This window comes from Nonomuraea bangladeshensis, assembly GCF_039529455.1.
In the GTDB taxonomy this organism is placed as follows: domain Bacteria; phylum Actinomycetota; class Actinomycetes; order Streptosporangiales; family Streptosporangiaceae; genus Nonomuraea; species Nonomuraea bangladeshensis.
Genome location: NZ_BAAAMV010000007.1, coordinates 571,637 through 629,307, shown reverse-complemented (window position 1 = coordinate 629,307; position 57,671 = coordinate 571,637). Strand labels below are relative to the sequence as shown.

The window sequence follows — 57,671 nt, the reverse complement described above, 5'->3', positions numbered from 1 at the left end:
CGCCAGATCGAGCTGGACCTCAGGGTGGACGTCCGCGACCTGCTCCCCAAGATCACCGCGCCCACGCTGGTCGTCGGCAACACCCGCGACTACCTGGTCCCGGTCGAGCACGCCCGCGCGATGCACGCCGCCATCCCCGGCAGCGAGTACGCCGAGCTCGACAGCGGTCACGTGGTCCTGCACGAGCGCCCGGCCGAGATCACCGCGCTGATCCGGGAGTTCGTGACCCGGGAGCCGTTGGGTAAATCGTAACCACTGAGTAATTTGTCCCGATTACCCTCCAGGCACATGCAGACCAAGAAGCTCGCCCTCGCCGGGGCCGCCGCGCTGACCGCGCTGGCCCTGGCAGCGCTCCCCGCTCAGGCCGGGGCCGCCCACGCGGAACCCGCGAAGACGGTCACCGTCACCGTCATGGGCACGTCCGACCTGCACAGCAACGTCCTCAACTGGGACTACTTCAAGGACGCCGCCTACGCCGACAGCGCGGGCAACAGCGTCGGCCTGGCCAAGGTCTCCACGCTGGTCAACACGATCAGGGCCGAGCGCGGGCCGGGCCACACGCTGCTCTTCGACTCCGGCGACACGATCCAGGGCACGCCGCTCGCCTACTACTACGCCAAGATCGAGCCGATCACCGAGACCGGCCAGACGCACCCGATGGCCAAGGCCATGAACGCCATCGGCTACGACGCCGTGACCCTGGGCAACCACGAGTTCAACTACGGTCTGCCGCTGCTTGCCACCTGGATCAAGCAGATGAAGGCCCCCGTGCTCGGCGCGAACGCCGTGCACGCGAAGTCGGGCCTGCCGGCGTACCAGCCGTTCGTCATCAAGACCATGAAGGTCAAGGGCGAGAAGCCGATCAAGGTCGGCGTGCTCGGCCTCACCAACCCCGGCGTGGCCATCTGGGACAAGGCCAACGTCGAGGGCAAGCTGCGCTTCACCGACCTGGTCGACTCGGCGAAGAAGTGGGTGCCGGTCATCCGCGGCCTCGGCGCGGACGTGGTCGTCGTGACCGCGCACGCGGGCGACAACGGCATGTCCTCCTACGGCGGCGACCTGCCCGTCGAGAACGCCTCGGCCCTGGTCGCCGAGCAGGTGCCGGGCATCGACGCGGTGCTGTTCGGGCACGCGCACAACGACGTGCCGCAGAAGTTCGTCACCAACAAGGTCACCGGGCAGCAGGTGCTGCTCACCGAGCCCGGCCGGTGGGGCCAGCGGTTGTCCCGGCTGGACTTCCAGCTCGCCAAGCAGCGCGGCAAGTGGGTCGTGACCGGCAAGTCCTCGGCCACGATCAACACCAACACGGTCGCCGAGGACCCCAAGATCGTCTCGCTGCTGAAGCCGCAGCACGACACCACCGTCGGCTACGTCAACAAGGTCGTGGCCAAGTCGGCGCAGGAGCTGTCGGCGGCCGAGTCGCCGTACAAGGACACGCCGATCCTCGACTACATCCAGCAGGTGCAGACCGAGACGGTCAAGCAGGCGCTGCCGGACAACACGCTGCCGGTGCTGTCGATCGCGGCCCCGTTCAGCCGCTCGGCGGTCTTCCCCGCCGGTGACGTCCGGGTCAGGGACGTGGCGGGCCTCTACGTCTACGACAACACGCTGCTGGCGATCAAGCTGACCGGCGCGCAGATCAAGGACTACCTGGAGTACTCGGCGAAGTACTTCAACCAGCTCGCCCCCGGCGCTCCGGTGGACGTGGCCACGCTCACCAACGCCTCCGGCACCCCCGACTACAACTACGACCAGCTCTCCGGCGTCTCGTACGACATCGACGTCAGCAAGCCGGTCGGGCAGCGCATCGCGAACCTGACCTACGACGGGCAGCCCGTCCCGGCCGACAAGGAGTTCGTGGTCGCGATCAACAACTACCGGCAGTCGGGCGGCGGCGGCTTCCCGCACGTCACCACCGCCCCCGTCCTCTACAACGCCCAGGTGGAGATCCGCCAGGCGCTCATCGAGTACGCCACCGCCAAGGGCACCATCGACCCGGCCGACTTCGCCGCCTCCAACTGGAAGCTCACCAGGGAAGGGGTTCCGGTCTTCTAAAGGTACGAAGGCCCGGTGACCCGGTGCCGGAAGGTCCACCACACCCACGCCTGGGACGCCACCAGGAACGGGACGAGTGCCAGGACCACCGGCACCAGCACCGGCCCCGACGTGCCCGGATGCAGGGGGAGGCGCAGCCCCGCCAGCACCCCGACGGCCAGCAGCGCCGCCGCGGTCAGCGCGTACGCCCGCGCCTCCCCGCCGCCGCCCGTGAGCACGCCCGCCCGCTCCCGCAGCCCGCCGCGCAGCCGCAGCGCCGCGAACGTCAGCCCGTGCGTGCCGAACAGCGCGGCCACCACCAGCGCGGGCAGCACCGCGATCGGCCCCTCCAGCCCGAGCAGCACGCGGCTGAGCAGCAGCCCCCAGGTCAGCGCGAGCCCCCAGCTCCCCGCCACGGTCGCGCCGTCCCAGAACGCCTGCCAGCCGGGCCGCTCCAGCCGCCCGCGCAGCCACAGCCCCATGTCGCGCACCACCCACGCCAGCACGAGCCCGACCACCAGCGTGTAGTTGCCGCTCAGCAGCTCGCCCTCCAGCTCGGGGAACAGCCCGGCGAGCACCCCGGCGGTCGCCACCAGCCACACCTCGTTGCCGAGGAAGAACGGCGCGATGGCGGCGATCACCTCGCGCCGCTCGGCCGCGGAGCGCCCCAGGTAGGGCAGCACCATGCCGACCCCGATGTCGGCCCCGCCCAGCACGAGGTAGCCGAGGGCGAAGAAGGCGAGAACGAAGATCTCCATGACGGCGTACTCCTAGAAGGTGGGGACGGGGGCGGGGGCGGGCCCGACCGGCTGCTCGCCGAGCGCGACCGCGCCGGGGCCGCGCCGGGCGTGCCGGGCCAGCAGCCAGTAGTTGACCGCGATGAGCGCCGCGAACACCGCGACGAACGCGGTCAGCGACACCCGCACCTGCGTCGCGGTCAGCGGCGACATGGCCTCGGCCGTGGTGAGCAGGCCGTACACGGCCCAGGGCTGGCGTCCCACCTCCCGGAACACCCATCCGGCCAGCATCGTGACGAACGGCACCGGGATCATCAGCGTCAGCAGCCAGTGCCAGGGCCGGAAGGACCGTACGGCCGGCCGGAACGCCATGAGCAGCACACTCAGCCCCGCCACCACGGTCATGACCAGCCAGAGCACCATCATCAGCACGCCCGCCACCCGCACCGCGCCCACCGGCGGCAGGTAGTCGCCGGGCCCGTGCAGCGCCGCCATCGCGGCCTGCGTCTCGGCCATCAGCTCCGCCCGGTCCGCCCACACCGCGGTCTTCGACGGCTGCAGGTAGGAGAACTGCAGCCCGCCGAACGTCACCGTGAACATCGCCGCCGGCAGCGCCAGCCCGAGCCCGAGCCGCAGCGACTTGCGGAAGAAGTCCTGCTCGGCCGTGCGCCTCCGCAGGTGGTAGGCGCTCACCCCGGCCATGAAGAACCCGCCGGTGAGCAGCGCACCGCCCAGGATGTGCCAGAACGCGAGCTGCGCGGCCGGATTGCCGACCATCGCCCCGAAGTCGGCGATCCGCAGCGCCCCGCCCTCCAGCACGTGGCCGACCGGGCGCTGCAGGAAGCCGTTCGCCACCATGATCCAGAACGCCGACGCGTACGCGGTCAGCGTCACCACCCAGATCAGCGCCAGGTGCGCCCACCGGTTCAGCCGGTTCCAGCCGAAGATCCACAACCCGAGGAACGTCGACTCGACGAAGAACGCCACCAGCGTCTCGATGGCCAGCGCCGAGCCGAAGACGTCGCCCGCGTACTCGGTGAGCCCGCTCCACGCCAGCCCCAGCTGGAACTCCATGACCAGGCCGGTGACGATGCCCATCGCGTAGTTGATGAGGTAGAGCTGGCCCCAGAACCGGGTCATCCGCAGATGGATCGGGCTGCCGGTCACCGTCGCCCGGGTCTGGAGCACGGCCACCAGGGTCGCGAGGCCCAGAGTGAGCGCGACGAAGAGAAAGTGCGCGCCCGCCGTGAGCGCGAACTGCAGCCGGGCGAGATCCACCGTTTCCATGCCGCAGAGTCTCCGGTCACGGCACCGGCCGCCGCGTCATGCCGGGGACGACGATTGCCCGTACACCCTGGGATGCAGGAGGGTCCCTCGCGTACCGCTCAGGTGGTAAGCCAGCCCGGCGTGATCATCCCGGCCTCGTACGCGAGCACCACGAGCTGGGCCCGGTCGCGCGCCGCCAGCTTGGTCATGATGCGGCTGACGTGCGTCTTCGCCGTGGCCGGGCTCAGCACCAGCCGGGCGGCGATCTCGTCGTTGGACAGCCCGGCCGCGACCAGCGTCAGCACCTCCCGCTCGCGCTCGGTCAGCGCGTTGAGCCGGGGGCCCGGCTCGGGCCGCTTCACCCGGCCGGCGAACTCGGCGATCAGCCGCCGGGTGACCGACGGCGAGATCAGCGCGTCGCCCCGCGCCACCACCCGGACCGCGTGGATGAGCTCGGCCGGCTCGGTGTCCTTCACGAGGAAGCCGCTCGCGCCCGCCCGCAGCGCCCCGTAGACGTAGTCGTCCAGGTCGAACGTGGTCAGGATGATCACCTTGACGCCGTCGAGCCGCGGGTCGCCGGCGATCCTGCGGGTGGCCTCCAGGCCGTCCAGCTCGGGCATGCGGATGTCCATGAGCACGACGTCGGGCCGGTGCTCGCGGGCTCCGGCCACGGCGACCTCGCCGTTGGGGGCCTCGGCGACCACCTCGATGTCGTCCTCGTCGCTGAGTATGGACCGGAAACCCGCCCGTACCAGGGTCTGGTCGTCGGCGAGCAGCACGCGGATCATCGGGCTCCTTCGATCGGCAGGCGGGCGACCACGCGGAAGCCGCCCTCGGGGCGCGGACCGGCCTCCAGCGTGCCGCCGAGCGCGCTCGCGCGCTCGCGCATGCCCCGCAGGCCGAAGCCGCTGCCCCCGTCGTACGTGACACCGGGGCCGTCGTCCTCCACGCGGACGACGAGCTCCCCGTCCCGGCAGGCGGCCGAGAGCCGGGCCTCGGCCGCGCCGGAGTGGCGGGAGACGTTCGTCAGCGCCTCCCTGATGATGCGGGCGGCGGCCAGGTCCACCTCGGTGGGCAGGGCGTCGAGCGGCCCGGACAGCTCGGTGCGCACGGTCAGGCCCGAGGCGGCGACCAGCGCGTCCATCCTGGCCAGGCTGTCGGCCGGCGCGGTCGGCGCGCCCTCGTCCACCTGCCGCAGCACCCCCAGCGTGGTGCGCAGCTCCCGCAGCGTCTCCTTGCTGGTGTCCTTGATCGTGCGCAGCGCGCGCTCGGCCTCCTCGGGCCGCTTCTTCAGCCCGTGCAGCGCCGCCGCGGCCTGCACGTTGATCATGGAGATGTTGTGCCCGAGCACGTCGTGCAGCTCCCGCGCGATGCGCAGCCGCTCCTCGCTGGCCCGCCGCCTGGCCTCCTCCTCCTTGCTGTGCTCGGCGTCGGCCGCCCGCCGCTCCGCCTCCAGCAGGTAGGCCCGCCGCGTCCTGGTCACCCCGCCGAACGCCACCGCCGCCACCACCCAGCCGCCGATCGCGACGAACATCGTGTCGTCCACGTGCCGGGTGCCGCCGGACTCGCCGAGCCCCATCGCCAGCAGCAGCGTGCCACCGGTGGCGACGGCCGCGGTGAGGTGCCCGAGGTCGGCCGCCGTGTAGAGCACGACGAACGCCAGCACCAGCAGGGGCCCGTCGAGTCGCCCCCACGGGTAGTAGAGCGCCACGCAGAGCGCGACCACGATCAGCGCCGTGACCGGGAACCTGCGCCGGACCAGCGTCGCCGCGCTCGCCGCCAGCGGCAGCAGCACGTCCAGCAGGTTGGGCGGCCGCGACGGGTTGAGCATCGCGGTGACCACCGTGCCCACCGCCACGACGCCGACCGCCGCGAGCGAGACCAGCGTGCTGGTGGAGGGCTTTCGCATGCCTCCCATTCTGTACGGGTACCGTCCGTGGATGAGCACCAAGGATGAGTTGCGCCGGCTCGACGAGGACCTGGCCCGGCTGCGCGCGGAGAACCACGACATCCGCGAGCAGATCCGGGACATGGGCGCGACCGACCAGATCGAGAAGGCCGCGGTGATCAGCCAGGCGGACGAGCAGGTCGAGCTGATCGCGGAGCTGGAGCGCCGCCGCGACAGGCTGGTCGCCCGCCTGGAGGAGGAGGAGTCAGCGTAGCGAGGCGCCCACCTCGTGCAGATGACCCAGCGCCTGCCGGTAGGAGGCGACCAGGCCGGTCTGCAGATAGCTGACGCCGATCTCCGCGCAGTAGCGCTCCACGATGGGCTGGGCGCGGCGCAGGTTCGGCGCGGGCATGTTCGGGAACAGGTGGTGCTCGATCTGGTAGTTGAGCTGGCCGAGCAGGACGTCGCGGACCGGCCCTCCCCGCACGTTGCGCGAGGTGAGCACCTGCTTGCGCAGGAAGTCGAGCTTGTCCTCCTTGGTGAGCACCGGCATGCCCTTGTGGTTCGGCGCGAACGTGCACCCCAGGTAGAGCCCGAACAGCCCCTGGTGCACGGCCAGGAACGCCAGCGCCTTGCCCGGCGGCAGCACCGCGAAGACCGCGCCGAAGTAGGCCGCGAAGTGCGCCGCGAGCAGCCCCAGCTCCTGCCACCGCCGCCGCGCCCCCGGCTTGAGCAGCGCCTTCACGCTGGCCACGTGCAGGTGCCAGGCCTCCAGCGTGAGCAGCGGCAGGAACCAGAACGCCTGGTGGCGGGCGACGAGCCTGGGCAGGCCGCGGCTCCTCGCGACCTGGTCCGCCGAGAACACGATCACCGCGGGCGAGACGTCCGGGTCGTGGTCCTCGTGGTTGGGGTTGGCGTGGTGCCGGTTGTGCTTGCTGTTCCACCAGCCCCAGCCGAGCCCGATCGCGAGGTTGCCGAACAGCAGGCCCGCGAGGTCGCTGGGCGGGCGGGTGCGGAAGACCTGGCGGTGGCCGAGATCGTGGGCGAGGAAGCCGAACTGGCTGAACACCACGGCCAGCAGCGCCGCCACGAGCAGTTGCAGCCACGAGTCGCCCACCAGGGCGAACAGCGTCCAGGAGGCGACGTAGACGGCGACGCAGACGCCCATCCGGACCGCGTAGTAGACGGGACGCCGGTCGAGCAGACCGGCGTCCGCGATGCGATGGGCTAGCCGGGCGAAATCGCTTCCCCTAGCGTCCAGCGTGCCAGGACTGGCCACAGGTCTCCTTCCTCACGGATTCGTTGTTGCCACCCTGACGTATCGGACACCGGTAGGGAAGCTTCGCAGGTCGTGGCGTTTCACCGGGACGCGAGCGACCCCAGAGCGTGCCGCTCCGGGTCCGGCCGCGCCGCGCCCCTCTCCACGGCCGCCGCGAAACCGGCCGCGCCCAGCGCCTCGCGGCAGCGCGCGGCCAGGGCGGTCACGTACGGGTCGGCGGACTCGGCGATGCCGCGCAGCGCCCGCGCCGCGCCCAGCAGCTCGGCCGCGGGCGCCGGCTCCAGGTGCCCGGCCACGCCTTCCAGCACCGTGGCCCGCACCGTCCGGTCGGAGCAGCCGGCCATCAGCTCCAGCGCCGCGCGCAGCGGGCGGCCGGGCTCGGCCACCCGGGCCAGCTCGACCTGGAGCAGCGCACGGAACTGCGCGCTCGCCTCGACGTCCAGGGCGAGCGCGGCCTCCAGCAGCCGCCGCGCCTCCGCCGGGTCGCCGCCGCGCCGGGCCAGCTCGGCGCGCGCGTGCAGCACCCGGGCCAGCGGCTCGGGCTCCCGCGACCGTTCGGCGGCCTCCTGCGCCCGCGCCAGCGCGCCGGCCGCGCCCGTGAGGTCGCCCGCCCGGCACTTGAGCTGCCCCAGCCGCAGCAGGTACGACATCGGCCCGAGCGCCACCTCCTCCAGCCCCGGCAGCCCCGGCGACCCGGCCATCCCCGGCGTCTCGGTGAGCGCGACGGCGGCGGCGAAGTCGCCGCGGTTCTCGGCCGCCAGCGACAGCCAGTAGGACGCCGCCCACTGGCCCCACCGGTCGCCGGTCCGCCTGAAGCCGTCCAGCGCCGGCTCCAGCAGGTCCTCCGCGCCCGCCACGGCGCCGTACTCGAACCGCACCAGGCCCGCGACCAGCAGCGCCGCCGACCTGACCCACGGGTCGGGATGCTCGCGCAGCCGCTCGGCGCCGCGCTCCGTGAGCGCCACGACGTCGTCAGGGGTGCCCAGCACGGCCCCCATCGCCCAGAAGTTCAGCGCCGCCGGATGGTCGGAGTCACGCACCGCCTCCGACGCCGGCTCGCCCGCCAGCATCCGGCACAGCCCGTGCGCCAGCTCCCTGCCCGGCGGCGGCACGTCCCCGACCCGGGCGAGCACGGCGGCGGCCTGCTCGCGGATCTCCCGCAGCCTGGCCCGCATGATCCACGGCCAGAACAGCGGCAGGATCAGCCGCAGCGGGTCCTCGGCGTGGCGCAGCGCGGCCTCCAGGTTGCCGTGCTCGGCGTCCAGCACCGCCAGCCAGGCGAACTGCGCGCCGGTGCGCAGGTGCGGCTCGGCGCGCTCGGCCAGCTCCGTGTAGTGGAGGGCGTGGGCGCGGCGCAGCTCGGGCAGGTCGGCGGCGGCGTACTCGCGGATCGTCTCCAGCATCGTGTAGCGGTCGCCGGAGACCGCGACGAGCGACTTGTCCACGAGCGAGGACAGCAGGTCCAGACGGCCGCCGCAGACCCGGGCGATCGCCTCGTACGTCGCGCCGCCCGAGAAGACGGTCAGCCCGCGCAGCAGCTCGCGCTCGGCGTCGGAGAGCAGGTTCCAGCTCCAGTCGATGACCGCGCGCAGCGTGCGGTGGCGCGGCTCGGCGGTGCGCCCGCCGCGCAGGGCCAGGCGCTGCCGCTGCTCGCCGAGCTGTTCGACGAGCAGCGGCACCGGCATCGTGCGCAGGCGGGCGGCGGCCAGCTCGATGGCGAGCGGGATGCCGTCCAGCTCCCGGCAGATCCGCGCCGCCTGGTCCGTCTCCACCCGCAGGCCGGGCCTGGCCGCGGCGGCCCGCGCCGCGAACAGCTCGACGGCCTGCGTCTCCGGCAGCGGAGGGACGGGATGAACGGTCTCGCCGGGGATGTCGAGCGGCTCCCGGCTGGTGGCCAGGATGCGCAGGTCCGCGACCTCCGCCAGCAGCCGCCCCGCCACCCTGGCGGCCTCCTCCACCACGTGCTCGCAGTTGTCGAGCACGATCACAGCGCCGGCCCCGCGTAACGCCGCCGCCGGGTCGCTGGTCCGCAGCACGCTCTCCACGGCGGCCCGGACCCCGTCCGCGGCGGCCAGCTCCACCAGCCACACCCCGCCGGGCGCGACCAGCCCGCCGGCCGCCTCCAGCGCCAGCCGGGTCTTGCCCGCGCCGCCCGCGCCGGTCAGGGTGACCAGCCGGGTCCCGCCGCCGAGCAGGGCGCGCAGCCGGGAAACGTCGCCGGTCCGGCCCACGAAGCTCGTCACCGGGGCGGGCAGGTTGCCGCGCGGCGCGGGCGGCGGCTCCCGCAGCGCCTCCAGGTGGGCCTCGCGCAGCTCGGGCCCGGGGCCCGCGCCCAGCTCGTCGCCCAGGGCGGCCCTGATCCGCTCGAAGACGGCCAGCGCCTCGCCCCGCCGCCCCAGCGCCGACAGCGCCCGCATCAGCAGCGCGTGGAACGGCTCCCGCAGCGGATGCGCCGCCACCAGCCCCTCCAGCTCCGCCACCAGCCCTTCCAGGACCGGACCGGCGGTGGACAGGTCGTGGGCGATCCTGGTGGCGAGCGCGGTCAGGCGCAGCTCCTCCAGCCGCACCGCGGGGCCCGCCGCGAAGGGCAGGTCCGCCGCGTCGGCCAGCGCGGGCCCCCGCCAGAGCGCCAGCGCCCGGTGGACCTCGCCGTCGCGTACGAGCTGCTCGAACGCCCAGGCGTCCACCTCGCCCGGCGGCACGTCCAGCAGGTAGCCGGCGGGATGGGAGCCGATGAGGCCGGGGGCCTCGCGCCGGGCCCGCGACACCAGGGACTGCAGCGCTGCAGCCGGATGCGCGGGCGGCTCGTCCGGCCAGAGGTCGTCGATCAGCCGGTCGGCGGGGACGACCCGGCCGGGGTCGAGCGCCAGGCGCACCAGCAGGGCCCGCACCCTGGCCCCGCCCACCTGGGCGCCCGCCACCTGCAGCGGCCCCAGAATCCCGACCCGCATCGGCCCGGGAGCCCTAGGAGTCGGCGGAGAGCCGGTCGAAGAGCTGCAGCGCGGCCTCGCGCACCTCCTCGGGGGAGAGCCCGCCCAGGGTCTCCCTGGCCTGGTCGATGTCGCGGGTGGTGGCGAGCGTGATGGCCACGGACGAGGCGGCGGCGCGGTCGATCGATCCCGTCGGGGCGGCGTCGGCCAGCTTCTGGGCGCTCGCGGCGAGGTCGAGGTTGTCTCTCAACGGATCTCCTCGGATGGACGAAGACCCATTCTTGCAGTGCGCGCCCCCGGTAGGGGGTCAGCCTCGCAGCGGGTCGTGGCCGACGGACATCAGCTCGCGCCGCGACTCGTCGTCGGTCCGGCCGTCCAGGGTCTCGACCAGCTCGATGACCTGCCGCATCACGTCGAGATCGGTCCTGGTGAGATCGCCCTTGCGCTTGCTCAGGACGTGCAGCACGCCCCGTCCGAGCTCGTCGATGCCGAGGTCGGGGTCGGGCGGGAAGCCGTCCTCGTTCGACGCGTCCGCCAGCAGGTACGAGCGCAGCTCCTCCGAGTTCATGTTGACCGCGCGGTGGAACTCTTCCCAGAGCAGATCGGTGTCAAGGCTCTCAGTCATGGGTGCCGCCTACCCCGCAGACCTGGCGTTACGCGCCCGTCCAGATTCGTGGCGACATGGAGGTATTCGACCGTCGGCCCGAGCGCTCAGTGAGGTCGGACCCGCCGCGAAGGAGGGGGCGGCACGTGTCGCGCGCAGGGCCACGCGGTCTGCCAGCCGCCTGGCCCCGGCCGCGCGACACGTGCCGGGACGCTACAGCGGGGCGGGGCCGGTGCTGCCGCGCGGCGTGAGCGCCGCCGCCTGGTCCTCGTACGGGGGGACGCTCTCCCCGGCGATCAGCGCGAGCAGCCGCTGCGCCGCGTGCGCCCCGTAGGCCGGGATGTCGCGGGTGAGCGCCGTCAGCGGCGGCCGGACGACCCGCGACAGCGGCGAGTCGTCCCAGGCCACCACGGACAGGTCGCGCGGCACCTCGACCCGCATCTCCTGGGCCACCGAGAGCCCGGCCACGGCCATGATGTCGTTGTCGTAGATGATCGCTGTCGGCCGGTCGGGCGAGCTGAGCAGGCGGCGGGTGGCGCGGGCGCCCTCCTCGCCGGTGTAGTCGGTGTGGACCGTGACCGGCTCGGCCACCCCCTGGCACGCCTCGGCGAAGGCCCGGTCGCGCAGCGCGGTGTGCACCAGCTCGGGCAGCCCCGCCACCCGGGCGATGCGCCGGTGACCGAGCGCCACGAGGTAGCCGACCGTCTCGCGGACGGCCTGCCCGTCGTCGGACCAGATCGCCGACAGCGAGCCCGACTGCGACGGGTGCCCGATGACCACGGCCGGCATGCCGAGCCGCTCCAGCTCGCCGATCCTGGTGTCGGAGGTGTGCAGGTCGACGAGGAAGACGCCGTCGATGCGGCTCTCGCCCCACCAGCGCCGGTAGACCTCGCTCTCCTGCTGGTGGCTGGTGACGACCTGGAGCAGCAGCGCGTAGGACCGGTCGGCCAGCACCCCCTCGATGCCGCTGATCAGCTCCATGAAGAACGGCTCGACGCCGAGGACCCGGGCGGGACGGCAGAGCGCGAGCCCCACGCAGTCGGCGCGGGCCCCGTTGAGCGCCCGCGCGGCGCTGTTGGGCCGCCAGCCGATCTCCTCGGCGATGGCGACGATCCTGGCCCGTGTCGCCTCCGACACGCCGGGCTGCCCGTTGAGCGCGTAGGACACCGCCACTTTGGAGACGCCCGCCCTGCTGGCGATGTCGGCGATCGTCGGTCGCTTCACGGACTCCCTCTCTTGACCTGGCTCCCGCCCTGAACCGGGTAACCGCCTCTAACTGTAGGCCACCCGGAGCAGACCTCCGTTAACCGGTCAAGCCACGTGCCAGGGCCGCGCGTCCTGCGTCTCGTGCGCCTCCTCCGCCACCCGCAGCGCGAACGTCGGCCGCCCCGCTCCCTCGACCGGCCCCAGGTAGGTGTGCCCGGTGAGGTGGCACCAGGCCGGCAGGTCGACGGGCGCGGCCGGGTCGGTGGCGATCAGATGGATCACGGCGCCGGGGCCGGCGCGGCGCACGTGACCGCGCAGCTCGATGAGGAGCTGCACGCACAGCTTGTCGCCGCCGTCGACAACGAGATCAGGCATGCTTCCAGCAAATCATCCCTTGAGACCCGTGTGCGCCAGCCCCTCCACGAACTGCTTCTGCGCCAGCACGAACACCACGAGCACCGGCAGCGCCGTCATCGAGGCGGCGGCCAGCTGCACGTTCCACATGGGCCCGCCGTAGGCGTCCACGAACTGGGTGAGCGCCTGCGGCAGCGTGAATCGCTCCGGCGTGGTGAGGAAGACGATCGGCTCCAGGTACAGGTTCCAGCTGTGCAGGAACGTGAAGATCGCCACCGCACCGATCGCGGGCCGGGCCAGCGGCAGCCCGATCCGCCAGAACGTGGCCAGCCGCCCGAGCCCGTCCACCGCCGCCGCCTCGTCCAGCTCCTTCGGCAGCGCGAGGAAGAACTGCCGCATGATGAACGTGGCCAGCACGCTCGGCGCGCCCAGCACCGGCACGAGGATGAGCGGCCAGTGCGTGTCCGTCAGCCCCGCCGAGTGGAACAGCCGGAACAGCGGCACGATCGTGACCTCGCTCGGGATCAGCAGCCCGACCAGGATCACCAGGAACAACGCGTTCGAGCCGCGGAAGCGGATGCGCGCGAACGCCCAGCCGGCCAGCGCCGAGATCGCCAGCGTCCCGGCGGTCACCACGGCCGCGATGTAGAGGCTGTTCCAGTACTGCTGCGCGAACGGCTGCAGCTCGAACACCTGCCGGTACGCCTCCAGCCGCGGCGCGTTCGGCAGCAGCGACGGCGGGAAGGCGAAGATCTCGTTGACCGGCTTCAGCGACGAGGTGACCATCCACCAGGTCGGGAAGACGAACGGCACGCACAAGACGCACAGGACGCCGTACAGAAGAGTCTTACGTCTCAAGGAACACCCACCTCCTGCGCATCCGCCACTGCAGCACGGTGAGGGCGAGCACGATCACGAAGAGCAGCACCGACAGCGTGGCGCCGTAGCCGAAGTGGTGGAACTGGAACGCCTGCTGGTAGAGGTAGTAGACGAGCACGGTCGTGGACGTGCCGGGGCCGCCCTGGGTGAGCACCGCGATCTGGGCGAAGACCTGGAGCGACCCGGCGACCGTGATGATTGAGGTGAGCAGCACGGTCGGGCTGATCATCGGCAGGGTGATCCGGGTGAACCGGGCCCACGCGCCCGCGCCGTCGAGCCGCGCGGCCTCGTACAGCTCCTTGGGCACGCCTTGCAGCGCGGCCAGGAACAGCACCATGTTGAGCCCGACGTTCTTGAAGACCTGGACGGCGATCACCGACACCATCGCGCCCGAGCCCGTACGCAGCCAGTTGGGCCCCTCGACGCCCAGCACGTCCAGGAACGCGTTGACGCCGCCGTTCCGCTGGAGCATGAAGCCCCACACGATGGTCCAGGCCACCAGCGAGACCACCACCGGCGAGAAGAACACCGTACGGAACACCACCGTGCCGCGCAGCCGCTGGTTCAGCAGCACCGCGAGCAGCATCGCCAGCGACAGGTTGAACACCACCAGGCCAGCCGAGAACACCGCGGTCGCGGTGAGCACCTTGGGGACGTTCGGGTCGGCGAGGAGCTGCCGGTAGTTGTCGCCGCCGACGAAGTCGAAGGTGTCGGCCAGAACGTTCCACTCGTGCAGGCTGTAGTAGACGACCAGCCCGAGCGGCAGGAACACGAACAGCAGGCTGCCGAGCAACTGCGGGGCCACGAACGCGTAGCCGACCAGGTGGTCGCGGCGGCGCGCGGTCCACCAGCGACCGCCGGGACGGACGTCGATCGCCATCATGCCGTCACTTGGCCAGCATCGGCTGGATCGCGGCGCAGACCCCGGCGAGCGTCTTGGCCACGTCGGCGCCCGGCTGCCAGAGCGGGTCGAGCCCGGCCCGTACGGTCTGGGCCAGCTCGGCCTGGCCGGCGTGGTTGGGCTTGACCCGGCCGTTCGCGATGCCGTCGATGACGACCTGCTGGAGCTGCTCCGGCTTGAGCAGCGGGTTGCTCTTGCCCAGGCCGTCGGCGGTCAGCAGCGGCGTGCGCGGCGGCGGGAAGAACTGGCCGAGCTTGGCGGCGTTGTCCGGGTTGGAGAGGAAGGCCAGGAAGTCGGCGGCCTTGGCGGCATTCGGGCTCTTCTTGACCACGCCGACGCCGGCCTGGCCGATCACGCTGTAGCCGCCCTTCGGGCCGGTCGGCAGCGGGATCAGGTCCCACGTGAAGGTGGCGTCCTTGAGCAGGGAGGCGCGGGAGATCTGGGTGATCGTCATCGCGGCCTCGCCGGCGAAGAAGTCGGCCGTGGTGCCGGGACCGGGCAGCGCCTTCTTCTCGAAGATCGCCTTGTGCAGGAACGTCATCGCCTCGACCATCTCGGGCTTGGTGAAGCCGCAGGTCCGGCCGTCCTCGCTCCACGCCTCGGCGCCCCAGCCGCCCCAGACTGTGGCCAGGTTGTCCCAGCCCTTGTAGTCGAAGTCGCGGACCACCAGGCCGGCCTTGCCCGTCTTCGCGTTGACCGCCGCCGCCGTCTCGACCGCCTGCTCCCACGTCCAGCCGGCCTTCGGGACCTTCTGGCCCGCCTGCTTCAGCAGGTCCTCGTTGACGAAGACGCCGAAGGGCGAGGTGGAGAACGGGTAGGCGTACAGCTTGCCGTCCCGCTGCCACAGCTTCGTGGTCGCGGGGGCGAACTCCTCCGGCTTCACCAGATTGTCCAGGGGCGCGAGCGCGCCCGAGCCGACGAAGTCGGGCGCCGAGTTCTCCAGGATCCAGGCCAGGTCGGGCGCGTTGCCGCCGGCCATCTGCGTGGTCAGCGTGGTCGTGTAGTTCTCCAGCGGCAGTGTGTCGAACTTGATCGACGCCACGTCCTTGTGGGTCTTCAGATAGTCGGCGGCGATCGCGTTGAGCAGGTCGAGGTGCTCGGCGTTGCCGGTCCAGACCGTCATCCGCAGCGCGGCGGGCCCGCTCGCGGTCTCGTCGCCGCCAGAGCCGCAGGCGGTGAGGACGAGCAGTCCCGCGAGGCCGGCGGCGGCCAGGGTGATGCGCATCGGCGCTCCTTGCAGAGGGGGAGTACAGAAGGGGGGATCAGTAGCCGGTGACGTCCGGCCAGTGGAGTTCGACGCCCTGCGCCTCCAGGCGGTCCTGGAACGCGGCGAGCAGGGCCGGGTCCTGCCGCACGGCGTGCGGCGTGGTCGACCGGTCGAGGCAGAACGCCGCCAGCGCGCCGGCGGCCTCCCCGATGTTCCACTCGACCGGGTGCAGCCGGTAGCAGCCGTTGGTGATGTGCGTGGTGGCGAGGTTCTTGCCCGCCGGGAGAAGGTTCTCGACGCGGCGGGGGAGCAGCGCGCCGAGCGGGATCTCGAACGGGCTGTTCGGCACGTCGAGATAGTTGTCCCCGCCTGTGGACGGGTGCAGGTCGATGCGGTACATGCCGATGCCGACCGAGTCGGGGTAGCGGACGGCGCCCTTGTCGCCGCGCACGGCCAGCGACAGGTCCTGCTCGACGATCGTGTACGCGCCGCGGATGCGGCGGGACTCGCGCACGTACGGGGCCTGGGCCAGGCCGTCGGCCGAGCCGGTGACGTCGCCGCGCAGCCGCAGCCCCGGCCAGCCGGTGCCGCCGTCGGGACGCGGCGCCTCGGTCTGCATCCAGTACAGGACCGACAGCGACAGCTCCTTCGCCCGCCGCAGGTTCTCCGCGGCGTCGGGGACGTCGACGATCCCGCCCTCCAGGTAGTCGATCATCGGCCAGTTGACGAGGGTGATGTCGCTGGCGTACGCGCCCGGCGTGAACAGGTCCTTGGCGGCGATCCTGCGGAAGGTCCACAGGTTGCCGTCGCCGGGGTTGCGCCGCTGGTCGGCGTGGACCTGGAGCGGGTCGTCGCCCGGGTTGGGGGTGAAGGAACGTTCCGTGATCTCCAGCGTGCGCGGGTTCGGGCTGCGCCAGCCGAGGATCGGCCCGCCCCAGAACTCCGGCTGGTACGTCCGCCAGAAGTCGTAGCGCTCCGGCCGGTCGATCGTGTGGTCGCCGTCCACGTGGTCCATCGCGAAGCAGACGGAGACGGCCTGCATGTTGAGCGGCTGCGCGGTCGCCGGGGCGCTCGGCTCGCCGGTGTCGGCCTGCGACTCGAAGCCGGTGACGTACTCGGTGCCGGTCAGCGGCAGCAGCTCGCCGGTCTCGGTCGCGTCCAGGATGTACGGGGCCGTGACCCAGTGCTCGTCGCCGCCGTCGCGGTGCGCGAGCCGGACCGCCGTCACCCGGTCGCCGTCCACCTCGGCCGCCACCGGCCGGTACGGCTGCAGCACCGTCAGCCGCCCGCCGCCGAGGTAGGGGGCGAGCATGGCGTCGATGACCGCGACCGCCACCCGCGGCTCGTGGCACAGGGGGCTCACCCAGCCCGCGCCCGGATTGAGCGCCCGCCAGGCGCGCGCGCCCTCGGTGAGCGGGTAGTGGCGGCGGTAGTAGTCGCGGATGCCCTCACGCAGCGCCCGATAGCTCGCGGTGATGCCGAACTGCTCGACCCAGGTGTGCTCGTCGGACGGGACGGCCTGGCTGGTGAGCTGGCCGCCGAGCCAGTCGTACTCCTCGGTCAGCACCACCTTCCTGCCCGCCCGCAGGGCCGCGAGCGCCGCGGCCACCCCTCCGAGGCCGCCCCCGACGATCAGCACCTCGGTGCTCGACTCGCGCAACTCCGATCCTTTCACTTGGTGGGAGGCGCCAGGGTGACGCCCTCGGTCAGCTCGCACGGCAACAGCCGCTGGACGGGCGGTCCGCCCTCGATCAGCTCGGTCAGGTCCTCGACCGCCTGCCGGCCCATCTCCCTGCGCGGGATGAGGAAGCCGGTGAAGTCGATGTCGGTCGGCGCCGGGCGGGTGGGGTCGCCCAGGGTCAGGATCGACAGGTCGCCGGGAACGCTGACGCCGCGCCTGCCCAGCAGGTCGGCGAGGGCGACGGCGTCGGCGTACTCCTCGGCGAACACCGCCGTGACGTCCGCCGCCAGCACCCGCTCCGCCATGTCGGCGGCCTCGCCGGGCACGAGCCGCAGCGGACGCTCGACGGCGTCGGCGAAGCCGCGGAAACGGTCGGCGTACGACTCGGCGCCGACCCCGTGCCCCAGGTACGCGACCCGCTCGTGGCCCAGCGCGCGGGCCTTCACCACCAGGTCCCGGACGGCCGAGACGTAGTCGGCGCCGACGTACGGCACCGTGCCGCCCGCGTCGTCACGCCGCCCCACCGACACGAACGGGTAGCGCTCGCCCACCAGCCGCGCCAGGTCCTCCCGGTCCAGCTCGCGCCCGAGCAGCACGCATCCGTCGGCGAGGCGCAGCCGGTTGTCCTGGTGGTAGACGCGCTTGCGCCCGTCCACGGTGGGCGCGCTGGTGAACAGCAGCAGGTCGCACCCGAACTGCTCGGCGCACTCCTCGATCCCGACGAGGAACGGGTGGTAGAAATCGCCGGTCGCGCTCGGGAAGACGGGCTCGTAGGTGAACACCCCGAGCATGCGATTGCGCCGCGCCGCCAGCCGCCGGGCCGCCGGATCGGCGACGTACCCGGTCTCCCGGATCACCCGCAGCACCCGGTCCCTGGTCTCGGCCGGGATCCGCGAGTCGGCGCCGGCCCGGTTGTTGAGCACCAGGGAGACGGTGGTCTGGCTGACGCCCGCCAGGCGGGCGATGTCGCGCTGGGTGAGACGACGGTGTGACGAGGGATCGGGGGGAGGCATGACGTTCCTCAGCTAATGCGCATTAGCGCGAGGGGCAATGCCGGAATTGTTCGCCTCCCCCGCGCCGGGTGTCAAGGGTTCCCGCAGTGCTAATCCGGATTACCAACCCCGCCGGCCGGGCCGTCCCATGACTTACAAGTCATTCTCCAGTGCCCGTCTCTATCGTCATCGTCGATCCTCGTGCCCGAAGCGGCCGAGGAGGGGACGGCGACCGGTATGGCGCAGGGCGAGCCCAGGCGCGCGAGTGGACAAGGAAAAAAGAGATCATGATGGACTCCGAGGAAGGCCAGGCGATCGCCGCCACACGGATAACCGAGTGCTCGGAGGACGGATCAACCGACCTCGACCTGCGCCGTCTCCAGCTGAGCACGGTGCCCGGGTCACTCGCCCAGCTCACCGCGCTCGAACGGCTCAACCTGGGCGGCAATCAGTTGACCGTTCTGCCTGAGTGGCTGGGGAACCTCACCGCTCTCACCGAGCTCAACGTGGGCGGTAATCAGTTGAGCGTTCTGCCCGAGTCCTTGAGGAACCTCACCGCCCTCACCGTGCTCAACGTGGCCAGTAATCAGTTGACCGTTCTGCCCGAGTCCTTGAGGAGCCTCACCGCCCTCGAATCGCTCGGCCTGTACGGGAACCGGCTGACCGTTCTGCCTGAGTGGCTGGGGAACCTCACCGCTCTCACCGACCTCAACGTGGCCGGTAACCAGTTGACCGTTCTGCCCGAGTCCTTGAGGAACCTCACCGCCCTCGAAGCGCTCGACCTGGCCGGCAATCAGTTGACTGTTCTGCCCGAGTCCTTGAGGAACCTCATCGCCCTCGGTTGGCTCGACCTGTACGACAACCGGCTGACCGTTCTGCCCGAGTGGCTGGGCGACCTGCCCGCTCTCACCGGGCTCAACCTGGATGGCAACTATCTGACCGCTCTACCCGAGTCCTTGAGGCGCCTCCTCGATGTCGACTAGTTGCCGTTCAGGGGCCCGCCATGCGGCGTCCCGAACGCGCCCACGGGTCAGGAGATGCCGGGTGGGGAGGTGGAGTCGCGGATGACGAGTTGGCAGGGCATCTTGTGGACGCCGGGCGTCGCCTTGCCGTCGATCGCGGCGAACAGGTGCTGGGCCGCGGTCCGGCCCAGTGACTCCAGGTTCATGTCCACGGTCGTCAGCGCCGGCCGGGTCTCGGTGGACAGGACCTCCCAGTTGTCGTAGCCGACGACCGCGATGTCGTCGGGCACCCGCCGGCCGCGTTCGCGGGCGGCCTCGACGAAGCCGGCGGCGATCTGGTCGCTGCCACAGAAGACGGCGTCGATCTCGGGCTCGGACATCAGCAGCATCTCGGCGGCGTGCCGGCCCCAGCGTTGCGACCACGGGCCGGAGAGGGTCTGGCCGGCCTGGGGGAGGCCCGCCGCCTCCAGGGCGAGGCGGGCGCCCTCCTCGCGGTCGCGGGCGGCCTTGTAGTGGGTGGGGCCGGTGACGTGGGCGATGCGGCGGCGGCCGAGGGCGAGCAGGTGGTTGACGGCCATGGCGGCGGCGCCCACGTCGTCGGGCACGAACGAGACGTCCTCCGGGTCGTCGGAGGGTCCGTAGGCGTAGACGACCGGCACCGGCAGGTCCTTGCTCACGGACGGCCGCGGGTCGGTGCTCTCGCCCACGACGATGAGCCCGTCCACCCGGCGTGACAGCAGCGCCCGCAGGTGGTGCTGCTCCCTGATGGCGTCGCCGCGGGCGTCGCAGAGCAGCACGGCCATCTCGCCGGCTCCGAAGGCGTTCTCGGCGCCGAGCAGCACCGGGATGCCGAACCGGCCGACGCTGTCGGAGGTCAGCAGCCCGACCGTGCGCGTCTGGCCGGACAGCAGCCCCCTGGCGAGGGCGTTCGGCTGGAAGGAGAGCTGGGCCGCGGCGGCGAGCACCCGCTCGCGCGTGGCGGCCCGTACGTCCTGCCGCCCGTTCAGCGCCTTGGACGCCGTGGCGATCGACACCCCCGCCAGCGAGGCCACATCGTTGATGGTCGCCCGCTTAGTCGCCATGCTTCGAAACCCTTTTCGGTCGCTGTGAACTGCTTAGCACCCTAGCACCCATTGACAGAGGTCCGTGTTTCTTCTACGTTTCCGAAAACCTTTAAGTCCAGGAGCACAACATGAGACGAAGGCTGGCCGGGATCTCCCTTCTCGGTGTGTTAGCGCTCACGGCCGCGGCCTGCGGAAACGGCGGGAACGGCGGCGACGGCGGCGCCCAGGAGGCGGGCCCCGTCACGATCACGATGTGGACCCGCGCCGCCACCCAGACCCAGAGCGAGCGGCTGGTCCAGCAGTACAACAAGACCCATAAGAACCAGGTCAAGCTCACCGTCATCCCGACGGACAACTATCAGCCGCGCATCGCCGCCGCGGCCGGGGCCAAGCAGCTCCCCGACGTGTTCGCGGCCGACGTCATCTTCGTCCCGAACTACACCTCCCAGGGTCTGTTCCTGGACATCACCGACAGACTGGCGGCTCTGCCGTACAAGGACAAGCTCGCCCCCTCGCACATCAAGCTGGGCACGCTCGACGGCCGCATGTACACGCTGCCGCACACCCTCGACCTGTCGGTCTGGTTCTGGAACAAGGACCTGTACGAGAAGGCCGGCCTCGACCCCGAGCAGGGCCCGAAGTCGCTGAAGGAGTTCGCCCAGCAGGCCACCGCCGTCCAGGAGAAGCTGGGCAAGGACGGCAAGGTCCACGGCACGTTCTTCGGCGGCAACTGCGGCGGCTGCTACGTCTTCACCTTCTGGCCCTCCGTCTGGGCGGCCGGCGGCCAGGTCATGAACGCCGAGGGCACCCAGTCGCTCAACGACCAGCCCGCCATGACCGAGGTCTTCAAGATCTGGCGCGAGCTGTACGAGAAGAAGGTCACCGGCCCCACTGCCAAGGAGGAGCAGGGCCCGACCTGGACGGGCTTCTTCCCGAAGGGCGAGATCGGCGTCATGCCGATGCCCTCGACCACGCTCGGCCTGATGCCCAAGGACATGAAGATCGGTGTCGCCCCGATCGCCGGCCCCGACGGCGGCGAGTCGACGTTCGTCGGCGGCGACTCGATCGGCATCAGCTCCACCACCAAGAACGCCGACGCCGCCTGGGAGTTCCTGTCCTGGACGGTCGGCGACGAGGCCCAGGTCGAGGTCATGGCCAAGAACAAGGACGTGCTCGCGCGCACCGACCTGGCCGGCAACAAGTACTCCTCCGAGGACCCGCGCGTGGTGCTGATCAACTCGCTGGTGGCCAAGGGCCAGACCCCGTTCGCCCTGCGCTTCGGCCAGACCTTCAACGACCCGCAGGGCCCGTGGCTGCGCTACGCCCGTGAGGCCGTCTTCGGCGACGCCTCCAAGCTCCCGCAGCTCAACACCGAGATCACGAAGTCCCTGCAGCAATGACCTTGACGATGACCCGTTCCGGGCGGCGGGCGGCCCACGGCACGCCCCCCGCCCGGTGGCGGAGCAGGAAGATCCAGGGCTGGCTGTACGCGGCACCGACGGCCGTCATCGTGGGCGTGCTCTTCGTCGCGCCCCTGGTGCTGGTGGTCTGGATGTCGCTCAACCGCTGGCCCCTGCTCGGCGCCCCGGCGTTCAACGCGCCGGACAACTACACCAAGATCGCCGACAACCCGCTCTTCGTCGACGCGGTGCTCTTCACGCTGAAGTACACCGCCCTCACCACCGTCCTGCTGTCGGCGGTGGCGCTCGGGCTGGCCCTGCTCGTGCAGGACCGCAGGCCGGGCATCGGGTTCTTCCGCACCGCGTTCTTCCTGCCGGGCGCGGTCGGCTTCGCGGCGGCGGGCCTGCTGTTCTACGGCATGCTGAACAACGACTTCGGCCCCATCGACCCGATGCTCCAGGCCATCGGCCTCACCAGCGAGCCGGTCAAGTGGATCGGCACCCCGAACATGGCGCTGTTCTCCACGATCACGCTGGTGATCTGGCGCTTCGCCGGGTTCAACATGCTCATCCTGCTCACCGGCCTGCAGGCCATCCCGACCGAGGTGTACGAGGCCGCCCGCAGCGACGGCGCCAACCGCCGGCAGATCTTCACGAGGATCACCCTGCCGCTGCTGCGCCCGACGCTGGCCCTCATGCTCATCCTCAGCGTGACGGGCTCGCTGCTCGCCTTCGACCAGTTCTTCGTCTTCACCAACGGCGGCCCGGACAACAGCACGGTGTCGATGGTCATGGTCGTCTACCGGGACGCCTTCTTCCGTTTCGACCTCGGCGGCGCGGCGGCGCTGTCGGTCGTGCTGCTCGTGGCCCTCGTCGGCCTCAACACGTTCATGATGCGGAGGCTGCGATGAGCCGCTATCTCACGCTGTCGGCGCTGGCGGTGCTGTTCCTGTTCCCGCTGGTGTGGAGCGGTTGGGCGTCGCTGGAGGACCCGTCCAACTACCTGGAGATGGCCGGCTTCGGCGAGGGCCTCGGCACGTACGCCACCAACAGCATCCTCGTCTCCGTCATGACCGTGGCCGGCACGCTGGTCGTCTCGGCGCTCGGCGGCTACGGCTTCGCCCGCTTCGACTTCCCCGGCAAGAACGTGCTGTTCCTCGCCACGCTGGCGATCCTCATGGTGCCGTACGCGACCATCCTCATCCCGCTCTACGTGCTGCTCGGCTACCTCGGCCTGCAGAACTCGCTCGTCGGGCTGTCGCTGGTGTTCGTGATGTTCCAGCTCCCGTTCGCGCTGTTCATGATGCGCAACGCGTTCGAGGCGCTGCCGCGCGAGCTGGAGGAGGCGGCGCTGGTGGACGGCTGCGGCACGTTCCGCGCCTTCTCCGGCATCCTGCTGAAGGCCGTGCGGCCGGCGCTGATCACGGTCGGGCTGTTCGCCTTCCTCGCCTCGTGGAACGACTTCTTCGCGCCGCTCATCCTGCTCAACGACGGCGCGTCGTTCACGCTGCCGGTGGCCGTGGTCAGCATGACGCAGCGCACGTTCGGCGCCGTCGACTACGGCATGCTCCAGGCCGGCGTCATGGTCATGGCCATCCCCTGTCTCGTCCTGTTCATCGTGCTGCAGCGCCACTACGTGCGCGGATTCATGTCAGGAGCTCTGCGTGGCTAATCCCGTCCTGCCCTCATCGGGCGTCCTGTCCCCCCTCGGCCTCGACGCGGTACGCCTCTCGCCCGGTTTCTGGGGCGACCGGGTGGCGCTCAACCGCGAGGTCACGATCGCCCACTGCCAGGAATGGGAAGAGCGCGAAGGCTGGATCGGCAACTTCCGGGGCGAGCGCCCGAGGCGGGGCCGCGAGTTCAGCGACTCGGAGATCTACAAGCTGCTGGAGGCCATGGCCTGGGCGGACCATCCGGGGCTGCCCGCGCTGGCCGAGATCGTGGCGGGCGCGCAGGAGGGCGACGGCTACCTCAACACCCGCTGGACCGGCAGCCGCTACACCGACCTGGAGTGGGGCCACGAGCTCTACTGCTACGGCCACCTCATCCAGGCCGGGGTGGCCCGGCTGCGCACGCACGGCGAGGACACGCTGACCAGGGTCGCGGTGCGGGCCGCCGACCACGTGTGCCGCCGCTTCATGGAGGGCTCGCAGACCTGCGGGCACCCGGTGATCGAGATGGCGCTGGTCGAGCTGTACCGGGCGACGGGGACCGAGCGCTACCTGGAGATGGCCCGCCGTTTCGTCGAGCGCCGCGGCCTGCCCGCGCTCGCCGACATCCCCTTCGGCCGCGCCTACTACCAGGACGACCAGCCGGTACGGCAGGCCCAGGTGTTCCGCGGCCACGTCGTACGGGCCCTCTACCTGGCCTCCGGCGTCGTGGACGTGGCCGTCGAGACCGGCGACGAGGAGCTGCTGAAGGCGGTCGAGGCGCAGTGGGAGCGCACGGTCGCCCGGCGTACGCACCTGACCGGCGGCATGGGCTCGCGCCACACGGACGAGTCGTTCGGCGAGGACTACGAGCTGCCGCCCGACCGGGCCTACAACGAGACCTGCGCGAGCATCGCCTCCGTCATGCTGTCCCACCGGCTGCTGCTGGCGACCGGCGACGTGCGCTACGCCGACCTGGCCGAGCGGACGCTCTACAACATGCTGGCGACCGGCGTCGCGCTGGACGGACGCTCGTTCTTCTACGCCAACCCGCTGCAGGTACGGGTGCCCGCCGTGCCGCTCGACGGGGTGAACCACGGCCCCGAGGGCGGGCTGCGCTCGCCCTGGTTCGACGTCGCCTGCTGCCCGAACAACATCGCCCGCACGCTGGCCTCGCTGCCCGCGTACGTCGCCACCGCCACGGCGGACGGCATCCAGATCCACCACCCGACCCCGGCCGAGATCAGGCACGGGGAGCTCGCGGTCAAGGTGGAGACCGGCTACCCGTGGGACGGCGCGGTGACCGTACGGGCGCTGACCGGCGGCAGGGGCAGGATCGCTCTTCGCGTCCCGGCCTGGGCGGAGGGCGCGCGGCTCACGCACCGCGGCGAGGTCCGCGAGGTCGCCCCCGGGTACGCCGTCGCGGACGGCCCCTGGCGGACCGGCGACGAGCTGCGGCTGGAGCTGCCGATGGCGCCGCGCTGGACGTTCCCCGACCGGCGCGTGGACGCGCTGCGGGGCAGCGCCGCCGTGGAGCGCGGGCCGCTGGTCTACTGCGCGGAGTCGGTGGCCGACGAGCCGCCGCTCGGCGACCTCGCCGCCCGCGTGGCCCCGCCCGTGGAGCACCACGTGGACGGGGTGGTCGAGCTGGAGGTCGCCGCGTCGCTCGGCGGCGGCAGCGAGCCGCCGGGCTGGCCGTACGGCCACGAGCCGGACGGGCGTCCTTCGGGTGCGGACGCCGGTCTGCGGCTGGTGCCGTACCACCGGTGGGGCAATCGCGGCCCCGCGACCATGCGGGTCTGGCTGCCGGTCGGGGCCGGGGAGTGACCATGCGGAAGATGGCGCTGCTCACCGTGCTGGCGCTCACGGTCTCGCTCATGACCTCGCCTGCGGCGGCGGCCCCCGACCTGGGGATGCCGGTGTTCACGGGCGACGACCCGGTGCCCGACGAGCCGGTCGGGTACGACCCGCGGCGGATGATGAAGGCGATCTACGCCAAGGAGAAGGGCGGCGACTCGTACTGGATCGACCGGATGCTCGCCCGGCCGGGGGACGACCCGGCGGGGACGTGGCTGATGTCGCGCGGGCGGGCGCTGTTCATGAAGACGCACGACCCGGCGAAGCTCGGGTTCGGCGGGTCGGTCGCGTACTGGGAGAGCATCGACGACCGGGACGCCTACACCGTCTCGCTGGGCACGGCGCTCGCCGAGGACGTGCCGAAGCGGCTGCAGATGCCGAGCCACTGGAGCGGCGTCTACACCGGTGACGGGCTGTCGGTCGGCGTCAAGAAGTTCGTCACCGCCGAGAACGTGGCCGTCACCACCCTGGAGATCACCAACACCGGCACGGCCGCGCGGACCGTCCCGGTCACCGTGACCTCGCCGTACGCGCGGACCGCCGACGGCGAGCGCGAGCTGACCGGCGTCGTCACGGCGAGGAACAAGCTGACCACGATCTTCCCGAGGCTGAGCGGCGACGGGCTCAAGGCGGCCGGCGGCGAGCTCAAGGGCACGCTCACGGTCGGCCCCGGCCGGACCGTCCGCACGAAGGTGCAGATGGGCTTCGTCACCGAGGAGCTGCCGGGCTCGCGCGCCGAGTACGACGCCTACCGGGACCGCTCGCCGCAGCAGGCGCTGCGCCGCCAGCTCCAGGACTACAACGCCTGGTGGGCGGAGAACCTGCCGTACATCGACGTGCCCGACGAGAACATCAAGAAGTTCGTCTACTACCGCTGGTGGCTGATGCGCTTCAACTTCCTCGACGCCGACATCCCGGGCAACGACTTCCAGTTCCCGACGTCGGTCGAGGGCGCGCTCGGCTACAACAACGCGATCGTGCTGACCGTGCCGATGTTCGTGCAGGACCTGAAGTACCTGCGCGACCCGATCTACTCGTACGGGCCGTGGGTGTCGGCGGGCGAGGTCTCGCGCAACTCGAAGTACACCGACAACCCGGGCGACCCGGAGAACTGGTCGAACAGCTACACGCAGTACATCTCGGCCGCCGCCCTGGAGAGCTACCAGATCCACGGCGGGCAGCCCGCGATCCTGCGCAACCTGGCCCGCTACGCGGAGAAGGACGTACGCGGCCAGCTCGCCGCCTACGACTCCAACGGCAACGGCGTCATCGAGTACGACTGGGAGGCCATGACCGGCAACGACGCCGACGCCGTCTCCTTCCACTACTACGACCGGGCCAACGAGCGACTGGAGGGCGCCTACGTCCACGCCAACGCGATGGCGGCGGCGCAGGCGTACGAGCTGAGCGGCGACCAGGCGAAGGCCGCCGAGCTGCGCGCCGTGGCCGACAAGGTGAAGAACGGCATCCTCACCCTGCTCTGGGACGAGCAGGACAAGCTGTTCAAGCACCGCGACCTGCAGACCGGCAACCTCATCCCCTGGAAGGAGTCCAACAACTACATCCCGTTCGCGACCGGCCTGGTGCCCGCCGACGACCCGAAGTACCGGGAGGCGCTGCGGCTGTGGGCCGACCCGGCGGAGTACCCGATCTTCCCGGCGTACACCGCCAACCAGAAGGACAAGGCCGAGGCGGCGGCCCAGGGCAAGCCGGGCTCGAACAACTTCTCGCAGATCAACTCGACGCGGAACTTCGCGCTGTTCTCGAAGGCGCTGCGCGAGTACGCCTCGCCGTACCTGACGGCCGCGCAGTACAAGCAGCTCCTCTACTGGAACGCCTGGTCGCAGTACGTCGGCGGCGACACCCGCTACCCCGACGCCAACGAGTTCTGGGCGGACTGGAAGCCGGACACCAAGACGATCGGCTACCGCTCCTGGATCCACCACACGATCCTGGGCAGCAGCAACTGGACGGTCATCGAGGACGTGATGGGCCTGCGCCCGCGCTCGGACGGCAAGGTCGAGCTGTGGCCGGTGGACATCGGCTGGGACCACTTCACCGTCAACGGCGTCGACTACCGGGGCGACGACCTCACCATCGTCTGGGACAAGCCCGGCGACGGGACCAAGCACTACGCGGGCGTGCCCGAGGGCTACTCGATCCTCGTGAACGGCAAGCGCAAGGTCACCCTGCCGGAGCTCAAGCACGCGATCTGGGACCCGCGCACCGGCAAGGTCGAGGGCGCCGTCGCGACGCACGCCGAGAAGGCCCCGTCCATGAAGGCGCCGACCCAGGTGGAGCTGGAAGGCGAGCGCGTCACCGACCTGTTCCAGAAGGCCGGCGTGGACCTGCGCTCCACCCGGCCGAACCTGGTCGCCTCGGCCACCGCCGCCTCCGGCGACGCGACCGGGGCCGCCGACGGGTTCACGATCAACGAGCCCTACTGGGGCGGCGGCGAGTGGCTGGAGACCGACCTCGGCGGGCGGCGCAAGGTGGACCTGGTCAGGCTCTACTTCTACGCCGACCGCAAGCGCTACGCCGAGCCCGCGGTCTACCGCGTCCAGTACCAGGACGCCGCCGGCGCCTGGAAGGACGTGCCCGGCCAGGCGCGCACCCCCGCCTACCCACGGGCGAACCTCAACGAGGTGCGCTTCCCCGCCGTCACCACCGCGAAGCTGCGGGTGCTGCCCACCGCCCGTCCGGGGCAGGCGGCCGGGCTGAAGGAGGTGCAGGCGTACCTGACCGGTCAGGGGGCCCGCCCGGCGGCCAACCGGGCGCCGTCCGTGCTGGCGGTGCCCGACACCGCCTTCAACCGGCCGGGCCAGGTCAGGATCGAGGCCGTGGTCGAGGACGACGGGCTGCCGTCGGGGACGCTCACCACCCAGTGGTCCAAGGTCGACGGGCCGGGGGAGGCGTTCTTCGCCGAGCCGGCCGGGACGACCACCGTGGTCGCGTTCTCGGAGCCGGGGACGTACACGCTGAAGCTGACCGCGAGCGACGGCGCGAAGAGCGCCGCCGCGAGCGTCACCGTCACCGCCACCGCGCAGGGCGAGCGGGCGAACGTGGCCCCCTACGCCACGCCCACCGCCTCCTACACCTCGCCGTGGGAGAAGGTCACCGCGATCAACGACGGCATCGACCCGCCGAGCTCGAACGACGCCGCGAACCCGCGCTGGGGCACCTGGCCGCAGCAGGGCACGCAGTGGGTCCAGCTCGACTGGCCCGAGCCGGTCCGGCTGGACCAGGCCGAGGTGTACTTCTTCGACGACGGCGGAGGCGTGCGGGTGCCCGCCTCCTGGCAGCTCCAGTACTGGAACGGAACCGCCTTCGCCGACATCCCGGGCACGTACCCGGTGGCCGCCGACGCCTACAACGCGGTCTCCTTCGACGCGGTCACCACCTCGCGCCTGCGCGTGCGGATGGAGGCCGGCGGGGCCTCGGTCGGGCTGCTGGAGGTCAAGGCGTACGCGGTGCCGCCCGACGCGGTCCGCCCGGTGCACGTCCCCACCCTGGCGGGCGTGCTGCCGGAGCTGCCCGCCACGGTCGAGACCACGTACGCGGGCGGCGGGCGCGGCCGGGCCGCGGTCACCTGGCAGCAGGTCACGCCCGCCCAGGTCGCGACCGGCGGCCGGAGCTTCACCGTCGCCGGGCTCGCCGAGGGCGTGCGCGGGGCGGTCGAGGCCACCGTGCACGTCCGGGTCAACGCCGCCGTGACCGTCACCTCGATCGCGGAGGAGAGCGTGACCACGCGTGCCGGGGTCGCGCCCGCCCTGCCCGGCACCGTGCTCGCGACCTTCAACGACGGCTCGAAGGACAGCTCGGTGCCGGTGACCTGGGAGGCGATCGACCCCGACACGTACGCCAGGCCCGGCACGTTCACCGTGACAGGCCAGGTCCAGGGGACGACCTTACCGGCGAAGGCGGCGATCACCGTCCAGTAGCGCCTATATTGTCCTGGCCCTATGGGTTCATGGGGCCAGGGCATAATGCGTTCTGCCCGGACCCCTCCTGCCGGGTCCGGAGGACGGAGGGCACAGTGAGCGGCCGACCCACCGACGACATCGAGAAGGCCGACCTCGGGAAGGCCACGCCCGCGCGGCTGGTCGCGATGATCATGGCCGCCGTCTCGCCGGTGCTCGGCGTCGCGTCCTGGCTGGTGTGGGCCGGGGTGCCGGACGCGTGGAAGCCGGAGCTCACCGCCTCCCCGCAGTCGGCGGTCGCGCTGACCTTCCCCGCCGTGGGCGCGTTCCTCATCGTGCACCGGCCGCGGCTCAACATGGCCTGGCTCATGTGCGTCGGCGGGTTCGCGGCGGCGGTCAGCGACCTGTCGGACGCTCTGATGCTGCGCGCCGCCGCCTCGGGCGACCTGGCACTCGCCGGCTGGATGCGGTTACCGGCGAACGTCGGGTGGGCGGTGTGCGGGCTGACGCTCACCATGCTGCTGCCGCTGTACTCGCCCGACGGGCGGCTGCCGTCCCCGCGCTGGCGGGCGGCGCTGCTGCTCGGCTGGGCGTCGATCACGCTCACGCTGGTCCGTAACACCTTCAAGGAGCCGCCGCCGGCGGCGGGCTACCTCTTCCCGGAGGTCATCCCCAATCCGCTGGCCGTGCCGGCGCTCACGCCCTATCTCGACACGCTGGGGGTGGTCGGCTGGACCGGCATCTACCTCGCCATGGCGCTGGCCGCGCTCTCGCTGGCGGTGCGGCTGCGCGGGGCCGACCCGGTGCTGCGGCGGCAGATCGGCTGGCCGCTGCTGGCTTTCACCGGCTACATCATCTTCCTGGTCGTCGCGGCCTTCACCCAGAAGTTCCTGTGGGTGGCGATCGTGTGGGCGGCGGTCATCCCGTTCGCGGTGGCGTTCTCGGTGATGCGCTACCGGCTCTACGGCATCGACACGGTGATCAGTCGCGCCTTCGTGGCGGCCGGCGTGGTGGCCGTGGTCAGCGCGGTCTACTTCGGCGCGGGCGCGCTGTCCAGCCTGGTGGTCTCCGGATACGGCCAGGTCGCCGGGGTGGCCGCCGCGCTGTTCGCCGGGGCGTTCTTCCAGCCGCTGCGTCGCCTGCTCCAGCGGGTCGTGGACCGGATGCTGTACGGGTCCGTCGGCGACCCCGCCCTGCTCGCCGAGCGCCTCACCCAGGCCGTACGCCGCGGCGACCCGGCCAACGCGCTCACCGCCGTGGTCGGCGTGCTGCGCGACGGGCTCGCGGTCGAGGGCGTGGCCGTCGAGGTGGCCGACGGCGAGCCCCGCTACGTCGAGAGCGGCCGGGTCGGCGACAGCCCGCGCGAGGTGCCGCTCGTCTGGCACGGTGAGCGGGTGGGGCGGCTGCTCGTCGGGCCGCCGGGGCCGCGCAGGTTCCCGGCCGCGCACAACGAGCGGGTGCTGACCACGCTCACCCCGTACGCGGCCGACGTGGCCCACGCCGTGCGCATGGCCGCCGACCTGCAGCGCTCACGCGAGCGCATCCTCACCACGCGCGAGGAGGAGCGCCGCCGCCTGCGCCGCGACCTGCACGACGGGCTCGGCCAGACCCTGTCGGCCATGGCGATGACCATCAACATGGCCAGGCTCAGCCTCGCCGACTCGCCGGAGACCGCCGACGAGTTGCTGCGCGAGCTGCACACCGGCATGGCGGCCGTGACCGGCGACATCCGCGAGCTGGTCTACGGCCTGCGCCCGCCCGCGCTCGACGACCTCGGCCTGGCTCGCGCCGTACGCGACCTCGCCGAGCGCTCGTCGCCGGGCATCGCGGTCGAGGCGGAGGTCGAGGGCGACCTGAGCCGGCTGCCCGCCGCCGTCGAGGTGGCCGTCTACCGGATCGTCCAGGAGGCCCTGACGAACGTCCGCAAGCACGCGGCGGCCTCCAGCGCCCGGGTGGTGCTCCAGCGGGAGCGGTCGGGGCTGCGGGTGCTCGTGTCCGACGACGGCAAGGGGCTGCCCGAGTCCGTACGGTCGGGCGTCGGGCTCGGGTCGATGCGCGAGCGGGCGGCCGAGCTGGGCGGCATCTGCGTGGTGAGCGGCGAGCCGGGCGGGGGCACCCGGGTCGAGGTGATGTTCCCGCTGCTCACCGCTCCTTCCGAGGCTTTGGCGTGAGCCGGTCCTCGCCCGATGGCGAGGACCGGCCACGTTCAGGAGGCCGCGCAGGTGTAGGAGGAGACCGTCGCGGTGTTGCCACCGGGACGGGTCACCTGGAAGCCGAAGCTGGTCGAGCCGTTCGGCGCCAGGTTGCCGTTGTAGCCGGCGTTCTTGGCCGTGACCGTCTGGCCGCTGACGCTCACCGTGGCGTTCCACGAGCCGGCGAGGGTGTGGCCGGCGGGCAGGGTGAAGGTGACCGTCCAACCGGTGGTGGCCGAGGTGCCGGTGTTGGTCACCGTGACCGGCTGCACCACGTAGCCGCCGCCCCACTGGCTCTGCACCGTCCCGGCCGCCGTGCAGCCGCCGCTCGGGCCGCCGCCGCCCTGCTGGGTGGTGAACGTGGTCGTCGCGGAGGCCGCGGAGGTGTTGCCGGCGACGTCGCGGGCGCGTACGTACACCTGGTACTGCGTGGCGGCGGACAGGCCGGTCAGCGTGATCGAGTTGGTCGCCGACGTCCCGAGCAGCGGGTCGGTCGCGCCCTGCTCGCGGTAGACGTCGTAGCCCGCCACGCCCGAGCCGCCGGTGTCGGTGGAGGCCGTCCAGGACAGGGTGGCGCCGGAGGAGGTGACGTTCGCGGCCGACGGCGTGCCCGGCGTGGTCGGCGGGGTCGTGTCGGTGCTGCCGCCGCTGAAGAACGTGGCCTCGCGTGAGGTGGCCGCGATGCCGTTCGCGCCGTTGAAGATGCGCTGGCCCCAGGAGGTGAGCTGGGCGGGGTCGAAGTTGGTGACCATGTCGAGGTACTCGACGCCGCCGCCGTTGCCGCTCCACGACCAGCCGATGTAGCCGAGGGCCCGCTGCTGGGCCTGGGCCATGATGGTGTCCTCGTCGGGGTTGCCGTCGGAGTGGTTGAAGCCGAACTCGCCGATGATCAGCGGCAGGCCCGCGCTCTGGAAGGCGTCGAGGTAGGCGGTGATCTCGGCGGCCGTGTCGAAGACGCCGTACATGTGGATGGCGAAGACGGTGTTGTGCTGCGGGTCGGCGGCGGCCACGGTGGCGGCGTTGTCCCGCATGGTGAACTGCCAGTCCTGGCCCCAGTTCGGCGCGTCCACGACGAGCAGGTGCTGGAAGCCGAGGGTGCGCATCCGGGCGATGGCCGAGGAGGTGGCGCTGGTCCAGCCGGAGACGTTGTTGTTGCCGTACGGCTCGTTGCCGATGTTGATGATGATGAAGTCCTCGGTGCCGGTGAGCGCGCTCTTCACGCTGTTCCAGTAGGTGACGGCCTGGTCCAGCGTGTACGCGCCGCTCTGCTCGCCGTAGCCCGTGGTGTCGTGGTTTTCGAGCACGCAGATTAACCGGTTCTGCCTGCACAGCGAGACGACGTTGGCCACGTCGGAGGCGGCGTTCGGCGTCCACCGGCCGCCGCTCAGCACCACGCGGACGGTGTTGGCCTTCAGCGCCTTGATGTTGGCGAAGGAGCTCGTCTGGCTCGTGTACCACGTGTGCGCGTGACTGACGCCGCGCATCACGAACGCGTTCCCGTTGGCTTCCACGATCTTGGTGCCGCTGACCCGCAGCCCGACCGCGGCGTGCGCGGGGGCAGGGGCGGCGAGCATCGAGACGAGGAGCGACAGGAACGCCGCCGCCACGAGCCCGATGGGTTTCCTCATGGGGGTCCCTTCTCCAGTGTTAACCGGTTAGGCACACCGTGCTGGGAAACCGCCGTCATGTACAGCAATCGGCCGCCGCGGCGGCGTATGCGCTGGACGCCGCTGAAACTTTCAGCTCTCCCGCAGCGCGGGCAGCCCGGCCGCGATGGCGCGCAGCCCGCGCACGAGCGTCGGCACGAACGGCGGGCACGAGGCGGCCAGCTCGGGGTCCTGGGCGTAGACCTGGAGCAGCACGGGGGAGGGGTTGGCGGCCGGGTGGAGCACCCCGGCCAGGCCCGCGGCGGCCGCGGCGAGTTCGAGCCCTTCCGTCGGGGTGAGGCCGGCGGCGGGCGCGATGCGGGCGCCGAGCTCGGTCACGGTGTCGACCACGGTGCGCTTGAAGGCGTGCGCGGCCGGGACGGAGACGTTGTGCTCCAGGCTGGTGGAGGTGTTGCCGAGCAGGTCGCAGAAGAGTGGGCGGGCGGCGAGCGTCTCGGCCAGCGCCGTGACGACCGCGTCGGGGTCCGTGGTGTCCGGGAGGCGTGCCGTGACCGCCTCCGCCCAGGCGCGCCACTCCTCGGCGGCGAGCTGGAGGTAGATTTCCTCGCGGGTGCCGAAATAACGCACGATGTTGGACTTCGCCAGGCCGACCGCCTCCGCGACCGCCCCCAGGCTGACCGTGCGCACGCCGGAGGCGGCGGCGAGCTCGCGGGCGGCGTCGAGGATCGCCTGCCGCCGCTGCTCCTTGTGCTCAGGCCGCCTGGCCCGGAGGAATGCCGATCGCGTCATGTCGCTGCCAGCATACTGGCGGCACTTAAAAGAACAACGTTCTCTTGTTAGGCGGACACCGTTCTGTTAGCGTCCCCGTCGTGACCGAGATACGGATGCGGGTGAACGGCGCCGAGGAGAAGCTGGACGCCGAACCCTGGGTGAGCCTCGCCGACCTGCTGCGCGACCGCCTGGGCCTGACCGGGGTGAAGAAGGGCTGCGACCAGGGCGCGTGCGGCGCGTGCACGGTTCTCGCCGACGGCGTGCGGATCAACTCCTGCCTGGCCCTCGCCGTCCAGTACGACGGCAAGGAGATCACCACGATCGAAGGGGTGACCCCGCACCCCCTCCAGGAGGCGTTCGTCCGCCACGACGGGCTCCAGTGCGGCTACTGCACCCCGGGCCAGATCTGCTCGGCCATCGGCATGCTGGCCGAGCACGCCGCCTCCGGCGCGGACCCCGCCGCGCTCGACGAGGCCGAGATCAGGGAGCGCATGAGCGGCAACCTGTGCCGCTGCGGCGCCTACAACGGCATCGTGGACGCGATCAAGGACGTGACCCGATGAGACCCTTCGCCTACCTCAAGCCCGCCGACGTGGACGAGGCCGTGCTGGCCGTGGCCGCCGACCCCGGCGCCCGCTTCCTCGGCGGCGGCACCAACCTGGTGGACCTCATGCGCGAGGGCATCGAACGCCCGGCCACCGTCGTGGACCTTACCGCGCTGCCCCTCGACGAGGTGCACGACCTGCCCGGCGGCGGCCTGCGGGTCGGCGCCCTCGTACGCAACAGCGCCCTGGCCGCCGACCGCCGCGTGGCCGCCCGCTTCCCGATGCTCTCCCAGGCCATCCTGGCGGGCGCGTCGGCGCAGCTGCGCAACATGGCCACCGTGGGCGGCAACCTGCTGCAGCGCACCCGCTGCCCGTACTTCTACGACCGCGAGTCGGCCTGCAACAAGCGCGAGCCCGGAGCCGGGTGCGACGCCATCGGCGGCTTCAACCGCTCCCACGCCGTGCTCGGCGGCAGCGACAGCTGCATCGCCACCCACCCGTCGGACATGTGCGTGGCGCTCGCCGCGCTCGACGCCGTCGTGGAGGCCCGCAGCGTGCGCGGCGTCCGGCGGATCCCGATCGCCGAGTTCCACCTGCCGCCCGGCGACACCCCGCACGTCGAGACCGCGCTGGCCGCCGACGAGCTGATCACGGCGGTCGAGCTGCCGCCCTCGCCGGTCGCCGCCCGCTCCCGCTACCGCAAGGTGCGCGACCGGGCGTCGTACGCGTTCGCGCTGGTCTCCGTGGCCGCCGCGCTGGAGGTCACGGACGGCGTCGTCACCGACGTGCGCCTGGCGCTGGGCGGCGTGGCCACCACGCCGTGGCGGGCCAGGGAGGCCGAGCGGCTGCTGCTCGGCGGGCCCGCGAACGAGGAGGCGTACCGGCGGGCCGCCGAAGCCGAGTTGGCGCCCGCCGACGTACGGCCCGGCAACGCGTTCAAGACCGGCCTGGCCCGCGCCACCGTCGCGGCCACGCTGCGCGACCTGGGGGAAGGGATCGCCGGGATGCCGCGCGACCTGACCGACGAGGGGGGGATCGCTCGGATGCCGCGCGACCTAACCGACGAGGAGGGGACGGCATGACCACGACCGAGACCGAGCGCGCGACCGCCCCGGCCGCCTACGTCGGCAAGCCCGTCGACCGCGTCGACGGCCGGGCCAAGGTCACCGGCGAGGCCCGCTTCGCCGCCGAGCACCATTACCCCGACCTGGCCCACGCCGCCCTCGTCCACGCCTCCGTCGCGCGCGGCCGGATCACCGCGATCGACACGGCGGAGGCCAGGGCCGTGCCCGGCGTGATCGACGTCCTCACCCACGAGAACGCCCCGGCCATGAAGCCGCCGCCGAAGTTCACGCCGCTCGACCTCAGCACGTTCGTCTCGGCCACGTCCGTCAACTACCTGGCGACGGACGAGGTGCACTGGAACGGCCAGCCGGTCGCCGTCGTCGTCGCCGAGACCCCGCAGGCCGCCCGGCACGCCGCCGCCCTCATCCGGCCGGTCTACCAGGAGCTGCCCGCCGTCCTCGACTTCGCCGCCGAGGAGCCGAACGCCGTGCCGCAGAAGGGCAACCTGCTGCAGGAGAGCGAGGCCGACAAGGGCGACGCCGAGGCCGCGCTGAAGGCCGCGCCGGTCACCGTGGACCTGCGTTTCACCACGCCGCCCTACCACCACAACGCCCTGGAGCCGCACGCCACGACCGCCGTCTGGGACGGCGACCGGCTCACCGTGCACGAGGGCACCCAGAACATCGCCTGGCTGCGCAAGCACCTGGCGACCCGGTTCGGCGTGCCGGAGAGTGGCGTCCGGGTGCTGGCGCCGTACGTGGGCGGCGGGTTCGGCGGCAAGGCCATGGTGTGGGCGGGGACGCTGCTCGCCGTGCTGGCCGCGCGGGCCGTCGGCCGCCCCGTACGCCTCGCGCTCAGCCGCGCGGCCGTCTACCACACGGTCGGCGGGCGCACCCCCAGCACGCAGCGGGTCGCGCTCGGCGCGGACACCGGCGGGCGGCTGACCGCGATCGTGCACACCAGCGTCTCCAGGACCGGGCGGATCGGCGGCATGCCCGAGCCGATCACCGCCGCCACCCGCCACCTCTACGCCGCCCCGAACATCCACCTGCGTCAGCACGTCGTCGAGCTCGACCTGCTGGCGAACACCGCCATGCGCGCCCCCGGCGAGGCCATCGGCACCTTCGCCATCGAGTCCGCGATGGACGAGCTGGCCTGGGAGCTCGGCCTCGACCCCGTCGAGCTGCGGCTGCGCAACGAGCCCGACCGCAATCCGGTGGACGGCAAGCGGTTCTCGCGGAGGCTGCTGCGGGAGGCGTACGCGCTCGGCGCCGAACGCTTCGGCTGGCGCGACCGCGACCCGCGCGCCGGGGTCACGCGGGACGGGCGGTGGCTGGTCGGGATGGGCGTCGCGACGGCCTACCATCCGGCGATGGTGCTGCCCGCGAACGTGAGCGTCCGGCTCGGCGCGGACGGCCGGGTCGTGGTGCGCTGCGGGCTGCAGGAGATGGGCATGGGCGCGGCCACCGTCCAGGCCCAGATCGCCGCCGACGAGCTGGGCGTGCCCCTGGAGTCGGTACGGGTCGAGTACGGGGACTCCTCGCTCCCTGACGCGCCCGGCGCGGGCGGCTCGACGCAGACGGCCAGCGTCGCGGCCGGGGTCGTGGCCGCCTGCGCCAAGCTGAAGCGGACGGTGCGGCGGCTGGGCCGGGGCGCTCCAGGAACGTACGCGGAGATCCTGGCCCGTGCCGGCCGCGACCACGTCACCGCCGAGGTGAAGGCCAACATGCCCGTGTTCATGATCCGGACGCTGCTGGAGCGGCGGCGCCTGGTGAAGGCCGCCTGCGGGGTGCACTTCTGCGAGGTGCGGGTGGACCGGGACACCGGCGAGATCCGGGTGTCGCGGTGGCTCGGGGTGTTCGACGTGGGCCGGATCGTCAACGCCAAGACGGCCGCCAGCCAGCTCCGGGGCGGGATCGTCATGGGGCTCGGGATGGCGCTGTCGGAGGAGACGCTGGTCGATCCGCGTACCGGCCGGATCATGAACCCGAGCCTCGCCGACTACCACGTGCCCGTGCACGCCGACGTGCCGCACATCGACGTGCACTATCTGGACGAGCCGGACCCGACCATGCCGCTGGGGCTGGTGGGGATCGGGGAGGTCAGCATCGCGGGGGTGGCGGCGGCGGTCGCGAACGCGGTCCGCCACGCCACCGGGGTGCGCGTCCTCGACCTGCCGATCACCCTCGACAAGGTGTTGCCGCGCTGAGACCCGCCCGGCCGGCTCAGGCCGTCCTGCACCCGGCCTGCTCAGGCCGGGCGCAGGACGGCGAACAGGCCGCGCTCCCGTACGCCGTCCGGCAGGCTCCAGGCGCCGGCGACGTGCCCGATCGACTCCTCGGGCGCGTCGGCCGGCCCCAGCACCCGCTGCAGCCGCAGGACCGTGCCGTCCGCCGCCTTCAGCTCGGTGCCCTCGTCGTCGTTCCACACGGTCGAGAAACGAGGAAGGACGTCACCGCTGAAGGCGCGGCTGACGTCCTGGTCGACGGTGTCGCTGACGTTCTGGTCCTGAGCCTGCACCCGGCCCTCGATCAGGGCCGCGAACTGGGCGAGCAGGACCGGGTCGTGGCAGCCGTCGTACGCCCAGCGCCGCCCCAGCACGCCGTGTTCCATGGTGCCGACCAGGGCGTCCTCGGCTTCGTCCAGCGGGGCGCCGCGGTAGGTGAGCGGCACGAAATAGGCGACCGGACGCGTGCCCGAGGTGTCGGCGACGACCATGAACTCCATCCCGACCTCGCCCTGCGGGTCGTCCAGCCGGAATCCACCGGCCTTGACCAGGCTCGGCACGCCGTCGCCTCGATACCAGGGGCGGGTGGGCAGCCAGGCGGTGAGCAGTTCGAGTTTGGTGGGTTTGAGGGTGGTTTGGTGGATGACGGCCATGAACGGGGATTCTCGCATGATCGCCGATCCCGTCATGGCATCAGGGGCCCGTCCGGCATTCGGGGCGCTGTCGCCTCAGCGCCCTGTCCGACGCCGAGCGCGCTGTCACCCCGGGGCCCCGTCCGATGCCGAGTGCGCTGTCACCCCGGGGGCCCCGTCCGACGCCGAGTGCGCTGTCACCCCGGGGCCCCGTCCGATGCCGAGTGCGCTGTCACCCCGGGGGCCCCGTCCGACGCCGAGTGCGCTATCGCCCCGGGGTCCCGTCCGCCGCCATGATCGCGGCGGCGGCCAGGCCCGCCGCGCGGGCCGCCGTGGCCGCCGCTTCGCGCGGGCTCACCATGGCGACCGCGGTGGCCCCGTCGATCAGCACGAGAAGCTGCTCGGCCACCAGCCCGGGATCCGCCGCACCCGCTTTGGCGGCAAGCTCGCGCAGGTACGCGCGCAGCCGCTCCTTGTGCCGCCGCACCACCTCCCGTACGGCGTCGGACTCCACCCCGAGCTCCCCATAGGCGTTGACGAACCCGCACCCGCGAAAGTCGTCCTCCCCGAACCATCGCTCCAGCCACTCGAACACCGCCGTGACCGGGTCGGGCCGTCCGGCCACGTACCCGGTGAGCGAGGACATCCAGCGCTCGTCCCGCCGCTCCAGGTACGCCACCACCAGCGCCTCCTTCGAGGGATAGCACTGGTAGAGCCGCTTCAGCGACACGCCGGAGGCGGCCCGGACCTCGTCCATGCCGACGGCGCGCACGCCACGCCGGTAGAACAGGTCCGCAGCCGCGGTGAGAACGCGTTCCGCGTGTTCCATGACCGGGGCTCCTTGCCTTGGAGAACGAGCGTTCTCTACGATACGGGAGAACGCTCGTTCTCCGCTTGTCGTGTGCCAAGGAGGCCCCATGACCCGCCCGCCAGTCCCGCCGTTCACCGAGGAGACCGCCCGGATCAAGGTCCAGGCCGCCGAGGACGCCTGGAACACCCGCGACCCCGACCGCGTCGCGCTCGCGTACACGGAGGACTCCGTCTGGCGCAACCGCGACGAGTTCCTCCAGGGCCGCGACGAGATCAGGGCGTTCCTGCGCCGCAAATGGGACCGCGAGCTGGACTACGCGCTGCGCAAGGAGCTGTGGGCGGCGTCCGGCGACCGCATCGCCGTACGTTTCCAGTACGAGAGCCGCGACCCCTCCGGCCAGTGGTGGCGCAGCTACGGCAACGAGCAGTGGGAGTTCGACGAGAACGGGCTGATGCGGCGGCGCGAGGCCAGCATCAACGACGTACGCATCGAGGAGTCAGAACGCCGCATCCTCGGCCCCCGCCAGGACCCCGAGCCGCCGCTGCCGCTCGCGTGACGCGACCCCGGCCGCGACCCCGCCGCGACTCCGAGCTTCCGCTGCCGCTGCCCGCCGATCACCGCGCGGGCCGGACCGCCAGCAGCGACTTGCCCACCGTCGTCCGCGCGGCCAGCGCGCGATGCGCGTCGGCCGCCCGTTCAAGCGGATACACGGCGCCGACGGCCGGCCGCAACCGCCCCTCCGCACCCAGGCGCAGTGCCCGCTCCAGCCCTTCGCGGGCGACCTCCGGCGCGGGCGGGCCCTCCATGAGCGGGAAGAACAGCCGCACGCCCCGGCGCTCGGCCGCCTCCTGGTCGGGTGACGCGAAACCTTCGCCGGTCCCGTACGTGACGAACCGCCCGCCGTCCGCCACCGCCTCCCGGGCCGCCGTCGTGCCGAGGGCTCCGCCCGCCCCGTCGTACACGAGGGCCGCCCCGCCCCCGGTGATCTCCCGTACCCGCTCGGCCCACCCGGGCCGCGTGTAGTCGACGCCCGCCTCAGCCCCCAGCTCCTTCGCCAGCGCCAGCTTGTCGCCGCTCGACGCGGCCGCCACCACCCGCGCCCCCGCCTCGGCGGCGAGCTGCACCAGCAAAGACCCCGCCCCGCCGGCCGCCGCCGCCACCAGCACCCATTCCCCCTCCTGGGGCACGCCCAGGTCGGCCATGCCGAGCGCGGTCACGCCGTCGTGCACGAGGGCCGCCGCCGGCTCGTACGCCAGCCCGTCCGGAATCGCGACGATCTCCTCGATCCCGGCGACCACCCGCTCGGCGTACCCCGTGGACGTCCGCGCGACCACCCGCCGCCCGACCCACGCCGGATCCACGCCGTCGCCGACCTCCAGCACCTCACCCGCTCCGCCGCCGCCGGGCACGTACGGCAGCTCCCGCGGAAAGAACTCCTGCCCCCACCCGGCACGCAACAGCGTGTCCAGGAAGATCACATCCGCCACCGCCATCCCGACCACCACCTGCCCGGGACCGGGCTCCGGATCGGGCACCTCCACAGGAACCAGCACCTCCGGCCCACCGAACGAGGCCACCTGAATCGCACGCACGAGGACGACCGCCTTTCATCGCGGGAGAAACCGTCCTCGCCAGTCTTCAACCTCAACCAAAGTCGAGGTCAACCCGGCGCGCCCTGAGCCGCGGCGTCTTTCGGCAGGATGATGCCGGGAACCTCTCTCTCAGCCTGATCGTCCAAAGCTTTGGCAGCCGAGATGAGCGAAGGGCGCACCGGAAGTGACCTATGGCATGCGGCTTGAGCAGGCCATCGCGGATTTGGAGCGCTGCGGCGGGGTCGAGGTCGAACGCCGGCCTCCGGCTCCGGACCTGACACCACAGCGGCTCGAACTGCTGGCGGACCCGGATCAGGTGTGCGAACGCATCGCCGCCGAGTGGGGTGTGGGGCTGGCCGACGTTCTGCGGCCCTACCATTTCGCGGCCGACGCGTACCATGCGGCCTGGACCGCCACCGACGGAAGCGTGCACGGCGAGTTCTTCCTGCGCAACATCCACGACTGCCTGGTGGGCCGGCCGCACCCGGGGCTGAGGGACGTGAATCTGCTGCCCGGCGACCGTAGTGTCCTCGCGACACTGAAGATCTTCGACGAGGCGCCGTTCGCCGGTGAGGGCGCCGTGGCCGGCCTGCGCATGCCCCCGAAGGGGGGCGAACCCCAGATCTGGTTCTACGTCACGACCCGGACCATGCTGCACCGGTTGCATCTGGACTACGGCACATATCTGGAGACACTGCTGGTGACCAAAGGCGCCTTCGGCTGGCAGTACCTGTTCGCCGACGTCGACCTCAGCGCCCCACGCCACCACGACACCGCCGAGAACCTGACCGCGATGCTCGAGGTCTTTCCCCGATCCTTTCCCGGACACGATTACGAACCGCTGCGCGCACGCCTGCGGGAACGCCTGGGCTAGAGGGCGCTTCTTCTGCGTAGTAGATGGGGGAGCGGTGGCTTCCCGCCGTTTCAAGCCGAGACGACACCCGGTCCGGCTGGATCGCCGGGACCGCCTGGATCGCCGGGAACGCCTGGAGCCGTACCGGCCAGGCCGAGCAGCGGACGCAGCACCTCGCGCGCAGCGATCGCCGCCCCCCGCGCCCCCGCCATGTCCAGATCCGGCACCAGCGCGAACACCGCCGCCTCCCGCTGCTCGACCCGGAGCGCGGTGTACGCCCGCACCCGCCCCAGCAGCCAGTCCCGGAACCGCGCCCCGGCCGCCACGACACCCCCGCCCAGGAAGTACGCGTGCGGATCGGTGAAGTTGGCCGCCATCGTGAACAACATCCCCAGAGCCTTGGCCTGCTGCTCGAACACGCTCAACGCCAGCGGATCCTCACGCTCGGCGTACCCGCGCAAAGCCTTGGCCGCCACCCCTAACGGCTCGTTCGCGAGCGGATGACCCGGATACCGCCCGAGCCAGTACGGCAGCAGATTCTTCTCGATCCCCGTCAGCGAAGCCAGACTCTCGACATCACACACATTGCCGCAATTGCACTCCGGCAGCGCCTGCCCGTCCTCCAACACCCCACCAGGCGGAAGCGGAATGTGCCCAAGCTCCCCAGCCATCCCCGCCGCCCCCCGCACGACCTGCCCCGACTCGACCACCCCACCGCCGAGCCCCGTACCGACAATCGCCGACACCGACGACCGCCGCCCCGCCTCCTCCGCCCCGAAATAGGTGTGATGCGCATACAACGCCGCCGCATTGGCGTCATTGCTGTACACGACCGGCACCTGCAGCAAATCCTCCAGCGCCGTACGAATATCGAACCCGGCCCACTCCGGATGCAGAAAGTTCGTCGACCCACGCGACGAGATGACCCCGTACGCACTGGCCGGCCCCGGCGTATCCAACCCAACCCCCGCCACGGCCGCCCGCCGTACGTCCGCGACCTCCAGCACCCGCTCCAACGCCTCCGCCAACGCCCGCAACGCCGCCTTCGGCCCTTCCCGCACCCGACTCGGCGACTCGACCATCCCCGGAACGAGGAACCGACCCGCGTCATCGAGAACGGTGGCGTTGTTGGCGTTCCCCCCGTTATCGAGCCCAACGACGAACCACGACCCGGAGCCCACACCCACCCCTCCCCCCCAGCCGACCCTCCCCCCAGCATCGCCGCGCCCCGTCACACCAGCAAGAGCCCCTACCTGGCCCTCATCGCGCCTGTCCCAAAAGGATCCGATGAAAGGTGTCCAGGGCGCTCGTCGTGCTCGTCCAGGCCGTTTCGCGCACCGTTCCTCGTATCCTGTCGGTTCGCCGTACGAAGCCCTGACCGGCGACGTGACAGAGCTCGTACGCGATGCCCCGGCACTCACACGTATGCGCGATCACGCGAACGCGCGACGTACGGTTGCCAGGCACATACCAGCTCAGAACGAGATGCCCGGGCTTCGGTCGCTTATTATGCGGACCGTGGTAGTCGGCGAACTCGTTCCAACGGATCATCAGGTCCCCCCTCGAAGATCGCGACGAGGTTCTTGAGCGCGACCTCGACGCGCGCCAGCACCAACGGTTGTACGTGATCTCCACCCGCTGGCAGTCGGCAGCCATGCCTACCTAGCACGGCCTGAATCTCAGCGGCCAGCAGGGGCGTGAACCGCGGGTCTGTATTCAAACCCGATGAGCTCCGCTGGCAGGCGGTGTCAGACGAGATCCGACGTAGGATCACCGAAGGCGTCTACCAGCCTGGCATGCCCGTCCCGGGCGAGCCTTGACTGGCGGTCGAGTTGGGCGTGCCCAAGGGAAGCGGTGACCGCGTTATCGGGATCACGACATGGGGTTGTCGTGCTAATACTCGTCGGACGCAAGCTCCGGAATCCCGTCGCCGCGAATCGTGATGCGACTGATGCTAATAAGGGTATGGCCACGAATGACGTGGACTTCCACGTGGAGATCAGATGAAAGGTCGTCGATGGCCTTCAGCTCGAAGGTGGCCAATGCAACCTCTTTCTTTCGGACGTGATTGGGTGGCAGGTTTTGATTAGGCACGCTGATGCCAGACTCTGGTTTGTGAGGGCTGAGAACGAGGGTTGAGCGAGGTGATATCGCAGCGGCGGATCGTAGGTCGCGCGATCTCTCGGCCTGATGTACGACCGCAGATGCGTGCTGAGCTCGCCCTGCCCATCACGCGTTAAGGCTGGATTTTGCTCCGGCATTCGCGACGTGAAACATTGACGTGCGGTGACACGCGGACAAATGTTGCAGCTACGTCGAAGTCGTATTACGAACAGGATGTTTCGGGCCGTCAGCGATGTTGGCGCAGCCCGGATGTCCGTAGCTGACACTAGCGACCGTAGAGCCTTGTGGTCAATATGTCCGCCCTATAAAGATTGAACAGGACATTGGAGGGTAAATGGATTCGACTGGGGACTTGTGACGACATTTATGGCCACAGTCGTTTAAGTTGGACACCCTGTGCGTTTCGGGTGAGTAGGGTTGAAATGTCGTCCGCTGACCGCAAGAACGGCGGTCACTCCAGGTGTCATGCCACAGCGCCGCGCAGACGTAGCGAAGCTGCACTGGAGAGAGGGCCGGGGAGTGACACATAGAGGAATCGCGAGACTTGATCGTCAAGCAACATTTGACATAGATCGTCCTGTCAAAGGCAATGTGATTGGCGAGCTGCTCGGACCGCCTCTGCAACCAGTTCCGCAGACCGGATGGCTTCCTCGTGCTCCCAAACACGAACAACCGTCCATCCCGCTTCTCTAAGGAGCCGATCCGTCTCGGCGTCGCGTTCCCTGTTCCTGCGGACCTTCTCCGCCCAGTACTCCGCATTGGTGGCGGACTTCGTGTGGTGGTCAGGGCAGCCGTGCCAGAAACACCCGTCCATGAAGACGGCCACTTTGACCTTGGGGAAGACAAGGTCGGCGGTGCGTCGTACAGAGGGAAGAGGACGAACGGAGACACGGTAGCGAAGGCCCAGTGCGTGAACGGCACGCCTCAGAGCGAGTTCGGGCCGGGTGTCCTTGCCACGGTTGGACTGCATGCTCTTCCGGACACCCTCGCTGGAGGCGCGGGTCGGCCTCTCCACTCCCATGGCCTTACCGTACGAGATCCTCGTGGCCTTGGTTACGTTCTCCGGTTTTGGAACATCTCGTCCTCGTGGTAAGGCATCACCATGATGCGGCTGCGGACCGAGTGGCGGAGGTGATGGTGTGAGCGAGGAGATCATCCTGTCCGGGCGCTACCGGCTGGACAGCGAACTCGGCCGTGGCGCCATGGGCGTGGTATGGAGGGCATACGATCAGCGCCTGGACCGAGAGATCGCCGTAAAGGTCTTCCCTCATCATGTGGATCTCGACCAGCGAAGACTCGATCGTTTCCGCGCCGAGGCCAGGCTCTGCGGCCGGCTCCAACACCCGGGCATCGTCGTGGTCCATGACGCGGATGAGGACAACGGAAGGTTGTTCTTCGTGATGGAGCTCCTTGAGGGCACCGATCTGGCGAAGGTCATGTCCAAGTCCCCGAACGGCCTTCCGATTGATCGCGTCGTCAACATTGGAGCCCGTCTGGGCGAGGCTCTCGCCGCCGCACACGCCAAGAAGGTCATCCATCGTGACGTCAAGCCGGCCAACATCATGCTCCTTCCTCGTGACCGACCCAAGATCTGCGATTTCGGCATCGCCAGAGTCGTCGACGCGGGCCATGCCACCATGCAAGTGGGCACCCCTGCTTATGCGGCACCCGAGCAGAGCGACGGCGCACCGGACGAGCGCAGCGACCTCTATTCATTAGGATGCGTGCTCTATGAGATGGCCACCGGAGATCGGCCCTTCCACGGCAACACCTGGAGTCTTCTCTTCCAGCATGCCACCAAGAACCCGTTACCTCCTTCCAGCGTCCGAAGCGACATACCGTCGCCGTTGGAGGAGCTGATCCTGCAACTCCTGGCAAAAAAGCCGGAAGAACGTCCGCAGTCGGCCGCCGAGGTCGCTGCCAGATTACGTGCCATGCGTCTGCCTGCTCGCAAGAGCGGTGGCAGTCAACCCCACCAACTTCCGTCCGGTCGACTCCTGAAGGCCGGCACGTCGGAGCGCAAACATACTGACGTCGATGACGCCATGGCCAAGGCCATCGGTGCCGTTCTGCACCAAGCCCGAGTCGATGCAAAGGTCGCCGGATACGTGCGCACTCCCGAACTGACCCGGTTCGAAGTCAGGCTCGGCCCGACCACGTCCGAGGCCGAGATCCTCGGTTTGGCCGCTGAATTCGTCGAGGCCACGAACAACAGTGCCACGCGGTTGGCGCCCATGCGGCGATCGACCTCCTTCTTGCCCGATGCGGCCGCGATCGGCGTCGAAGTGCCTCACCGTGCCCCTGACCTGCCCAGCTTGGGCGATATCCTTCGTGAAGCTCCCGAAGGTGGCTCACTGCTTGCAGGTCTCGGTCGCAGCGAGGACGGGGTGCCCGTGTTCCTCAACTTTGACGAGACGCCACATGTCCTGATCGGCGGGAGCGGAGGACCATTCGATCCGCTTCGGACCATCACCGCGTCGTTCGCAATGCGACATCAACCGAAGCACCTTCGCATGGTGATTATCGGACGAAGGAGTCCCTTCATCCAACTCCCTCACGTTGTCGATCAGGCCCAAGGAAACCCGCTCGCCTGGGCTTTAGCCGAAATCGACTGCCGCTACGCCGATCTGACGTCGAGGCATTGCCGCACTACCGAGGAGTTCAACCGAGGAGTTCGCGAAGGTAGGTTTCCGGCCCCCATCGGTGCACTCGGTGACGCCACGATGGCGCATCCTGACGTGGTCGTGATCATCGACGAGTTGGCCGAGGTCGATGACGGTGAAGCGGTCAGGGAGCTGACAAGGGAAGGACGCGCGGTCGGGTTCCACGTCATCGCCCGTGCGGCCGAGCCAGTCGAGAACGTGCTCAACAGCCGGATCAAGGCGTACTTCCCCGCCCGATTGGCTCTTCCCATGAACACGGTCGAGGAGAGCTTGAATGTGCTGGACCGGATGGGAGCCGACATGCTGGGTTCGGGTAGCGCGTTGTTGCTCACCGGCGGAAGCAGCGAGCCGGACAAGGTGAGACTCGCTGCGATCTCGGACGAGGAAATCGCAGCAATCGTCAATCATTGGCGAGGTTGAGAAACGCGCTCGGTTCACCGTGCCAGGAGATGTGGAGACGTTCGCGGGCCCGGGTGGCGGCCACGAAAAGCAGACATCGCTCTCGCTGGACGTCGTTCGCATGAGTGGTGGCATCCTCGTCGAGCGGTGTGACCGCGTTCGCTGCCGGCAACTGGTTCGCGCCCACGCCGATCACCGCGACGCAACGAAATTCCAGCCCTTTCATCCGATGCATGGTCGTGACCCGGACGTGGCCGTCAAGCCCGTCACGCTCTCGCGAGAGGTAGGACGCGTCGATGCCGGCACGGACCAAGGCGTCTGTGGCCGACTGGCCCATCGTCTCGGATCGAGCCGCTACTCCGATCTCCTCTGGATCCACTCCGGCGGCAAGCCAGCCTCGTAGGATCTCGACCAGATGAGCCAACTCGGCGTTCTTGGTGGGGGCACCGTAAAGGTCGGGCCTGGCGCCGTGGACTTCGGAGCGGCATCCGATCAGGCTGCTCGGCCTCCCATCGAGATCATCGATCTTTTCGCCGGCCAGCATGGCGCAGCTCCAGGTGAGGATCTCCTCGGTAGTCCTGTAGTTGATCCTCAGCCTGGTCGAACGACCGGCGAGCCGAATACCCATCGAATTGAGGGATACGCGATTGTCGTAGATTCGCTGGTGGGTGTCACTGGCGATGAACAGGTCGTTCGGGCCCTCGGCGACCGCGGCACGAAGGACCCGCCAACGCACCGGGTGCAGGTCCTGCGCCTCGTCGACGATCACATGGTCATATGGTCGGGTGTTCAGGTCACGCAGTACGCGCACCGCTTCGACACAGATCGACTCGAAGGTCCGGTAATTGCGGTCGGCCAACTCCTGCTGGAACTCGTCGACGGCCCGCCAGACCTGGGCGCGCTGAAGAGGTCCCAGCCGTCGTCCGCGACCTGTTCGACGTGCCTGTAGATAGCCGTCGGCGGACGTGATCGCTTGCGCGAGGATGACCTGACGCCACTCCTCACGCAGAAATGCCTCGCTGAGGTCGAGACCTCGACGCCGGACAATCCGTCGCCAGATGTCCTTCTCCTCCTCCTCGCGGACAAGGGTGGCCTTCCCCACGTGCTCGTCGACCAGCCGTCGAGCCACCTGATCGACGGTCAGTACGTCGATGCGGCCCAGTACTTCGTCGTCCGTCTCCAACAGCCGCAATGATTCGGCCAGCGAACGGGCCAGCGTCGCGGTGAAGGTGGTCAGCAGCACCCTGCCGCCCTGCCGGGCCAGGTGCCGGGCACGGTGAATCGCGACCACGGTCTTGCCGGTGCCGGGTCCACCGGTCACCTGCGCCGTCCCCGTATACGATCCGTACGCCGCCTCCCGCTGCAATGGATGCAGGTAGACCCGCCACCTGGCGAACGGCTTGGCGAACAGGTCCAGCAGTTCTTCCGGCCCTTCCACGAGGGCCACCTTGTGCGACATCCGCTGAGTGGCGGCGATCAGATCGTCGGGATCGATCTCTTCTGGCGCGGCGGACGTGCCGACCACGTCGTTCCAGACCTCCTCGGGAGACATGCCCGCGGCGAGTCCGAGGAGAACGTCGTACTGGATCTGCGGCAGCTTGCCGTCCAAGGCTTCGAGCATGGCCACGTCGGTGAGCATCCGAGTGAACCTGAGCATCTGTTCGTCGATGCCCAGCCGGATCAGGTCCGCATCGGAGACGTGTTCGAGGATCGGGCGCACGGTCTTGGACGAGGTCCGGGTCATTCCCTCGATCGTGTCGTCGATGATCGCATCATCACGGATCTCCATGCATCCGGTGACCATGTTCACCGACACTCGGCGATGCCGTACCCAGGCGTACGCCTCGTCGTGGGTGTCCACCCGGAGCAACGTGAAGGTGTCACCCGTCTGCGGTACCAGCACGATTCCGCGATATTTGCGGTCGATTCGAATGCTCTTGAAGCGCTCATCTCGGATGTCGCTGAGCTTTTCCAGGTGCGCGCCGGCGTGCGAGGTCTGTTCGAACTTGGTGATCGTCTGGACGACCTTCTGCTGGACGGGGCGCTCCAGCCGAATGAGGTCCTGCAGGAAGTCCTGGTGGATGCCAAGCCGCGGCACGCGCCCTCCTCATCGAATCAGCGCCCCGGCCGAGTATCAGATCGGCCGGGGAATCACGCTACTTAGTCACCTTTGTAGAAGAAACCGGTCGTCGGATCGTCCGGGGCTCCGATCAACATGGCCCGGTCGAGGAAGACGTTGTTGGTCTCACAACTGGTCTCGGGAAGCAGAACGCAGGCGTAGCAGGCCGCCAGGTTCAGGCTGTCGATGCCGCTGGCCTCCGACTCCATGCACGGCGGGTCCTGCGAACACCACTCGACGCGGGCCAGCGCCGATTCGAGAGTCTCATAGAGTTTGCGGTGCTCGCCCTGGGCGACGACACCTCCGAGGGAGCCGGCCGAGTCACTGGTCGCGGTGTAGATCAGCACTCCGGCCATGTCGTGGTCAACGTAGAGTCGCTCGCGCAACGCTGCCGCCGGATAACCGCAGTCGAGGCTCCACTCGTTGATCAGAACGTGTGCGAGCGTGTGAAGAAGCAAGTATCGCGGGGTCACCGGAGATTTGATCTCACCAGGTGCCTGCATGCCTCCGGACTGTGCCGCACGTTCGCGAAGGAGCTCCGTGTGATTGAGCCAGATCTGGTGTGCACGCGCAACCGGGCCGGGCCGCTGCTCCCACTCGCGTACGAGTTGTTCGTCGACGACGAGGAACACGCCTTCGCCGCTGACCTCGATCGCCGGCAGCCAGTCCACCGAACTCTTGGCCATGGCGGCGCGACGGGTGTCACCACCGGCGGCGTCCGGCATGGTGACCCGAGTGAAGGACTCCATCGCCCGCACCTCGCGCAGCCGTTTGACCAACATGGAACGCCTGATCCCGTACGGCAGGGCGCTCCCGTCGCCGGAAGCCTGGACGCACTCGAAGTTCTCGTCTCTCGCGACGATCCTGGTGCCGTCGTAGAGCTGGTGGTACTCCTCACGCCTCAGAGCGTTGGCCGACTCGAACATGAAGGCCGTCTCGTCGGAGTCCGGTGGGGCGCTCGTCTCCAGTTCGTGACGCCTATGCACAGCGGCGAGGACCTCCTCCGCCGTGAACCGACCGTCGTTCATCAGGTCGGTCTTCTCGATCACCTTCAGGATGACCGAGTCTGGCGTGTCGTTCTCCAACAAGACGCGCAGCGGCTCATAGTGCGGGTTGAGCCGTTGCTGCAGCGACTGCGACCACGGGGGGATGGACAACGCTGACCGCGTGATCGCGAACCAGGCCGCCGAAGCTCCTCGCTGCAGCGTACGAGGCGTTGCGTTGCACTCGGGCTCGCTGGCGTCCCGCCCGAGCCATGGCCTCCGCCCCTTGCACTTGATGCCCAGGTCGGGCATCGCACCCTTGCCGAAGGCGCCCTCCAGAGAGGCCGGCGGTATACCGCATGAGCACTTGATCACGACTGAGCGCAGCGAGGCCGTCTGGCCGCTGCTCTCCAGGGTCAGCTCGTGATTGACCTTCTCGCTCAGGTCACGGTTGGTTGCGGTCTTCTTGTGAACCCACTCGAAATAGGGAAAGTCGTCTATGTGCCCGTTCTCGCACGCGATCACGAAGCGTGACGGTGTGAGCGGCTTGTCGCACGAGCCGCAGACGCTCTTCCCCTGAGGCGAGCCGAACCGCTTGAACTCCTGGAGCTTCTTGCAGACGCCGCAGGAGTACACCTCAGGGAAGAGCCGAACCCTGATGCCATCGCCAGAGGACGGCTTGTCCGCCGGCGGGAGTTGGAATTTGGCCACCCGGAGCCAGTGCTGCAGGCGTGGCTCGTAGATGACGTCCGTCGGCCATACTCGCCAGCTGTCCAGCCCGCTCACTATGTACGACTGATCCTCGATGGCGATCAACGACCCCACGCCGTATGTCGTGATGGTCTGAGCCCGTCGTACGGCGCCCAATGCTGTACGAGTGACCTCGTCGTTCCGGCCCGCCTGACGAGTCCGTCCGCTACGCAGTGCCATCTCTCATCGCTCCAGGTAAAGATCGGACTCGGCGTCGACGTCACGAAGGCTCCACAGGGTGGGGAATGCTCGCGTGAGATCGGTATCGGTGAAGGTGCAGAGGAGCGCCTCGTCGGCGTCGCGCGTCTCGCTCCGCTTGAATCGCGGCTTGGCCTCATAGACCAGGGCCGGATTGTCGTCCGCCAGGTCCGTCCAGCGGGCGATGATGTCGTTGAGATCCTTCTCGACGCCGGCCGCTTCCTTTTCGTCGACCACACCGGCCCTGAACAGAATGAGATCCTTCAGCTCTTCGATACGGCTCTCGTGCTTCCGTATACTTCCCGCCGCCCCGTTGAGCCTGAGCTCCGGATGAATGAGCCGGGCCAGGCCCACCAGCACGGCGTGAAGGGCGCGGTCACGGGCGCGGGGTGAGAAGGGCGTGACGCTGGTCGACTCGACCTGCCGGTAGAGCGCGGAGTGGTAGGGCACGAAACTCTCGTAATGGGAGCGGTCCCGTGATCGGTTGGCGTTGTAGAGCACGACGACCAGACCAGGGTGCTGACGACCGACGCGGCTGCTCGACTGGATGTACTCGGCAGTGGTCTGCGGCTGTCCCATGATCGCCATCAGACCGAGGCGGTCGACGTCCACGCCCACTGAGATCATGTTGGTGGCGAGGACCGTGTCGAAGACGCTCTCGTCCGGAAGTATGCGTTCCAGATCCTTGAGCCGTTTGGGGATGTCGCTGGACTTCACACGGCTGGTCAGCTCGGTGAGTCGATCCGCCTGACGCAGCTCGGCGCCGTGCTGCTCCGCCAAGAGCTTGAGCCGGTCCTGGACGTCGTCCAGAACCTGAAGCTCGGCGGCGGCCAGGAGCCGGAGGCTGTTGAAGTAACCGACCAGCGTCCAATAGGCGTCCCGTACCGAGTCCGATCCGTCGATATGGGCGGCATGGTGGAGCAACGCCGCATACGCGCGCACCAACAGGGTGGCCTGACTGGTATTGGGCGCGAGCAGACCCACATAGAGGCGCGACGCCTTGTCCTCCGCCGGCGTCTCCACCGCGAACCACGAGTCGCGCGCGTCCAGGCCGGCGGGCGGGAACTGCGCGACGTCTCGGTTGAACAAGTGTTTAACCTGGCTCTTGGCCCGGCGGATGGTGGCGGTGGAGGCGATCACCTTCGGCTGATCGGCGGCATAGTCGATCGCGGTCTCATAGAGGCCCGTCAGGCTGCCCAAAGGGCCGGAAATCAGGTGAAGCTCGTCCTGCACGATCAGCTCCGGAGGAGCTGTACCTTCTCGATCCCTGTTGAAGAGCGCCGCGACCTCGGTACGCCAGGTGATCTGCGCGAATTTGTCCACAGTCGCGATGATCAGAGTGGGTCTGACCGCGTAGATCTTCTCGTCAACGACGTGAACAGGCAGCTCTCCACGGAACTCGCAGTCCCCATCGGCACAGAAGATGCGCATTCTGGAGCTGGCGACGTCCACCTCGTATTCGTCCGGACCCATCGCCGTGCCGCACCACGGACAGAAGCGAAGCTGGACGGGATTCTCCTGGTGCAGCTCGGCGCCGTCCTTGAGCTTCTTCAGGCTGGCGGCTGCGTCCTTGAGCTTGTTGGGAGTGGCGGCGGCGCCCACCCACATGCCGATGGAGATCGTCTCTTCGCCCAGTTCCATCGGCCTTCGGCGGCGGATGATCTCCATAGCGCAGATCAGCGTGGCCGCGCGTTCGAACTGCTGAAGGGTGAGCAGGCGGAGGGTGTACCGCATGATGGCGGTCACGCCCCCGCCGGCCTCGCCGTTGCGGAGTCGGCGCAGGAAGACGGTGAAAGCGATGATGCCCAGGTAAGCCTCGGTCTTACCACCACCGGTGGGGAACCAGAGCAGGTCGGCGATGCCCCGGTCGTCGTGCTCGGGATCGACGATGCCGTCCAAGGAGAGCAACAAGAAAGCGATCTGGAACGGCCGCCAAATGCCCATCTCCAGATCCGGCTCGCCGTGCTTGCGGCCCTTGATCCAGCTCGTCCTGGCTCTCTGGACGGCCATGGCCTCGTTGGCGTATCGGAAGGCGGTCATGACCTGTGGCTCACGTCTGAGCGTTTCGATGCCCGAGTCCATGCGATCGCAGGCCGACTCGCACTGCCGAATCTGTTCCCTGGCCGCCTCGGCGTACTCCGTGTCGCCGAGCAGTCGCGACTCCTCGGCTCGCTCTGCGATCCAGGCGCGATAGCCGTTCACCAGGCCACGTAGGCCGAGCAGGATGTCCTCATCCGGCTTGCGCGCCAAATCGATCATACGGAGAGCCGAGCTGTCGATCTCCGGATTGGAGTCGGTGAGCAGTACCTCCTTGGTGGGTACGAACTCGCTCCAGATGGCGGCCACGGCCGCCGGAGAGCCCTTGAGCAGCGTCTCGGCACGAGGCGCTGGCGGTGACCAATCCCAGTTCGCCGCGCACCCGTGTCCTACGGCGAAGTTCGGAGCATAGCGGTACAGCAGCCGATTGATCTTGATCTCCGCTTCGTCCGCCCCGACGGGTACGGGTCGTTCCACGAAGGGCTTGGTGCCCTCGACACCGGTGACGTGAATCCGAGGTTGGAACAAACAATGGGCGTCCCGGATATCGAACTTCCCGACCTCCTGCACGTTGAGCAGCGCGACGGTGACGGAGACGGCGCCGTCCTTGGGCGGACGCACTCGCACGCGGAGTTCGATGCCGGGTACGAGGGTCTTCGAATGGTTTCCGGCAGTGTTCAGGTCGATCGAAACCGGTGCGAGGTCCAACTCGCGACGCCGCCAACGCAACTCCTGCTCCTCGACGCTGCGACGCTCGGCACGCTGAGCCTTGATTGGTCGTCCGTTAGGATCGACCGGATCGTAGACGGCGGCGGTCACCGCGATCGTGATGGTCGGGGAGATAGTGGGATCCACCCCGAAGGTCAGCCCCATGGAGGACGGCGCCTGATCGTTTGCCCGTGAGACTCCGGTGTCGGGGACGTCGTCTTTGACGCGCGTCTCCGGAGAGAGATCGACGTCGCGTTCCCCAACCTCCTCGATCACCTTGGCGATGTCGCGCCGTTCCGGATAGAGAACGCCGGCCGCATATGACGTGACCGGTGAGTCTGTGAGGATCTCGTCTGCTCCTCCCACCGGGCCAATCATGTCGAGGTGCAGCCGTTCGACCAGTTCCGTCCGGAAGGCATAGTGCTCACTGTGCTTGGACATCGGCTTCCTTCTTGTCCCAAGTGAAGGTGGACAGTCCCACCAATCGCGGTGCGAGCCAGACACCGAGCTGGTTGAGCCCGGCGCGGATGCCGGCGGCCTCATTCCCGGCGACGGTCTCCACGGCGTCGATGTGGACGCCGGAGATGCGAGCCGGGAAGAACCGCGGTACGAACTTCGAACTCTGTTTGAGGAACTTGAAGAGATCGCTTCTGAATTTCTCGGATGCCGTTCCGATCGGCCGTCCGTCGTGCCTGATCAGGTATGGCGGGCTCTCCAGCATGCCGACCGGCTCTGGATGGAGGCGTTCCAGTTCGACTTCGTCACCGGGTTGTACGGTCGTCGCCAGATAGTGCTGCACGTCGGCGGCCGAGGCGTCGAAGTCCACCGTGCCGGCCGGATACTCGGTGAGAACGTCGCCGCCCTTTAGCTCCAGGCCGTCGCGCCGCCAATATTGGAAGTGATAACGCCCCCATCGACCGGTGCCGTCGTCGGTACGAATGGCGCGTGTCTCTAGCTCCGAGATCCGATACAGCTCATCACGGGGCCTGGTCATAGCCACATAGAGAAGTCGAGCCTCCTCAGCCGGATTTTGATCGGCCTTCCTGCGCTTGTTGGAGTCGGCGACCCGCAACGGTCCGGGATCCACTACCAGTACCCGATCGAACTCCAACCCCTTGGCCCGGTGGAAGGAGGAGACCACGAGTCGCGCGGGCGGTTGAGCGGTGAGTTCATCCGGCAGACGACCGGTGGCCAGAGCCGAGCGCAGGCGAGCCAGATCCAGGAAACGATCCGAGCCACGTCCGGAACCCGTTCGCTGCAGTAGGCGCCACAGGGAATCCGGTTCCGAGCCGTCGGGAAGTGGCAGGTCGCTGATCAGCTCGTCGAAGCTCTTCCGACTGAGCGACGAGGCATCACAGCGGGCCATGAGGAGACCCAGCCACGCCGGCGCGACGCGGTCTTGTGCCGATCGCTGAAGCCGATGCGGGACGCCAAAAGCGTGAAGTCGCTCGGATACCACCAGCGCCTGGCCGTTGTACCGACAGAGAATTGCGGTGGTGCCAGCGTAGCCGGTAAGCGCGTCGGCGGCGAAGGCATCGAAATCACCGAAGTCCGTGACCTCGGCGAGAACGTGCCGCAGCTCGATGTAATGCGCCTCCCCGTTGACGTCGCCCGACTCTGCCAGTGTCCGAAGCCGCGGCCCGAAGTGGCAGGCAACCTGAGCGTCACGGGTACGGGCTCGGAAGTTCTCGGTCAGGCTCAGTTCGGTCAGTTCCTCGCCGAAGGTGATACGGAGCCAGTCGAAGAACCTGTTGGTCTCCCCTTTGCGGTCCTCCGGGTTCTCGATGGTGAAACCGTAGATCGACTGCGCCGGGTCACCCACCACCGTGAACCCGCAGTCGTATCGTTCCAACAGTGTCTCCACCAGGTCCCGACGCACCCCGACCAGGTCCTGGACCTCGTCGATGACGACATGGCGTAGGTCGTCTTCATACAGTTCATCGGCCAGGCCTTTCTCGATGACCTCCTGCGCGCCCTTGATCCGGGCATCAAAGGACTTATCGAGCCAGCCGCCCTGAGCGTCCACCTGCCTGAGCAGGTCGAGCGCCCAGGAGTCGAAGGTCTGGGCCCGCACGTTGCGGGCGGCCTCGCCGTACCGGGAGAGGCGGTTCTTGAGCTCACGGACGGCGGCTCGGGAGAAGGTGAGCACCAGGATCTCTCCGGCGCTCACGTCCTCCTCGACGACAAGCCGGTCGAGCCGACGAACGAGAGTGTGGGTCTTGCCCGCTCCTGCTTGTGCGGTCACCAGGGTCAGGGCGTCAGCGGGCTGCTCGACGACAGCCCGCTGCTCGGCCGTGAGCGTAGGAGCGCCGCTATAGGCATCGCTCACTTCTTGCTCCAGAGATATTCGAACTGGGTGAAGGCCAACTGGCGGTCGTAGTTGATGATGTTGTCGGCCACGTCGAGGATCAGACAGGTCTCCTTGCCGCCGTTCTTCGGACCACGGAGACCACGACCGATCATCTGCTGGTAGACGTTCGGGCTGTAGGTGGGTCGAGCCACGATGACCACCTCGGTCGCCGGTGCGTCAAACCCTTGGGCGAGGACGCCGTAGTTGGTCAGCACGCGGATCTGCTTGCGTCGGAACCGCTCGATCAGGGTGCGGCGCTCGGCGTCCGGCGTGCCGGAATCGATTGCCGCGGATTTGATGCCGAGACCATTGAGCTTGGCGGCCATGAGCGTGGCATGGTTGACGGAGGCCGCGAAGAGCAGGATGGGAGCGTCTTCCGGCAGCGCTTGAATCTCCCTGATGAGGGTCTGGTTACGGGCGATGTCGCGCCCGAGCTTCTCCTCCACGGTTGCTGGAAGCCTTGCGCCGTCGAAGGCGGTCGCCTGCCGGAGGTCCTCCTCTGAGAGAGTGAGCGTCGTTCCCTCAAGAGCCCGGTGATCCACCTTCGCGAGCACGCCCAGCTCCTGGAGCTCGGAATAGGGGTCTCCACTGGCGAAGATGCCTTCGTCGAGACGGTTCCGTCCATAGCGTTCGACCAGGCGGCCGGTCTCCGTCTCGTTGAAACCGCGGAACGGTGTGGCGGTCAGCCCCAGCAGGGGGCGGGATGTCTCTCGGAACGTCAGGCCCAGCGACGACAGGATGCGGGTGTAGCGAGGCGTGATCGAGGTGTGCGCCTCGTCCACGATCACCAGTGCCGGATTACGAAGCCAGGCGTACTCGGTCTTGTCCAGGCAGACTTCGAGCTTGGCGTCGGTGGCGACGACCAGCTGAGCCGTCTCTCCGCTGGGAGCGGCTTCGCGCGTGGACCAGAGCCGGTTGATGATGAGCTCCTCTTCCGGGCCGACCTTCGACCAGACGAACGCCCAACTCTGAACCGCCTGCTCGCACAGTTCCTCGCTCTGCGCGATCCAGAGGACCGGGCGGCCGCCCAGTCCTCGCTCCTTGATCACGCGGATGACGGCCTCCGCCGCCACCCGTGTCTTGCCGGCACCGGTCGGCAGGCACAACATCGCGCGTGGCGCGTCGTACTTGGTCAGCAGCTCGACGGCCTTCTGCGCCAATCTCTCCTGGTAGTCGTGGAGTCGGGGAAATGCGGTAGGCCCGGAGACCTTTAGCAGCGGTGGCAGCGTCTCTCCCTTGGTTCCCGCGTACTCACCAGGGAACCCGAGGTCGTTGACGACGCGCACCGAGGCGGCATCTCCTCGAAAGGTCGCTGCCAACTGGGGGAACTCCGCCACGATGTCCCGTCGATAGACGCGGAGGACTTCTGTGCCATAGGCGTTGTGCGCCAGGTCGGCCATGCGGCGTGCGTCTTGGGCCGTGCCCTTCTCCGCCTCGTCGCTCTCCAGCAGGCCCTCTGGAAGTCCCTTTCTCAACGCTTCCACGCCGACGAGCAGCAGGAGCTTCTCGGACAAGCTCTCGGTACTGCGAATTCGCTGGATACGCTCGTTGTTACGTTCCCGCTCGCGTCGCTCAAGGATGTTCTTGCAGTGCGCTCGCCCGAGGGAGAGTTTCAGAACGCGGTCCACCGACTCGAGCACTTGAAGATCGTCTGCTGGCATCCTGATGAGAACCTTGTGCTCCTCCGACAGCACGGCCACGGAGATCGAACGAGTCCGCATACCATTGGGAGCCCGGATGATCTCTTCTAGTTCACCGCATCGAACAGTCGACCATCCCTCCACTTGAGCTCGGCGAAGCATCTTCAGGGGCGGGAACTCCTCCAACAGGAGGACACCTTCCGCCTGACCCGCGTGTCTGATCTCCTTCTGGATCGCGTCGGAGGGTGCGAGCATGCCCCACGCCTCCCGCATCGTCTCCGCGAGAGATTCGGTCGGCACCAGCAGTGCCGGCACCTTCTCACGTACAAGTGCGTCGTATTCGGACCGCACCGCGGTCACCGCGATGTGCTGGTCCTCGATGTCGCTGCGCCACTCGTCGCCCACTCGGCAGCGGGTCATGGCACCCTCGGGAAAGTCCACTCCCACCTCGAACATCAGGGCGTAGACCTTGCCGGGGAAGTCGTCGTCGATGGAAGAGGACGTCTCATCGACGAGTTCATCCCATACCGATCGCGGCAGGTCGCCCAGTGTCTGCGGCAGAGACAGCATCGCGGCGACGCCGGCAGAGACATCG

45 protein-coding genes (2 of these 45 running past the window's edge) are annotated in these 57,671 nt (G+C 69.7%); 16 read left to right on the top strand and 29 right to left on the bottom strand.

Going from position 1 to position 57,671, the window contains the following annotated elements; genetic code table 11:
* Both ABD292_RS25780 and ABD292_RS25775 read left to right on the top strand, forming a co-directional pair.
* On the top strand, positions 1-252 hold the 3' portion of the coding sequence (locus ABD292_RS25780; protein ID WP_344211515.1) for an alpha/beta fold hydrolase. 519 nt of this gene lie to the left of the window's left edge; the window shows 252 of its 771 coding nt (coding positions 520-771); the start codon falls outside the window, past its left edge; its stop codon occupies positions 250-252.
* Positions 253-288: 36 nt separating this feature from the next.
* Complete coding sequence (locus tag ABD292_RS25775) at positions 289-2,055, top strand: bifunctional metallophosphatase/5'-nucleotidase (RefSeq protein WP_344211513.1); 1,767 nt, start codon at positions 289-291, stop codon at positions 2,053-2,055.
* Here the strand turns inward: ABD292_RS25775 and ABD292_RS25770 are convergent.
* The 4 genes from ABD292_RS25770 to ABD292_RS25755 all read right to left on the bottom strand — a co-directional run bounded on the left by ABD292_RS25770 (position 2,052) and on the right by ABD292_RS25755 (position 5,946).
* Positions 2,052-2,792, bottom strand: coding sequence for a cytochrome d ubiquinol oxidase subunit II (locus tag ABD292_RS25770; RefSeq protein WP_344211511.1), 741 nt, complete (start codon positions 2,790-2,792; stop codon positions 2,052-2,054). The two genes, ABD292_RS25775 and ABD292_RS25770, sit on opposite strands and share 4 nt — an antisense overlap.
* Positions 2,793-2,804: 12 nt before the next feature.
* The gene (locus ABD292_RS25765; RefSeq protein WP_344211509.1) at positions 2,805-4,058 is read right to left on the bottom strand and encodes a cytochrome ubiquinol oxidase subunit I; all 1,254 of its coding nucleotides are present in this window, start codon (positions 4,056-4,058) and stop codon (positions 2,805-2,807) included.
* A 98-nt stretch (positions 4,059-4,156) separates the two neighbouring features.
* The gene (locus ABD292_RS25760) at positions 4,157-4,825 is read right to left on the bottom strand and encodes a response regulator (RefSeq protein ID WP_344211507.1); all 669 of its coding nucleotides are present in this window, start codon (positions 4,823-4,825) and stop codon (positions 4,157-4,159) included.
* Complete coding sequence (locus tag ABD292_RS25755) at positions 4,822-5,946, bottom strand: sensor histidine kinase (RefSeq protein WP_344211505.1); 1,125 nt, start codon at positions 5,944-5,946, stop codon at positions 4,822-4,824. The genes ABD292_RS25760 and ABD292_RS25755 overlap by 4 nt, the downstream gene beginning before the upstream one ends.
* 31 nt (positions 5,947-5,977) lie before the next feature.
* On the opposite strand from ABD292_RS25755, the gene ABD292_RS25750 reads away from it, so the two are divergent.
* The gene (locus tag ABD292_RS25750) at positions 5,978-6,199 is read left to right on the top strand and encodes a hypothetical protein (protein ID WP_344211503.1); all 222 of its coding nucleotides are present in this window, start codon (positions 5,978-5,980) and stop codon (positions 6,197-6,199) included.
* Here ABD292_RS25750 and ABD292_RS25745 read toward each other — a convergent pair.
* The 11 genes from ABD292_RS25745 to ABD292_RS25695 form a co-directional block, all read right to left on the bottom strand.
* Positions 6,191-7,093 (bottom strand): fatty acid desaturase family protein, encoded by a 903-nt coding sequence (locus tag ABD292_RS25745; RefSeq protein ID WP_344211659.1) that lies wholly within the window; start codon positions 7,091-7,093, stop codon positions 6,191-6,193. The two genes, ABD292_RS25750 and ABD292_RS25745, sit on opposite strands and share 9 nt — an antisense overlap.
* A 191-nt stretch (positions 7,094-7,284) precedes the next feature.
* Positions 7,285-10,155: an AfsR/SARP family transcriptional regulator gene (locus tag ABD292_RS25740; RefSeq protein ID WP_344211501.1), complete on the bottom strand. Its 2,871-nt coding sequence runs from the start codon at positions 10,153-10,155 to the stop codon at positions 7,285-7,287.
* A gap of 13 nt (positions 10,156-10,168) precedes the next feature.
* Complete coding sequence (locus tag ABD292_RS25735) at positions 10,169-10,384, bottom strand: hypothetical protein (RefSeq protein WP_344211499.1); 216 nt, start codon at positions 10,382-10,384, stop codon at positions 10,169-10,171.
* 57 nt (positions 10,385-10,441) lie between these two features.
* The gene (locus ABD292_RS25730; protein ID WP_344211497.1) at positions 10,442-10,759 is read right to left on the bottom strand and encodes a DUF3140 domain-containing protein; all 318 of its coding nucleotides are present in this window, start codon (positions 10,757-10,759) and stop codon (positions 10,442-10,444) included.
* Between the two features lie 192 nt (positions 10,760-10,951).
* Positions 10,952-11,962 carry a LacI family DNA-binding transcriptional regulator gene (locus ABD292_RS25725; RefSeq protein ID WP_344211495.1) on the bottom strand — a complete coding sequence of 337 codons (1,011 nt, stop codon included), beginning with the start codon at positions 11,960-11,962 and terminating at the stop codon, positions 10,952-10,954.
* An 87-nt stretch (positions 11,963-12,049) separates the two neighbouring features.
* A complete protein-coding gene (locus ABD292_RS25720; RefSeq protein WP_344211493.1) occupies positions 12,050-12,319 on the bottom strand; it encodes a sulfurtransferase TusA family protein in 270 nt (89 codons plus the stop codon).
* A gap of 12 nt (positions 12,320-12,331) precedes the next feature.
* Complete coding sequence (locus ABD292_RS25715; protein WP_329589420.1) at positions 12,332-13,156, bottom strand: carbohydrate ABC transporter permease; 825 nt, start codon at positions 13,154-13,156, stop codon at positions 12,332-12,334.
* Entirely contained in the window at positions 13,146-14,060 is a 915-nt protein-coding gene (locus ABD292_RS25710) for a carbohydrate ABC transporter permease (protein WP_344211490.1), read from the bottom strand. Before ABD292_RS25710 ends, ABD292_RS25715 begins: the two co-directional genes overlap by 11 nt.
* 4 nt (positions 14,061-14,064) lie before the next feature.
* Positions 14,065-15,303, bottom strand: coding sequence for an ABC transporter substrate-binding protein (locus ABD292_RS25705; RefSeq protein ID WP_344211488.1), 1,239 nt, complete (start codon positions 15,301-15,303; stop codon positions 14,065-14,067).
* A 37-nt stretch (positions 15,304-15,340) separates the two neighbouring features.
* Complete coding sequence (locus ABD292_RS25700; protein WP_344211486.1) at positions 15,341-16,945, bottom strand: FAD-dependent oxidoreductase; 1,605 nt, start codon at positions 16,943-16,945, stop codon at positions 15,341-15,343.
* Positions 16,946-16,956: 11 nt separating this feature from the next.
* The gene (locus tag ABD292_RS25695; RefSeq protein ID WP_344211484.1) at positions 16,957-17,979 is read right to left on the bottom strand and encodes a LacI family DNA-binding transcriptional regulator; all 1,023 of its coding nucleotides are present in this window, start codon (positions 17,977-17,979) and stop codon (positions 16,957-16,959) included.
* A gap of 266 nt (positions 17,980-18,245) precedes the next feature.
* Between ABD292_RS25695 and ABD292_RS25690 the strand changes: the two genes are divergently transcribed.
* Positions 18,246-18,941 carry a leucine-rich repeat domain-containing protein gene (locus ABD292_RS25690; protein WP_344211482.1) on the top strand — a complete coding sequence of 232 codons (696 nt, stop codon included), beginning with the start codon at positions 18,246-18,248 and terminating at the stop codon, positions 18,939-18,941.
* A gap of 47 nt (positions 18,942-18,988) precedes the next feature.
* Here the strand turns inward: ABD292_RS25690 and ABD292_RS25685 are convergent, their stop codons facing one another.
* On the bottom strand, positions 18,989-20,002 hold the full coding sequence (locus ABD292_RS25685) for a LacI family DNA-binding transcriptional regulator (protein ID WP_344211480.1): 1,014 nt from the start codon (positions 20,000-20,002) through the stop codon (positions 18,989-18,991).
* A 110-nt stretch (positions 20,003-20,112) separates the two neighbouring features.
* Between ABD292_RS25685 and ABD292_RS25680 the strand changes: the two genes are divergently transcribed.
* From ABD292_RS25680 to ABD292_RS25655, 6 genes are all read left to right on the top strand, one after another.
* On the top strand, positions 20,113-21,384 hold the full coding sequence (locus ABD292_RS25680; protein WP_344211478.1) for an ABC transporter substrate-binding protein: 1,272 nt from the start codon (positions 20,113-20,115) through the stop codon (positions 21,382-21,384).
* Complete coding sequence (locus tag ABD292_RS25675; RefSeq protein ID WP_344211476.1) at positions 21,381-22,295, top strand: carbohydrate ABC transporter permease; 915 nt, start codon at positions 21,381-21,383, stop codon at positions 22,293-22,295. The genes ABD292_RS25680 and ABD292_RS25675 overlap by 4 nt, the downstream gene beginning before the upstream one ends.
* On the top strand, positions 22,292-23,056 hold the full coding sequence (locus ABD292_RS25670; protein ID WP_344211474.1) for a carbohydrate ABC transporter permease: 765 nt from the start codon (positions 22,292-22,294) through the stop codon (positions 23,054-23,056). Before ABD292_RS25675 ends, ABD292_RS25670 begins: the two co-directional genes overlap by 4 nt.
* Positions 23,049-24,860, top strand: coding sequence for a glycoside hydrolase family 127 protein (locus ABD292_RS25665; protein ID WP_344211472.1), 1,812 nt, complete (start codon positions 23,049-23,051; stop codon positions 24,858-24,860). Before ABD292_RS25670 ends, ABD292_RS25665 begins: the two co-directional genes overlap by 8 nt.
* 2 nt (positions 24,861-24,862) lie before the next feature.
* A complete protein-coding gene (locus ABD292_RS25660) occupies positions 24,863-28,831 on the top strand; it encodes an Ig-like domain-containing protein (RefSeq protein WP_344211470.1) in 3,969 nt (1,322 codons plus the stop codon).
* A 95-nt stretch (positions 28,832-28,926) separates the two neighbouring features.
* On the top strand, positions 28,927-30,981 hold the full coding sequence (locus tag ABD292_RS25655) for a sensor histidine kinase (protein WP_344211468.1): 2,055 nt from the start codon (positions 28,927-28,929) through the stop codon (positions 30,979-30,981).
* Positions 30,982-31,016: 35 nt separating this feature from the next.
* On the opposite strand, the gene ABD292_RS25650 is transcribed toward ABD292_RS25655, so the two are convergent.
* Both ABD292_RS25650 and ABD292_RS25645 read right to left on the bottom strand, forming a co-directional pair.
* The gene (locus tag ABD292_RS25650) at positions 31,017-32,630 is read right to left on the bottom strand and encodes a cellulase family glycosylhydrolase (protein WP_344211466.1); all 1,614 of its coding nucleotides are present in this window, start codon (positions 32,628-32,630) and stop codon (positions 31,017-31,019) included.
* Positions 32,631-32,741: 111 nt separating this feature from the next.
* Positions 32,742-33,398, bottom strand: coding sequence for a TetR/AcrR family transcriptional regulator (locus ABD292_RS25645; RefSeq protein WP_344211464.1), 657 nt, complete (start codon positions 33,396-33,398; stop codon positions 32,742-32,744).
* Between the two features lie 95 nt (positions 33,399-33,493).
* Here ABD292_RS25645 and ABD292_RS25640 point away from each other — a divergent pair, with 95 nt between their 5' ends.
* From ABD292_RS25640 to ABD292_RS25630, 3 genes are read left to right on the top strand one after another with little or no spacing between them, the layout of a single operon-like run.
* Positions 33,494-33,943, top strand: a complete 450-nt coding sequence (locus ABD292_RS25640; RefSeq protein ID WP_344211657.1) for a (2Fe-2S)-binding protein — start codon at positions 33,494-33,496, stop codon at positions 33,941-33,943.
* A complete protein-coding gene (locus ABD292_RS25635; RefSeq protein ID WP_344211462.1) occupies positions 33,940-35,007 on the top strand; it encodes an FAD binding domain-containing protein in 1,068 nt (355 codons plus the stop codon). Before ABD292_RS25640 ends, ABD292_RS25635 begins: the two co-directional genes overlap by 4 nt.
* Positions 35,004-37,199: a xanthine dehydrogenase family protein molybdopterin-binding subunit gene (locus tag ABD292_RS25630; RefSeq protein WP_344211460.1), complete on the top strand. Its 2,196-nt coding sequence runs from the start codon at positions 35,004-35,006 to the stop codon at positions 37,197-37,199. Before ABD292_RS25635 ends, ABD292_RS25630 begins: the two co-directional genes overlap by 4 nt.
* A gap of 41 nt (positions 37,200-37,240) precedes the next feature.
* Here ABD292_RS25630 and ABD292_RS25625 read toward each other — a convergent pair whose 3' ends face one another.
* Together ABD292_RS25625 and ABD292_RS25620 are read right to left on the bottom strand one after the other, a co-directional pair.
* A complete protein-coding gene (locus ABD292_RS25625) occupies positions 37,241-37,870 on the bottom strand; it encodes a maltokinase N-terminal cap-like domain-containing protein (RefSeq protein WP_344211458.1) in 630 nt (209 codons plus the stop codon).
* A gap of 244 nt (positions 37,871-38,114) precedes the next feature.
* On the bottom strand, positions 38,115-38,678 hold the full coding sequence (locus ABD292_RS25620) for a TetR/AcrR family transcriptional regulator (protein ID WP_344211456.1): 564 nt from the start codon (positions 38,676-38,678) through the stop codon (positions 38,115-38,117).
* 88 nt (positions 38,679-38,766) lie between these two features.
* Here ABD292_RS25620 and ABD292_RS25615 point away from each other — a divergent pair, with 88 nt between their 5' ends.
* Positions 38,767-39,216 carry a nuclear transport factor 2 family protein gene (locus ABD292_RS25615; RefSeq protein WP_344211454.1) on the top strand — a complete coding sequence of 150 codons (450 nt, stop codon included), beginning with the start codon at positions 38,767-38,769 and terminating at the stop codon, positions 39,214-39,216.
* A 58-nt stretch (positions 39,217-39,274) separates the two neighbouring features.
* Here the strand turns inward: ABD292_RS25615 and ABD292_RS25610 are convergent, their stop codons facing one another.
* Positions 39,275-40,252, bottom strand: coding sequence for a zinc-binding dehydrogenase (locus ABD292_RS25610; RefSeq protein ID WP_344211452.1), 978 nt, complete (start codon positions 40,250-40,252; stop codon positions 39,275-39,277).
* A gap of 184 nt (positions 40,253-40,436) precedes the next feature.
* On the opposite strand from ABD292_RS25610, the gene ABD292_RS25605 reads away from it, so the two are divergent.
* A complete protein-coding gene (locus ABD292_RS25605) occupies positions 40,437-41,126 on the top strand; it encodes a hypothetical protein (protein ID WP_344211450.1) in 690 nt (229 codons plus the stop codon).
* A 50-nt stretch (positions 41,127-41,176) separates the two neighbouring features.
* Here the strand turns inward: ABD292_RS25605 and ABD292_RS25600 are convergent, their stop codons facing one another.
* The 3 genes from ABD292_RS25600 to ABD292_RS25590 all read right to left on the bottom strand — a co-directional run bounded on the left by ABD292_RS25600 (position 41,177) and on the right by ABD292_RS25590 (position 44,250).
* Complete coding sequence (locus tag ABD292_RS25600; RefSeq protein WP_344211448.1) at positions 41,177-42,286, bottom strand: ROK family protein; 1,110 nt, start codon at positions 42,284-42,286, stop codon at positions 41,177-41,179.
* Between the two features lie 712 nt (positions 42,287-42,998).
* Positions 42,999-43,148, bottom strand: coding sequence for a hypothetical protein (locus ABD292_RS25595; protein WP_344211446.1), 150 nt, complete (start codon positions 43,146-43,148; stop codon positions 42,999-43,001).
* A gap of 661 nt (positions 43,149-43,809) precedes the next feature.
* Positions 43,810-44,250, bottom strand: coding sequence for a very short patch repair endonuclease (locus tag ABD292_RS25590; RefSeq protein WP_344211444.1), 441 nt, complete (start codon positions 44,248-44,250; stop codon positions 43,810-43,812).
* Between the two features lie 118 nt (positions 44,251-44,368).
* Between ABD292_RS25590 and ABD292_RS25585 the strand changes: the two genes are divergently transcribed.
* A complete protein-coding gene (locus ABD292_RS25585) occupies positions 44,369-46,312 on the top strand; it encodes a DNA translocase FtsK (RefSeq protein ID WP_344211442.1) in 1,944 nt (647 codons plus the stop codon).
* Here ABD292_RS25585 and ABD292_RS25580 read toward each other — a convergent pair.
* The 5 genes from ABD292_RS25580 to ABD292_RS25560 form a co-directional block, all read right to left on the bottom strand.
* Positions 46,293-48,389 carry a UvrD-helicase domain-containing protein gene (locus tag ABD292_RS25580; protein WP_344211440.1) on the bottom strand — a complete coding sequence of 699 codons (2,097 nt, stop codon included), beginning with the start codon at positions 48,387-48,389 and terminating at the stop codon, positions 46,293-46,295. The two genes, ABD292_RS25585 and ABD292_RS25580, sit on opposite strands and share 20 nt — an antisense overlap.
* A gap of 62 nt (positions 48,390-48,451) precedes the next feature.
* Positions 48,452-50,323 (bottom strand): DrmB family protein, encoded by a 1,872-nt coding sequence (gene drmB / locus ABD292_RS25575; RefSeq protein ID WP_344211438.1) that lies wholly within the window; start codon positions 50,321-50,323, stop codon positions 48,452-48,454.
* 3 nt (positions 50,324-50,326) lie between these two features.
* On the bottom strand, positions 50,327-53,527 hold the full coding sequence (locus tag ABD292_RS25570; protein WP_344211436.1) for a helicase-related protein: 3,201 nt from the start codon (positions 53,525-53,527) through the stop codon (positions 50,327-50,329).
* The gene (locus ABD292_RS25565; RefSeq protein ID WP_344211434.1) at positions 53,511-55,415 is read right to left on the bottom strand and encodes a UvrD-helicase domain-containing protein; all 1,905 of its coding nucleotides are present in this window, start codon (positions 55,413-55,415) and stop codon (positions 53,511-53,513) included. Before ABD292_RS25565 ends, ABD292_RS25570 begins: the two co-directional genes overlap by 17 nt.
* A protein-coding gene (locus ABD292_RS25560) for a DEAD/DEAH box helicase (RefSeq protein WP_344211432.1) crosses the window boundary here: on the bottom strand, positions 55,412-57,671 show its 3' portion. Its footprint extends 2,435 nt past the window's final position; only the last 2,260 of its 4,695 coding nucleotides appear in the window; its start codon lies off the right edge, out of view; it ends in the stop codon at positions 55,412-55,414. The genes ABD292_RS25565 and ABD292_RS25560 overlap by 4 nt, the downstream gene beginning before the upstream one ends.

Excerpts from the sequence above, each read along its gene's own strand:
- ABD292_RS25775 (WP_344211513.1), top strand. The coding sequence starts at position 289 with ATGCAGACCAAGAAGCTCGCCCTCGCCGGGGCCGCCGCGCTGACCGCG.
- ABD292_RS25770 (WP_344211511.1), bottom strand. The coding sequence starts at position 2,792 with ATGGAGATCTTCGTTCTCGCCTTCTTCGCCCTCGGCTACCTCGTGCTG.
- ABD292_RS25765 (WP_344211509.1), bottom strand. The coding sequence starts at position 4,058 with ATGGAAACGGTGGATCTCGCCCGGCTGCAGTTCGCGCTCACGGCGGGC.
- ABD292_RS25760 (WP_344211507.1), bottom strand. The coding sequence starts at position 4,825 with ATGATCCGCGTGCTGCTCGCCGACGACCAGACCCTGGTACGGGCGGGT.
- ABD292_RS25755 (WP_344211505.1), bottom strand. The coding sequence starts at position 5,946 with ATGCGAAAGCCCTCCACCAGCACGCTGGTCTCGCTCGCGGCGGTCGGC.
- ABD292_RS25750 (WP_344211503.1), top strand. The coding sequence starts at position 5,978 with ATGAGCACCAAGGATGAGTTGCGCCGGCTCGACGAGGACCTGGCCCGG.
- ABD292_RS25745 (WP_344211659.1), bottom strand. The coding sequence starts at position 7,093 with ATGGGCGTCTGCGTCGCCGTCTACGTCGCCTCCTGGACGCTGTTCGCC.
- ABD292_RS25740 (WP_344211501.1), bottom strand. The coding sequence starts at position 10,155 with ATGCGGGTCGGGATTCTGGGGCCGCTGCAGGTGGCGGGCGCCCAGGTG.
- ABD292_RS25730 (WP_344211497.1), bottom strand. The coding sequence starts at position 10,759 with ATGACTGAGAGCCTTGACACCGATCTGCTCTGGGAAGAGTTCCACCGC.
- ABD292_RS25720 (WP_344211493.1), bottom strand. The coding sequence starts at position 12,319 with ATGCCTGATCTCGTTGTCGACGGCGGCGACAAGCTGTGCGTGCAGCTC.
- ABD292_RS25710 (WP_344211490.1), bottom strand. The coding sequence starts at position 14,060 with ATGATGGCGATCGACGTCCGTCCCGGCGGTCGCTGGTGGACCGCGCGC.
- ABD292_RS25705 (WP_344211488.1), bottom strand. The coding sequence starts at position 15,303 with ATGCGCATCACCCTGGCCGCCGCCGGCCTCGCGGGACTGCTCGTCCTC.
- ABD292_RS25695 (WP_344211484.1), bottom strand. The coding sequence starts at position 17,979 with ATGCCTCCCCCCGATCCCTCGTCACACCGTCGTCTCACCCAGCGCGAC.
- ABD292_RS25690 (WP_344211482.1), top strand. The coding sequence starts at position 18,246 with ATGATGGACTCCGAGGAAGGCCAGGCGATCGCCGCCACACGGATAACC.
- ABD292_RS25685 (WP_344211480.1), bottom strand. The coding sequence starts at position 20,002 with ATGGCGACTAAGCGGGCGACCATCAACGATGTGGCCTCGCTGGCGGGG.
- ABD292_RS25680 (WP_344211478.1), top strand. The coding sequence starts at position 20,113 with ATGAGACGAAGGCTGGCCGGGATCTCCCTTCTCGGTGTGTTAGCGCTC.
- ABD292_RS25675 (WP_344211476.1), top strand. The coding sequence starts at position 21,381 with ATGACCTTGACGATGACCCGTTCCGGGCGGCGGGCGGCCCACGGCACG.
- ABD292_RS25670 (WP_344211474.1), top strand. The coding sequence starts at position 22,292 with ATGAGCCGCTATCTCACGCTGTCGGCGCTGGCGGTGCTGTTCCTGTTC.
- ABD292_RS25660 (WP_344211470.1), top strand. The coding sequence starts at position 24,863 with ATGCGGAAGATGGCGCTGCTCACCGTGCTGGCGCTCACGGTCTCGCTC.
- ABD292_RS25650 (WP_344211466.1), bottom strand. The coding sequence starts at position 32,630 with ATGAGGAAACCCATCGGGCTCGTGGCGGCGGCGTTCCTGTCGCTCCTC.
- ABD292_RS25645 (WP_344211464.1), bottom strand. The coding sequence starts at position 33,398 with ATGACGCGATCGGCATTCCTCCGGGCCAGGCGGCCTGAGCACAAGGAG.
- ABD292_RS25640 (WP_344211657.1), top strand. The coding sequence starts at position 33,494 with ATGCGGGTGAACGGCGCCGAGGAGAAGCTGGACGCCGAACCCTGGGTG.
- ABD292_RS25635 (WP_344211462.1), top strand. The coding sequence starts at position 33,940 with ATGAGACCCTTCGCCTACCTCAAGCCCGCCGACGTGGACGAGGCCGTG.
- ABD292_RS25630 (WP_344211460.1), top strand. The coding sequence starts at position 35,004 with ATGACCACGACCGAGACCGAGCGCGCGACCGCCCCGGCCGCCTACGTC.
- ABD292_RS25625 (WP_344211458.1), bottom strand. The coding sequence starts at position 37,870 with ATGGCCGTCATCCACCAAACCACCCTCAAACCCACCAAACTCGAACTG.
- ABD292_RS25620 (WP_344211456.1), bottom strand. The coding sequence starts at position 38,678 with ATGGAACACGCGGAACGCGTTCTCACCGCGGCTGCGGACCTGTTCTAC.
- ABD292_RS25615 (WP_344211454.1), top strand. The coding sequence starts at position 38,767 with ATGACCCGCCCGCCAGTCCCGCCGTTCACCGAGGAGACCGCCCGGATC.
- ABD292_RS25590 (WP_344211444.1), bottom strand. The coding sequence starts at position 44,250 with ATGGGAGTGGAGAGGCCGACCCGCGCCTCCAGCGAGGGTGTCCGGAAG.
- drmB (WP_344211438.1), bottom strand. The coding sequence starts at position 50,323 with ATGGCACTGCGTAGCGGACGGACTCGTCAGGCGGGCCGGAACGACGAG.
- ABD292_RS25570 (WP_344211436.1), bottom strand. The coding sequence starts at position 53,527 with ATGTCCAAGCACAGTGAGCACTATGCCTTCCGGACGGAACTGGTCGAA.